Raw genomic sequence first — 57671 nt, 5'->3', positions numbered from 1 at the left:
CGGTGACCGTCTTCGAACGCCGGTCCGAGACGTCCAACCTGACCCGCGCCTTCGGCGTGCACGCCCGCACCCTGGAGCTGCTGGACGCCCGAGGCCTCGCCGACGGCCTCACCGCCGAGGGCGCCCGCGTGCGGCGCCTGCGCCTGTTCGACGGGATCCGGCTGGACCTCTCCCTGCTGCCGTCCCGGTTCCCCTATCTTCTGATCACCCCGCAGTACCGGGTGGAGAACGCGCTGGCCGAGCGGGCACAGAAGGCAGGCGCCGAGTTCCGGCACGGCGCCCGCCTCACCGGCCTGCGGCAGGACGCCGACCGGGTCACCCTCGACTTCGCCGACGGCGACCCGGTCACCGCTGACTACGTGGTCGGCGCCGACGGCGTGCGCAGCACCGTCCGGCAGAGTCTCGGCCTGCCCTTCCCCGGCAAGGCGGTGCTCACCTCGATCATGCTGGCCGACGTGCGACTGGCCTCCCCGCCGGAGGACGTGCTGGCGGTCGACGCGGTCGGCGACGCGTTCGCGATGGTCGCCCCGTTCGGCGACGGCTGGTATCGGATCTTCGCCTGGAACCGCGACAACCAGGTCGACGACCGCACCCCGGTGACCCTCGACGAGATCCGCGCGGTCACCGGCCGGGTCCACGGCACCGACTTCGGCATCACCGAGAGCCGCTGGATGTCCCGCTTCCACAGCGACGAACGACAGGCGCCGCGCTACCGGGTGGGCCGGGTGTTCCTGGCCGGCGACGCCGCCCACGTGCACTCACCGGCCGGCGGGCAGGGCATGAACACCGGTATGCAGGACGCCGCGAACCTCGCCTGGAAACTCACCGCGGCCGTCCAGGGCTGGGCGCCCGCCGGTCTGCTCGACACCTACGAGGCCGAGCGCCACCCGGTCGGCCGGATGGTCCTGCGCAGCAGCGGCGCCCTCATCCGGGCCGCGATGATCCACTCCGCGGTGGGCCGCCGGGCACGCAACACCCTGGGCCGCGTCCTGCTCGGCCTGCCGCCGGTGGCGCGCCGGGCCGCCGGAGTCGTCTCCGGCGTCGGCATCACCTACCCGGGCATGCCGCGAGCCACCGACGTCACACTGCGCGACGGCAGCCGCCTCTACCAGGCGCTGCGCGCGGGCCGGCACGTGCTGATCACCGATCAGACCTTCGAGGGGTACGCGGACCGCCTGCTGGTGACGGCCCCGGAAGCCGGCACGGGCGACGCGACCCTGGTCCGCCCGGACGGCTACGTGGCCTGGCGCGGCCCGGCCGGCGAGGCCCCCGCGGCCGTGCACCGGTTCCTGTCCTGACCGCCGGCCCGGGGTGGACGGTCCACCGAGGCGCCCTGACACCCGGGACCCGTTCACCTCGAAGCCGCCGGCCACCGCGAACCCGGCACCGTGGCCCGCGGCCCACCACTCGAGCCCGGCGCCCGCGCCACCGCCCCGGCGTGGCAGGCGGATCGCGTCCTTCCCGTTTCGAGATCGGGTAGGCGTACCGGAAAAAGGAAGCGTAAGGCTGACGCGAAGATCTCCACCAGGAGTGCGCGACGGTGGGACCATGACGACCATGACGGTCGACTACAGGGTGCGGCTGCGGTTCTCCGACGAGTCGCAGGCCGCGGCGACACACACCAATCTTTCCGCGGTTCGCCTGGACGGGCGGGCGCTCTGGATCGCCGGCGACGAGACCGCCACGATCGAGCGGCTGATCGCCGACGATCCGGCGAAGCCGGCGGAGTTCGGCGACGAGGCCCGGTTCCGTCTCGCCGACTTCGTCGACCTGCCCGGCCTGGACGCCGACGAGGAGGCCGACGTCGAGGGGCTGGCCCGCTCCGGCCGGTTCCTCTGGGCCGTCGGCTCGCACAGCCTGCGCCGCAAGCAGATCAAGGACCGGCACGAGGGTCCCAAGGCGCTGCGCCGGCTCGCCCGGGTGGAGGGTCAGGCAAACCGCCAGATTCTGGTACGCCTGCCGATCGCCGAGGTGGACGGGCTGCCCACCCCGGTCCGGGAGATCGAGGTCGGCGGTCAACGGCACCGGGCGGCCGCCCTGGCCGGCCGCGACGACCTGCGCCGGCTGCTGCGCGACGACGAGCATCTCAGCCTGTTCCTGCCCATCCCCGGCAAGGACAACGGGCTCGACGTCGAGGGCATCGCGGTCCGCGACGACCGGGTCTACCTGGGCCTGCGCGGGCCGGTGCTGCGCGGCTGGGCGTTCGTGCTGGAGCTGCGGCCCTACGTGACCCCGGACGAGCCGGGCCGGCTGCGGCTGCACCGGTTCGATGACGGGCGGCTCTACCGCAAGCACGTGCTCGACCTGGACGGCCTCGGCGTGCGCGACCTGTGCCCGGCCGGCGACGACCTGCTGGTCCTGGCCGGCCCCACGATGGACCTGGACGGGCCGGTGCGCATCTACCGGTGGCACGACGCCTGCCGGGCCGAGATCCCGACGATCGTGCGGCACGACTCGATCGTCCGGGAGCTGGAACTCACCTACGGCGAGGGCGACGACCACGCCGAGGGACTGAGCATGCTGGGGAACGACCGGGTGCTGGTCGTCTACGACAGCCCGGCCAAGCACCGGCTCACCTCCGACGGCGCGGTGGTCGCCGACGTGCTGCGGCTGCCCTGAGACGCCGGCCGCCTCCGGCCCGGTGCCGACCCACCACGGGGACTGATCGGCGAGGCGGCCGGGGCCTGGTGGATCGGGTCAGGCTCCGCGAGGAAACCAGGTCCGGGCCGGTGCGGAGAGCCGAGCAGGCGACGTCCCCACTCACCCGAAGAGGCCGGGCCGGTGGAGGTGCCCACCGGCCCGGCCTCTTCGAAAGGGCCGGTCAGGCGCCGCGGAGGGTGGCTCCGAAGCGGGAGGCGGTCAGGGCCACCGCGGCGTCGCGGGCCGCGATGGTCTCCTCCGAGGTGAGCGTGCGGTCCGGGGCGCGGAAGGTCAGCTTGTAGGCGAGTGACCGTTTGCCCGCACCCAGTTGCGCCGACTCGTAGACGTCGAAGAGCGCCACCGACTCCAGCAGTGAGCCGGCGCCCTCGGCGAGAGCGGCCTGGACCTCGCCGGCCGGGACCGTGCGGTCCAGGACGAGGGCCACGTCGATCAGTGCCGGCGGGAAGGTGGAGATCTTCACGGCTTCGACGACCGGGGCGTCCGGCAGGGCGTCCAGGTCGATCTCGGCGGCCGAGGTGCGCTTGGGCAGTTCGAGGGCGGCGAGGACGGCCGGGTGCAGTTCGCCGGCGTGACCGACGACCGCGCCGTCGACCAGGATCTCGGCGCAGCGGCCGGGGTGCCAGGGGGCGTGTTCGGCTGCCCGTACGGTGACGAGGTTGTCCGGAACGCCCGCCGCGGAAAGCGCGACGCGCGCCGCCTCGATCGCGTCCGCCCAGGTCGCGGCCCTGCCCTGACCCCACCAGCCGGCCGGCTCGATGTCGCCGGCCAGCACGACGGCCAGGTGCCACGGCTGCTCGGGGACGATCGCGTTGGCGGCCGCCCACTCGGCGTTGGTGGGCCGGCGGTCCACGCCCAGCGAGGGCGGCGCGGTGGAGGTGAGATGCGGCAGGAACACCGTGCCCGCCTCGAACAGCGCGACGTCGCGCCGGCCGCGGCCCAGGTTGCGTTTGAGCGTGCCGAGCAGCGGCCCGAGCAGCGTCGTACGCAGCAGCGGCTCCTCCTCGGACAGCGGGTTGGTGAGCCGCACCGCGCTGCGCCGGGGGTCGGCGGCCGGCAGCCCGAGGGTGTCGGCCAGGCCGGGCCCGACGAACGGGTAGGACAGCACTTCGACGTACCCGTTCTCGGCGAGCGCCCGGCCCACCGAGCGGCGCTGTCGCTGCGCCGGGGTGAGACCGTTGCTGCTGCCGGCGGGCGGCAGCACGCTGGGGATCTCGTTGTAGCCGCCGAGCCGTGCCACCTCTTCGATCAGGTCGATCGGCGCCACCAGGTCGGGCCGCCAGGTCGGTGCGACGACGCTGAGCACCTCGTCGCCGCTGACCTCGCAGCCGATCTCGGTGAGCAACGAGGCCACCTCGGAGGACGTGTAGGGCAGCCCGATGATCCGCTCCGGTGAGGAGGCGGGCAGCGTCAGCGCGACCGGCGCCACCACGTTGTCGATGTCGAGCACGCGCTCGTCGACGGTCCCGCCCGCGTGAGTGGTCAGGATGTCGACGGCCTTCTGCAGCGCGGCGAGCGGCAGCGCCGGGTCGACGCCCCGTTCCCACCGTTTGGCGGCCTCGCTGAACAGTTTGTGACGGCGGGCGGTCCGGCCGACCATGACCGGGTCCCAGTGGGCGGCTTCGAGGAGCACGTCGACGGTGCCCTCCTGCCATTCGCTGGTCTCGCCGCCCATGACGGCGGCGAGCGAGATCGGCCCGGTCTCGTCGCAGATCACCATGTCCTCGGCGTCGAGCGAGCGCGCCACACCGTCGAGGGTGGTCAGCTTCTCCCCGGCCCGGGCGCGGCGCACGACGAGGCCGCCGCTGAGCCGGTCCAGGTCGAAGACGTGCATCGGCTGGCCGAATTCGAGCATCAGGTAGTTGGTGATGTCGACGGGCAGCGAGATGGCCCGGATGCCGGCCGCGATGAGCCGCCGCTGCATCCACTCCGGAGACTGGGCGGCCGGGTCGATGCCGCGGACGACGCGGGCCGCGAACCGGTCGCAGCCGACGGTGTCCTCGACCGTCACCGGCCACGGCGCGTCGGCGGTGGCGCCGGGCGCGGGGATGGCCGCCGGGTCGGTGAACGGCACCCCGAAATGGGTGGCGAGCTCCCGGGCGATGCCGCGGACGCTCATCTCGTAGCCCCGGTCCGGGGTGATCTCCACCTCGACCAGCACGTCGTCCAGGCCGACGACCGGGCGGGCGTCCGTGCCGGGGGCGGCGGGCACGTCGGCGGGCAGCACGATGATGCCGGAGTGGTCGCCGGAGAGGCCCAGCTCGGCGGCGGAGCAGATCATGCCGTGCGAGTTCCGCCCGTACGTCTTCCGCGCCCCGATCCTGAACCCGCCCGGCAGTTCGCCGCCCGGGAGGATGACCACGACGAGGTCGCCCTCGACGAAGTTGCGCGCCCCGCAGACGATCTCCTGCGGCACGTCGCGCCCGACGTCGACGGTGCAGAACCGGATCGGCTTCTTGAAACCGGTGAGCTCCTCGATGGTGAGCACCCGGCCGACGACCAGGTCGCCGAGGATCGTGCCGGCCTGGTCGACGATGGACTCGACCTCCATGCCGAGGTTGGTCAGCGCCGTGTCCAGCTCCGAAGCGGTGATCCCCGCCGGCAGCTCGACGTACTCGCGCAGCCACGACAGTGACGTCTTCATCGCTTCAGGACTCCATTCCGAAGTTCGTGGTGAACCGCACGTCGCCCTCGACCATGTCGCGCATGTCGGAGACGCCGTTGCGGAACATCAGGGTCCGCTCGACACCCATGCCGAACGCGAATCCCGAGTAGACGGCCGGGTCGATGCCGCACGCGGTCAGGACCCGGGGATTGACCATGCCGCAACCGCCCCACTCGACCCAGCGCGGCCCGTCCCGGTGCTGGGCGAACCACACGTCGAATTCGGCGGACGGCTCGGTGAACGGGAAGTAGTGCGGCCGCCAGCGGGTCTTCGCGTCCGGGCCGAACATCGCCTTGGCGAAGTGGTCGAGCGTGCCCCGCAGGTGGGCCATGGTGATGCCCTCGTCGATGACCAGGCCTTCGATCTGGTGGAACACCGGGCTGTGTGTGGCGTCCAGCTCGTCGGTGCGGTACGCGCGGCCGGGGCTGACGATGTAGATCGGCGGCTGCCGGTCCAGCATGGTGCGGACCTGGCCGGGCGACGTGTGCGTACGCATGACCAGGCCGGGCAGGTCGACGAAGAAGGTGTCCGAGGAGCCGCGGACGGGGTTGTCCGGCCCGATGTTGAGCGCGTCGAAGTTGGCCCACTCCAGCTCCAGCTGGGGACCGTCGACGAGGTCGTAGCCCATGCCGATGAACACGTCGGCCATGTGTTCCATGAGCGTGGTCAGCGGGTGCCGGGCGCCGCGCGGGCGGCGGGTCCACGGCAGGGTGACGTCGACGCGTTCCTCGACCAGGACGCGGGCGGCCCGGTCGGCCGTGAGCTCGACCTGGCGGGCGTCGTAGGCGGCCTGCACGGCCTGCCGGGCGACGTTGACGCGTTTGCCGGCGTCGGACTTCGCGGCCGGCGGCAGCGAGCCGATCTCGCGGCGGGCCAGCGAGACGGGCGAGCGGTCGCCGAGGTGGGCCGGTTTCAGCGCCTGCAGCGCGTCGAGGTCGGCGGCAGCGGCGAACGCCTTCTCGGCCTCCGCGACCGCGCCCTCGAGAGCCTCGGGGGCCAGCAGGGCGGCCTGCTTCGGATCGTACGGATCGTTGCGGTAGGACATGGTAGGGCGAACTCCCTCAACACCGGATTTGCCATCGGACCGTCGCTGCTGGGTGCACCGGCGCAGCGAGGGCGAAGCGGCGACAAAGCTGTCACTCTCGAACCTGGGTGCACCGAGCGCAGCGAGGGCCGCGAAGGTGCGACAAAGCTGACACGGTCGAACCTGGGTGCACCGAGCGCGGCGAGGGCCGCGAAGGTGCGACACAGTCGGCACAGTCTACGGAGGCGCGGCTGAGCCGTAGCCCGCCGGTCAGGGAGTTGCGCGCAGAGGTGTCAGATCCGGCGCCCGCGACCAGCGGGCCGGATAAAGGAGAGCCGGGGACCTGACATGCCGCCCAGCATACTCTCAGCGCTGGGCCCGCGCCGACGCATATAGGCAGACCGCGGCCGCCGCGGCCAGGTTGAGACTTTCCGCGCCGCCGTAGATCGGCACCCGTACCCGCCGGTCCGCGGCCTTCAGCACGTTGCCGGGCAGTCCGTGCGCCTCGGAGCCGAACAGCCAGGCGGTGGGGGCGGCCAGCTGCCCGCCGTCGAGCAGCGAGTCCACGTCGTCCTCGCCGGTGCCGCTGGTGGCCAGCACCTGCAGGCCGCTGTCCTGCAGCAGGTCGACCACGGTCAGCGGGGCGCGGACCACGTCCACGTGGAACAGTGAGCCGGCCGACGACCGTACACATTTGCCGTTGTAGGGGTCGACCGCGTCGCCCGCGAAGATCACCGCGCCGGCGCCCGCGGCGTCCGCCGTGCGCAGCACGGTCCCGGCGTTGCCGGGATCACGGATCTCCGCGACCACCGCGACCAGCCGGGGGTTCTTGGCGAGGGCCTCACCGATCGGGATGTCCCCCTGCTCGCAGACGGCTACCAGCCCCTGTGGGTGCACGGTCTCGGCGAGCGCCGCGAGGGCGTCGTCGGTGACCGGCGACAGTTCCGGAGCCCGCGCGGCGAGGTCGGCGTGCCGGTCCAGCGCGGCCGGTGTGCCGAACAGTTCGATCACCGCACCCGCGGCCAGCGCCTCGCGCACGGCCTGCGGCCCTTCGGCCAGGAAACGGCCGCTCTGATCGCGATCCTTGCGGCGCTGCAGGCGCCGGGCCGCGACGATCCTGGGGGTACGGGGTGTGAACACGCTTTTCCGTCCGTCGAGTCGAATCACGAAGGCGCCCCCCGACCGATGATCGGGAGGCGCCCCAACGTGCTACGCGATACATGTCGCGACTCGCTCGAGCGTGGCTCGAGGCAGGTCGCGCGCAACCCCTCGCTCAGGCAGCCTGCGCGGCGGCGCCGCCGGTGCCCTCGGCCGCGACGGCCGCGCGAGCGATCTCGACGATGCCCGCGAACGCGGCCGCGTCGTTGACCGCGAGGTCGGCCAGGATCTTGCGGTCGACCTCGACCTCGGCCAGCTTCAGGCCCTGGATCAGGCGGTTGTAGGTCATCCCGTTGGCGCGGGCGGCCGCGTTGATACGGGTGATCCACAGCTGGCGGAAGTCGCCCTTGCGGTCACGCCGGTCGCGGTACGAGTACTGCATCGAGTGCAGCACCTGCTCCTTGGCCTTGCGGTACAGGCGGGAGCGCTGACCGCGGTAGCCGCTGGCGGTCTCGAGCAGGGTGCGGCGCTTCTTCTGGGCGTTTACCGCCCGCTTGACGCGTGCCATTCTCAGTTACTCCTTACAGGGGTACGGGTCAGGCGCGCGTCAGCGGCCCAGAAGCTTCTTCACTCGCGGGGTGTCGGCCTTGGCCACGGTGACCGTGCCGGTCATCCGGCGGGTGACGTGGGAGCTCTTGTGCTCCAGCAGGTGGCGCTTGCCGGCCTGCTCGCGCACGATCTTTCCCTTGCCGGTGACCTTCACCCGCTTACCCATGCCGGTGTGGCTCTTCATCTTCGGCACTTGACGCCTCTTTCTGGTCTTTTCCCCGCGACCGGGGGGACACGGGGAAAAAGCTGTCCTATGAGAGTTATTCGCGACGGTGGAGATCCTGCGATCGACCCGCGGCGGCGAACCGCTCAGGGTAGGCCGCGAACAATCCTCACTCTGCGGTGGTGCCTGCGGCCTCGGCCGGCGGCGCCTCGGCGACTTCGCCCTCGCGTGGTTCCCGCGGCGGGCGCGCGTTGGCGGCGATCGTTGCTGCCGCGGCGGCCTTGGTAGCCCGATGCGGAGCCAGCACCATGATCATGTTTCGGCCGTCCTGCTTCGGGCTGGCCTCGACGAAGCCGAGCTCCGAGATCTCCTCGCTGAGCCGGCGCAGGAGCCGGAAACCCAGCTCGGGGCGGCTCTGCTCGCGACCGCGGAACATGATCGTCACCTTGACCTTGTCACCCGCCTTGAGGAACCGAACGACGTGACCCTTCTTGGTCTCGTAGTCGTGCGGGTCGATCTTCGGCCGCAGCTTCATTTCCTTGATGACGGTCTGCTGCTGGTTGCGTCGCGCTTCGCGGGCCTTGAGTGCGCTCTCGTACTTGAACTTGCCGAAGTCCATGAGCTTGCACACCGGCGGCCGCGCCATCGGAGCAACCTCGACCAGATCCAGATCGACATCCGCGGCCAGCTGGAGAGCGCGCTCGAGCGGCACGATGCCGACCTGCTCACCCTCCGGACCGACCAGACGGACCTCACGGGCCCGGATCTGTTCGTTCACGCGTGGTTCGACGCTGATGGGGCCTCCTCAGTTGATACCTCACCCGGCCGGGTGGGCCGGGTGCTGCCAATGTCGGTCGGCCCCGAGTGTCCCGCTGGCGGCGGGACGCCGGGAAAGCAGAAGGCCCCGCATGCGATCTCGGAAGAAAGCATGCCGGGGCCCGCTCGACCGGTCATCGGCGCCCAAAGGAGGACGCGCACCCAGCAGGGAGCAATCCCTGCCAGGGAGACCGGACCCGGCCACTGCTGTGACTCGGGTGGGAACCAGCGGGCTCCTCTTTCGCGCTCTTGCCGGAGCAAGGGCGTGGTCGACTGCCGGCAATCCTATCAGGCCTTGTGGGAAGCCGAATGCAGAGCCCTCAGCGCCCGGACGCCGTCGACCGCGTAGTCCTTGTCGACGGCCTGCAGGGCGTGCACCGGAACCTGGTCGTCGTTCTCCAGCTCCAGGTGCGCCCACGCCGAGTTCCGGTCGAACCGGACGGCACGCACCACGGCCCACGGCAGGTCGTAGCCGCCGATCACGTTGCGCACGTGCACACCGTCGTCGTCGGCGGTGACCCGCGGCCGGCAGAACGCCAGCACACCCAACCCGAGCAGCACACCCAGCCCGATCATGGCGATCTGGTCGCCGCGCTGGAAGCTGGCGTTCGAGTTCTGGAAACCCGCCGAGCCGGTCAGCCCGAAGCTGATCACCGTGAAGAACACCATCAAACCCACGGCCAACGGTACGGCCACCCAGCGGATCCTCTTGGGCCGGTAGACGACGGCCGTCATCAGAGCCTGCAGTTGGCGATGTCGGTGACGAGGATCGCCCGGGCGCCCAGCTCGTACAGCTCGTCCATGACCCGGTGCACGTCGCTGCGCTGGACCATGGCCTCGACCGCGACCCAGCCCTCCCGGTGCAGCGGGGACACGGTCGGCGACTCGATCCCCGGCGTCAGGCTGGTGGCCTGGTCGAGCAGGTCGGCGCGGACGTCGTACGCCAGCATGACGAAGTTGCGCGCGACGAGCACGCCCTGCAGGCGCCGCAGCAGCTGGGCGGCGCCGTTGGGGGCCTGCTCCTCGCGCCCGATCAGGATGGCCGAGGACTTCATGATCGGCTCGCCGATCATGACGAGGCCGGCCTGGCGCAGCGTGGCGCCGGTCTCCACGACGTCGGCGATCAGGTCGGCGACACCGAGGCGGACCGCGTTCTCCACCGCGCCGTCGAGGCGCACCACGTCCGCCTTCAGCTCGTGCTCGTCCAGGTAGCGGCCGACCACCCCCGGGTAGGCGGTGGCGATGCGGCGGCCACCGATCTCGTCGACGCTGGTCAGCGACCCGGCCGGAGCGGCCCAGCGGAACGTGGCCCGGCCGAAGTTGAGGTCGAGCAGCTCGGTCGCCGGAACCCCGGAGTCGACGAGCAGGTCCCGGCCGGTGATGCCGAGATCAAGATCACCCGAGCCGACGTACGTCGCGATGTCCTTCGGCCGCAGGTAGAAGAACTCGACGTTGTTGGCCTCGTCACGGCAGATCAGGTCTTTGGGGTCGGTGCGCTGGCGGTACCCGGCGTCCCGCAGCATCTGTGCGGCGGGAGCGGACAGGGTGCCCTTGTTCGGAATGGCGATGCGCAGCATGGACGTGCTCCTTCGATCGGTGAACGGGTCGGGGACGCGCGTCACAGATGTCGGTAGACGTCCTTGAGCTCCAGCCCGGTGGCGATCATCAGGACCTGGGCCTGGTAGAGCAGCTGGGAGATCTCCTCGGCAGCGCGTTCCGGTCCCTCGTGCTCGGCGGCCATCCACGACTCGGCCGCTTCCTCGACGACCTTCTTGCCGATGAAGTGGACTCCGCGTTCGAGCGCCTCGACGGTGCCCGAACCGGGTGTCTTGTCCGCCGCCTTGCTCTGCAACTCGGCAAACAGTTCTTCGAACGTCTTCACGAGTAGCGATTGTGGCAGCTCATCACGTCTTGACTACGAACGGCCCCAGCCCCTGGGACGTCTTCGGGCGCCGGTTCGCCGAAACCGGGCCGTGCCGTGCCGCGACCCGGCCCGCTCTCCGCGGCAGGCGCTACGCTCCCGTCATGCTCAGCCGACACACCCCCATGGCCCTGGGTGGCGCAGCGTTGCTGCTCGCCGCCGTGACGGCCTGCGCCCCCGTGGAGGAGAACACCTCCACCGCCGCCACCTCCCCCTCGGCGGCCGCCGACCCCTGTGCGCCCTCCTCGCTGGCGACCAGGACCCCCGGAAAACTGACGGTCGGCACCGACAACCCGGCCTACGAGCCGTGGTTCAGCGACAACAAGCCCGGCAACGGCAAGGGATACGAGTCGGCTGTCGCCTACCAGGTGGCCGAGCGGCTCGGCTATCAGAAGAACGACGTCGTGTGGACCAGCGTCACGTTCAACAACGCGATCGCACCCGGGCCCAAGACGTACGACATCGACATCAACCAGTTCTCGATCACCGAGGAGCGGCGGGCGGCGGTCGACTTCTCGTCGCCGTACTACCTGGTGCGGCAGACCGTGATCACCACCGGGAAGTCGAAGATCGCCGGCGCCAAGACGCTGGCCGACCTCAAGACCGCAAAGCTGGGCGCCCAGGTCGGCACGACCAGCTACCAGGCCATCACCGACCTGATCAAGCCGAGCGCCGACCCGTCCGTGTTCAACAACAACGACGACGCCAAGAAGGCGCTGGAGAACGGCTCCGTCGACGGCATCGTGGTGGACCTGCCGACCGCCTTCTACATGACCGCCGCCGAACTCGACGACGGCGTCATCGTCGGTCAGCTGCCCCAGGTCGGTGTGCCCGAGCAGTTCGGCATCGTGCTGGACAAGGGCTCGCCGCTGACCGGCTGCGTCAGCCGGGCGGTCGACCAGCTTCGCCAGGACGGCACCCTCGCCGTGCTGGAGAAGACGTGGCTCGCCGACACCGCCGGAGCACCCGAACTCCAGTGAGCCACACGCCAAGCACCCGGCAACAGGAACGGATCGCCTACCGTCGCGGACGGGCGGTCCGTTCCGTTCTGCTGGCCGCCACATCGACGGCCGTCGTCGGCACCGTCCTCGCCGTCGGCATCACCGGCGCGCCCGGCTGGGACCGGGTCAAGGAGTCCTTCTTCGACCCGGACACCGCCGTCGAATACCTGCCGGAGATCCTCGACGGCCTCTGGCTCAACGTGAAACTGCTGGTCGTCTGTGCCACGTGCGCGATGACATTGGGCCTGCTCATCGCGGTGCTGCGCACCCTGCGGGGCCCGGTCTTCTTCCCGGTACGCGCCCTGGCCACCGGCTACACGTACTCGTTCCGCGGCCTGCCGCTGATCATCGTGATCTACCTGTTCGCGTTCGGCGTCCCCGGGCTGCGGCTGCAGGGCACGCCGGACGTGCTGGTCCTGGGCGCCGCGGCGATCACCGTGACGTACGGCGCCTACCTGGCCGAGGTGTTCCGGGCCGGCATCGAGTCGGTGCACCCGAGCCAGATCGCGGCGGCCCGCTCGCTGGGGTTGAGCTACCGGCAGGCGATGCGTCACGTGGTGCTGCCGCAAGCGGTTCGCCGGGTCGCCCCGCCGCTGCTCAACGACACCGTGGCGCTGCAGAAGGACGTCGGGCTGATCTCGCTGGCCGGCCCGATCGACGCCATCCGGGCCGCCCAGATCGGGGTCGCCCAGAACGCCGACTTCACCCCGTACGTGGTGGCCGGCGTCCTGTTCGTGTTGCTCGCCCTGCCGCTGATCGCGGTCACCGACTGGGTGACGCTGCGGGCGGCCCGTCGCCAGAACGCGGGGTCCTGATGCTCCTGGAGATCGACAAGGTCCGGAAGGTCTTCGGCGACCACGTGATCCTGGACGGCCTCGACCTGAGCGTGGCCGAGCACGAGGTGGTGGCACTGATCGGTGCCTCCGGCTCGGGCAAGTCCACCCTGCTGCGCTGTGTGAACCTGCTCACCGAGGTGGATGACGGCACGATCCACCTGGACGGCGAGGAGATCACCGACCCGCGGGCCGACCCCGATCTGATCCGCCGCCGCATCGGCCTGGTCTTCCAGTCCTACAACCTGTTCCCGCACATGACGGTGCTGGACAACATCACGCTCGCGCCGGTACGCGTACACCGGAGGTCTTCCGGCGACGCGAAAGCGCAAGCGATGCAGTGGCTGGACCGGGTCGGGCTGGCGGAGAAGGCCGGCGCCTACCCGGACCGGCTCTCCGGCGGCCAGCAGCAGCGGGTCGCGATCGTCCGGGCACTGGTCAACAACCCGCGCCTGCTGCTGCTCGACGAGGTGACCTCGGCACTCGACCCGGAGCTGGTCGGCGAGGTGCTCACCATGATCCGCGAGCTCAAGAACGACGGGATGACCATGGTGCTGGCCACCCACGAGATGGGTTTCGCCAAGCAGGTGGCCGACCGGGTGGCCTTCCTGGACGGTGGCCGCGTGCTCGAACAGGGGCCGCCCGAGCAGGTGCTGGGCGACCCGGTCGAGCCGCGGACCCGTCAGTTCCTGGCACGGATCATCGAAGCCGGGAGGTTGTAGCGTCCCGGCGCTCTACTGTTTGGAGATCTCGCGAATCGCGAGGGCGGCGTCCAGCACCGCCACCGTGCTCTGCCAGCCCTTGTCCTCGATCGAGTCCTCCAGCCCGGCCCGGTCGCGGGCCTGGCCGAGGCTGTGCACGGTGAGCACGCCGTGCGCCACCGGGGTGCTCTCGTCCAGCGCCACCCGGGTCAGCCCGCTCGTGACGGCGTCGCACACGTACTCGAAGTGCTGGGTCTCGCCTTTGATCACCACACCCAGGGCGACCACCGCGTCGACCCGGCGGGCCAGGGCCTGCGCCACCACCGGCAGCTCCACCGACCCGGCCACCCGGGTGGTGATCACCTCCGCGACGCCGCACGCCTCGGCGGCGGCCCGCGCCCGGTTCATCATGTGCTCGACCAGGTCGTTGTGCCACCGGGAGCCGACGATGCCGAGCCGCAGCCCGGCCGCGTCGACGGTCTGCATGTGCGGGTCACCGAAGCCGGCCATCATGTCCCCCTTTTTCGTCAGATCTCACCCCTGGCGGGGACGGTCTCAGCCTAATGCCTCGAACAGATGCCCCATCCGGTCCCGCTTGGTACGCAGGTACCTGACGTTCTCCGGGTGCAGCCGGACGGGCAACTCCTCACGCCCGGTCACGCGGAGCCCGTACCCCTCGAGGCCTGCCCGCTTGGCGGGATTGTTGGTGAGCAGCCGCATCGAGCGGATGCCCAGATCGGTGAGGATCTGCGCCCCGGTGCCGTAGTCGCGGGCGTCGGCGGGCAGACCCAGCTCCAGGTTGGCGTCGACCGTGTCGAACCCGCGATCCTGGAGCTGGTAGGCCTGGAGCTTGTGCAGCAGGCCGATGCCCCGGCCCTCGTGACCGCGCATGTAGAGCACCACCCCGCGCCCGGCCGCGGCCACCCGTTCCAGCGCGGCGTCCAACTGCGGGCCGCAGTCGCAGCGCCGCGAGCCGAAGACGTCCCCGGTCAGGCACTCGGAGTGCACCCGGACCAGCACGTCCTCGCCGTCGGTGAGGTCGCCGTAGATCATCGCCACGTGTTCGCCCTGGTCCGCCGCGGTGCGGTAGCCGACTGCGGTGAAGACGCCGTGCTCGGTCGGCAGGACCGTCTCCACCACCCGCTCCACCTGGCTGCCCTGACGGTGCCGCAGGTAGGCGACGAGCTCCTCGATCGAGATCATCGCAAGGTCGTGCTCGGCGGCGAACTTCTCCAGGTCCGGGCGGCGCTGCATGGTGCCGTCGTCGTTGACCATCTCGCAGAGCACCCCGGCGGGCCGGCAGCCGGCCAGCACGGCCAGGTCGATGGAGGCCTCCGTGTGGCCCGGCCGGCGCAGCACGCCACCCGGTTTGGCCCGCAGCGGCACGATGTGACCGGGCCGGGACAGGTCGCCCGGCTCGGTCTCGGCCGAGGCGAGCAGCTGGATGGTCCGCGCCCGGTCGGCGGCCGAGATGCCGGTGCTGACGCCGTGCTTGGCGTCCACCGTGACCGCGTAAGCCGTGCCGCGCTTGTCCTGGTTGGTGTGGAACATCGGCGGCAGGTCGAGCCGGTCCGCCTCCTCCTCGGGAAGGGGGACACAGATGTACCCGGACGTGTATCGGACCATGAACGCGACCAGCTCCGGCGTGGCGTGCTCGGCCGCGAAGATCAGGTCACCCTCGTTCTCGCGGTCCTCGTCGTCCACCACGATCACCGGCTTACCGGCGGCGATGTCCGCGATGGCGCGCTCGATGTTCTCAAACATTGCGGCTCCCCAGCATCTTCTCCACGTACTTCGCGATCACGTCGACCTCGAGGTTGACCGGATCGCCGATGGCCTTGCTGCCCAGCACGGTCAACTTCGAGGTGGTCGGGATCATCCCGATCGCGAAGCTGTCCTCGTCGACCTCCATGACGGTGAGCGACACCCCGTCCACGGTGATCGACCCCTTCTCCACCACGTACCTCGCCAGCTCGGGCGGCAGCGAGAAACGCACCACCTCCCACTGGTCGGCCGGCTCGCGGGCGATGATCCGCGCCACCCCGTCCACGTGCCCCTGCACCAGGTGACCGCCGAGACGGCTGCCCAGGGCGGCGGCCCGCTCCAGGTTCACGTTCGAGCCGACCCGCAGTGCGCCCAGCGAGGTACGCCGCAGCGTCTCCCCCATCACGTCGGCGGTGAACACGCCGTCGACGTTGTCGATGACGGTGAGACAACAGCCGTTCACCGCGATCGAGTCGCCGTGCCGGGCGTCCGAGGTGACCAGCGGGCCGCGCACGGCGATGACCGCGGAGTCCTCACTCCCCTCGGTCAGGCGCACGATCTCGCCCAGCTCTTCCACGATTCCGGTGAACATCTATAAGTGCCTTTCGTTCCGATTTTCGGGTGGCGGGTGGGGCGGTTGGACGGCTCTCGTTCCGATTTTCGGGTGGCGGGCGGGGCGGTTGGACGGCTCTCATTCCGATTTTCGGGTGGCGGGCGGGGCGGTTGGACGGCTCTCATGCCGATCTTCGGTTGGCGGCGGGCTTTCTTCAGGTCTATGGGCGCTGATCCGGGTGGTCGGAGGGTTTCGGCCGCGGGGTCGCGGTGAAACGCAGATCGCCACCGATCCGCGTGATGTCGGTGAGGTCCAGTTCGATGGCGTCGGCGATGGTGCCGATCCCGGCGCCGACCAGGGCCGCGCGGCCCGCGCCGAGCACTTTCGGCGCGATGTAGCCGATGACCCGGTCGATGAGCCCGGCACCCAGGAATGCCCCGGCGAGCGTGGGGCCGCCCTCCAGCAGCACGTTCCGCACGCCTCGCGCGAACAGCCCGGTGAGCAGCGCGCTCAGATCCACCCGCCCGTCCGGCCCGGCGCCCACGCCGGCCGCCGTGACGATCCAGGTGGGTGCGGCCGCGTCACGGACGCGGGCATTCTCGGGGGTACGCCCGGACGAGTCCACGACCACCCGCAACGGCTGCTTGATCGCCAGCGTGCCGTCACGCAGGTCCCGGACGGTGAGCTGCGGATCGTCGGCCAGCACCGTGCCGACACCGGCGACGATCGCGTCCACGGTGCCGCGCAGCACGTGCACGTCGGCCCGGGACTCGGCCGAGGAGATCCACTGGCTGGTGCCGTCCGCCGCGGCCGACCGCCCGTCCAGCGTCGCCGCGTACTTCCACGTCACGTAGGGACGGCCCCGGCGCACCGCGGTCAGCCAGGCGACGTTGCCGGCCTCTGCCTCGGCCCGCCGCAGCCCGGTGACCACCTCGATGCCGGCCGCCCGCAGCGTCGCCGCCCCGCCCGCCGCCACCGGCGTCGGGTCGTCCACCGCGATGACCACCCGGGTCACGCCGGCGCTGATCAGCGCCTCCGAACACGGCCCGGTGCGCCCGGTGTGGTTGCACGGCTCCAGCGTCACCACACAGGTGCCGCCCCGGGCCAGTTCCCCGGCCTGCGCCAGCGCCACGATCTCCGCGTGCGGGCCCCCGGCATACGCGTGGAAGCCCTCGCCCACCACGTCGCCCTCCGGGCCGAGCAGCAGGCAGCCGACCACCGGGTTCGGGCTGGTCGTGCCGAGGCCCCGGGCGGCCAGCGCGACAGCGCGGCGCATCGCCTCGTCCTCGGTCACCATCTCCGGGTCCTCTCACGCGGAACGGGCACGCGCTGAGGAGAGCTGGGAGCAAACGCCAAGAATCGGACAACCAGGGTACGCTGCGCGCACCCTGTCCGGAACGCGCCGAAAGGGCACGACCGTCCGATTCCGCGCGCTGTCTCCCATCCGGACTGTCTGATCAGCTTTCGCCGATCAACCGTCGGCCCTGGAGTCTCACCAGGTCCACCGGGTGCCGTGGTGCGGGCAACCGGGTCGCGGGCTTACCGACACGAGAGTGTCGGATCACCGCCGGTTCGGAATTTCACCGAGTCCCGCCAGCGCGTGGTGGGTCACCCCTGAGTCTTGCACGGCGTGGAGATTTTGCCACCCACCCCGCGACCTACCTCACATCCCGATCAGAGGACCAACGGCCGTAGACAGTGTCTACGGCCTCTCGGTAGACACTGTCTATGGACTTGGACCAGGGACTCCGCGCCCGCCTCGTACAGGCCGGCGTCGAGCTACTGCAAACCGAGGGCCACACCGCGCTGTCACTGCGGGAGATCGCCCGCCGGGCCGGCGTCTCACACGGCGCGCCCCGCCGCTACTTTCCCACCCACCTCTCGCTGCTGTCGGCCATCGCCCGGGCAGGCCTCGCCGACCTCGCCGACGAGATCGACGCCGCCCTCGCCGCCGCCCCACCCGCACCCCGGGCGCGGATCGCGGCACTCGCCCAGGCGTACATCGGCTTCGCCTCCACCCGGCGCGGCATGTTCGAGCTGATGTTCCGGCACGACCTGCTGCAAAGCGGCTACCTCGGGCTGCGCGAAGCCAGCCTGCCGCTGTTCCGCCTGCTCACCGGCCTGGTCGCGGAAGCCCGGCCGGGCGCCTCCCAACCGGCCGAGATCACCGCCGGCGTGCTCTGGGCGGCCGTGCACGGCATGGCCGAACTGCGCAACTGGGGCAGCCTCCAACTCGCCACCGGCGCCTCCGACCCCGCCCCGTTCCTCGACGCCATCCTCAGCGCCCACCTGGGCCCCGACTCGGGAGAGAACCCCACATGACCGACCGCACCGAACTGCACCCTGCCACCACCGACGACGAACCGCACAGCCGGCCGCCGGAAGAGAGACACCACAGGACTTCCACGCCGCCGCTGTACGCGCTGACCGTCGGCGCGCTCCGCATGGTGCTCCGGCGGCCCACCGTCACCGGACTCGAACACCTGCCCCTCGACACCGGCGCCATCCTCTGCTCCAACCACCTGTCCGTCGGCGACCCGATGTTCCTCAGCATCAGCTCCCCACGGCACATCACGTTCTGGGCCAAGGCCGAGTACTTCAACACCCCCGGCTGGCGCGGCGCGCTCACTCGGCGCTGGATCAGAGGCGTGGGCGCCATCCCGGTCGACCGATCCGGAGGCCGGGCCGCGCTGGCCGCCTTCTCCGCCGCCGTACCGATCCTGCGCGCCGGCGGACTCGTCACCGTCTTCCCGGAAGGCACCCGCTCGCCCGACGGCCGCCTCTACCGGGGCCGCACCGGCGCCGTCCGGCTCGCCGTCCAGGCAGGCGTGCCCATCATCCCGGTCGGCGTCACCGGCACCGACCGGATCCGCCCGCCCGGCACCCGGATTCCCCGGCCCGTCCCGATCACCGTCAACTTCGGGCCCGCCCTCTCGGCTGACGGCCACGGATCAACCACCGCGGAGTTCCGCGCCCGCACCGATGAGCTGATCCACCGCATCCAGGCGCTGACCGGTCAGGAGTACGTGCCCTCCTACGCCCGCTGACCGGCTACTCCGAGTCGCTGCGCCGGCGGTCGATCGCCACATACGACCCCGGCTGGGACTTGGCCACCTTCTTCATCTCCGAGGCGACCGCGATCACCACCCGCGGGTCGGTGAACTGACGCCCGTCGGTGGTCGCCTGCGCCACCCCGATGGAGAGCGTGACAAGCGCCGCCTTCTGCTTGTTGCCCCGCCGGTCCGGCACCTCGATATAGCCGCGCTGCGCGTCCTGCGGCTCGTACAGCCGGTCGGCGGCGGCCTCGAAATCGGTGACCGTCCGCTGGGTCAGCGGCAGCACCTGATCCGGGTGGCAGATGAAGACGAAGTCGTCACCGCCGATGTGCCCCAGGAATATCGACGGCTTGCCGGTCTGCGAACTCGCCCGCTGGAGACTCCGGGCCAGCGAGATGATGAAATCGTCGCCGCGGTCGAACCCGTACACGTCATTGACGCTCTTGAACCGGTCGATGTCGATGTAGCCGACCGAATAGTCGCCGCCGGCACGCATCCGCTCGCCGATCTCCCGGCGCACCCGCGCGTTGCCGGGCAGACCGGTCAGCGGCGACACCTCGCGGGCGTCCTTGTGACGCCGCAGCGTGGTCGACACCCGGGCGATCAGCTCGGAAGTGTCGAACGGCTTCACCAGGTAGTCGTCGGCGCCCGTGGTCAGCCCGAAGACCTTGTCCACGGTCATGCTCTTGGCAGTCAGCATGATCACCGGAAGGGCGGAGGTGAGCGGCTCGGCGCGCATGTGCTGGATCAACTCGACGCCGTCCATCCGCGGCATCATCCAGTCGACCACCGCCAGCGACGGCCGGTGCGACTCCAGCAACTCCAGCGCCTCCCGGCCGTCCCGGGCCCGGATCACCTCGAAACCGTGCACCTTGAGATTGAACTCGACGAAACTGGCGATGTCCTGGTCGTCGTCGACGACCAGAACCAGGTCGGGGCCGTCGTCCGGGTCGAGCTCCGGATCGGGGCCCTCGGGAAGGCGCGGCTCAGCCGTGCTCACGCCGGTCCCATCCGGTCGGCGGCCAGACCACGCAGCTTCCGGATCGCCTCGGCCGGGTCGGCCGCGCCGTACACCGCGGTGCCGGCCACGAACGCGTCCGCGCCGGCCTCGGCGGCCTGCTCGATGGTGTCCGCCGCGATGCCGCCGTCCACCTCGATCCTGATCTCCAGATCGTTGACCTCGGCCCGGCGGCGCACGTCACGCACCTTGTCCAGCATCTCCGGCATGAACGCCTGCCCACCGAAACCCGCCTTGATCGTCATGATCAGGACGGTGTCCAGGTACGGCAGCAACTCCAGATACGGCTCCACGGGGGTGTCCCGGTCGATCGCCAGACCGGCCTTGGCCCCGGCCGCGCGCAGCGTCCGCGCAAGCGCCACCGGGTCGTCGCACGCCTCGGCGTGGAAGGTCACGTTGTAGGCGCCGGCCTCCGCGTAACCCGGTGCCCAGCGCTGCGGGTCGGTGATCATCAGGTGCACGTCGAACGGGATGCTCGTCGCCTTGCGCAGGCTCTGCACCACCGGCAGCCCGATCGTGAGGTTGGGCACGAAGTGGTTGTCCATGACGTCCACGTGCACCCAGTCGGCCGCTCCCTCGATGGCGTGCACCTCCTGCGCGAGGCGGGAGAAGTCGGAAGCGAGGATGCTCGGCGCGATGATGGGCGATCGTTCCACGGCACGAAGTCTATGGCCTGCGCCCGCGAACGGCTGCGGGCTGGGGGTGCCCGGTCCGGCCCGCAGCCCGGCCCGCACAGCCCGGTCGCCGCGTCCTCGTGAGCCGATCCGTGGGCCGGCCCGAACGGCCCGGCCCACGGAACACGGATCTCAGCCGGTGCGGCGGAGGACCGCCAGGAACATGGCGTCCGTGCCGTGCCGGTGCGGCCACAGCTGCACGGTCGGGCCCGGGCCCAGCCCCGGCATCCCCGGCGGCAGCAGCGGACGGGCGTCCACGAAGTCGACCTCGACGCCGCTGCGCCGGGCCCCCTCGCTCACCGTCACCTGGGTCTCCACCATGTGCGGGGAACACGTCACATAGGCCACCACACCGCCCGGACGGACCGCCCGCAACGCCGCCACCAGCAGCTCCCGCTGCAGCTTGGTGAGCGTCGGCAGATCGGCCGGCTGACGGCGCCAGCGCGACTCCGGGCGCCGGCGCAGCGAGCCCAGCCCGGTGCACGGCGCGTCCACCAGCACCCGGTCGAACGACTCCTCCGGCAGGTCGGGATCCCGGCCCACCGACCGGCCGTCGACCGGCAGCACCGTCACCGGCATGCCCTCGGTCGCGATGTCCACCAGACGGGCCCGGTGCTCGGCCACCTCCACGGCCGTCACCTCGGCGCCCCGGCCCGCGGCGATCGCCCCGATCAGGCCGGTCTTGCCGCCCGGGCCGGCACACAGGTCGAGCCAGCGGGTGTCCCGGCCCTCCACCGGCGCGGCCAGCAGCGCGGCCGCCACCAGCTGCGACCCCTCGTCCTGGACGTGCGCGCGACCATCACGGATGGCGGCCAGATCGCGCGGCGCGCCGCCGTTCAGATAGACCGCGTACGGCGAGAAGGCGCCCGGCACCCCGTCCACCTCGTCGGCCAGGTCCACCGCGTCGACCCGCCCCGGACGGGCGCACAGGTGCACGGCCGGCGGCTGGTTGTCCTCGATCAGCAGCCGGGCGGTCTCCTCCAGATCGCCACCGAGCGCCTCCGCGAACGACCGGATGATCCACTGCGGGTGGTGGTGCATGACCGCCAGGTTGCCGACCGGATCCTCCTCGTACGACGGGGCGACCCGTTCCAGCCAGCTCTCCAGCGGGGTCTCGGCGACCGTGCGCATCACCGCGTTCGCGAACCCGCTCGCGCCCGGCGCCACCGAACGGACCAGGTCCACCGTCTGGTTGACCGCGGCGTGCGGCGGCACCCGGGTGTAGAGCAGCTGGTAGACGCCGAGGCGCAGCGCGTCCCGGGCCGGCGGATCGATCCGGGACACCTCCCGCTCGGCGGCCAGCGCGATGATCAGATCCAGGGTGCCGAGGGCGCGCAGGGTGCCGTAGGTCAGCTCGGTCGCGAACGCCGCGTCCCGCCCGTGCAGGCCCATGCCGTTCAGGATGTCGGCGAGGACCAGGTTCGCGTACGCGTCGTCGCGGTGCACCGCGGCCACCGCCTCATACGCCGCCTGCCTGGCCGGATCCGCCGGGGGGCGGCCGGCTCGCGGGGCCCGGCCGCTGCGGCCGTCCCGCGGATGGCCCGGGCCGCTCGGCCGGCTCGGCCGTCCGCCGTGCGGGCGGGACGCCCTGTGCTCCGTCACGCTGTTTCCCTTTCGGCGTGTTCTCCGTGCCCTTGCCTCACTGCGGTGCGGTCGCTCAAGCCAGTCTCTCTCCTGCTTCGATCCGCATGCCGCGCGCCCAGTCGGTCGCCGACATCGGTTTTTTCCCGGCCGCCCGCACCTCGCCGAGCTGCACGGGCGTGGTCGCGGTGCCGGCCAGCACCTGCTTGCGCTCCACCAGCAGCTCACCCGGCCGCAGTGCCGGCGCGTTCGCCACCGGGCGCACCGGGCCCAGCTTGAGCCGCTCGCCGCGCAGCGTCGTCCAGGCGCCCGGCGCCGGCGTGCACGCCCGGATCCGGCGGTCGACCGCGAACCCCGGATCGTCCCACCGGACCCGGGCGTCGTCGACGGTCAGTTTCGGGGCGAACGACACGCCGTCGTGCGGCTGCGGATGCGCCCGGGCGGTGCCCGCCTCGATCGCGTCGAGCACCGCGACCAGCAGCCCGGCGCCCTCCACCGCGAGCCGCTCCAACAGCGCCCCGGAGGTGTCGTTGAACCGGATCTGGTCGGTCAGGGTGCCGTAGACCGGGCCGGTGTCCAGCCCCGCCTCCAACTCGAAGACGCTGGCCCCGGTCACCTCATCGCCGTGCAGGACGGCATGTTGCACGGGCGCCGCGCCACGCCAGGCGGGCAGCAGCGAGAAGTGCAGGTTCACCCAGCCGTGCTTGGGGATCTCCAGAGCGGTGGGCGGGACGAGAGCCCCGTACGCCACCACGGGTACACAATCCGGCGCCAAGCGGCGCAGCCGCTCCTGAAACTCCGGGTCCCGCGGCTTCTCCGGGGTGAGCACCTCGATGCCGCGCTCGTCGGCCCACGCCCCGGCGGGCGAACGGACCAGGCGGCGGCCCCGGCCGGCCGGAGCGTCCGGGCGGGTCACCACGGCGAGGAGCTCGTGCCCGGAGGCGGCGATCGCGTCCAGGCTCGGAACGGCAACGGCCGGGGTGCCGGCGAAGATCAGGCGCATCCGCTCACCTGCCCGGACTGAACAGGCCGGATCCGAAGACGCTCCCGCGGTGCGGGCTGTCCTTGATCGTCGGAGGCTTGGCGGCGTCATACCACTCGGCGGAGCGGATCTGCTTCATCGCCTCCTTGCGGGCGGCGCTGTCCAGCCGGTCCAGGAAGAGCACGCCGTCCAGGTGGTCGGTCTCGTGCTGCACGCAACGGGCCATCAGACCGGTGCCGACCAGCTGGATCGGATCGCCGAACTCGTTGAAGCCGTTGGCCACCACGTTCTGCCGGCGCTTGGTGTCGATGTAGATGCCCGGAATGGACAGGCAGCCCTCCGGGCCGTCCTGCTCCTCCTCGTCGGGGAAGGAGAGCACCGGGTTGATGATGTGCCCGACCACGTCGTCGACGTCGAAGCTGAACACGCGCAGACCGACACCGAGCTGCGGGGCGGCCAGACCGGCACCGCCCTCGTCCCGCATGGTCTCGATCAGGTCCTTCACCAGATTGCGCAGTTCCTTGTCGAAGTCGACGACGGCATCGGCCGGCGTGCGCAGCACCGGATCACCGAAAAGACGGATGGGCTGGACGGTCACGCGCTGAGACTCCTGACTCTGGTGGGCAGCACACGCCCAGTCTACGGAGTGACGCGCGCGACGCTGCGGGTGACAGCACGCCGCGCGGCGGCCTCCCCTCGCGCCGTCTCCCGTCCCGCGGCGGCGTGGCGGTGCGGGCTCAGAAAAGATCGGCCGGATCCACCTGGATGCGAACCGGCAGGGCGGCCTTGCGGGCGCTGCGCACGGCGGCCGCCTCGTGCAGGGCGTGCGCCAGGTCGGCGGCTTTCGAACGGGACACCCGCAGCAGCATCCGTTCCTGGCCGTCGGAGGCCGGGACCGGTCCCAGGATCTCCGTCTCCTCCGGCAGCCGGGCCAGCGACAGCAATTCGGCCACGGCCGCGGCCTGGCCGGTCACGCTGGCCATCCGGGCGGCCGGCGGGAATCCCAGCTCGCGGCGCTCGGCGAGTTCCCGGGCCGCGAACCAGCCGGGATCCCAGCGCAGCAACGCCTGCACCGGGGCGAGCGCACCGTCCGCCACGACGACGACCCGACCGCCCTCCGGCGCCGGCCGGGCCAGCGCTGCCGCGTTCAGCCAGCGGCGCATCGTCTCCTCCGCGGCACGCAGGTCGGCCCGGCTGAGCAGTGCCCAAGTGTCCAGCAGCAGCACCGCGCCGAAGCCGCCTTCGGCCACCGGCTCGGCCCCTGGGGTGGCCACCACGAGGGCCGCTTCGGCGGGAACGGTGTCCAGCACGTCGTCACGCCCGGAAGTGCGCACCGGCACACCCGCGAACGCCCGGCCCAGCTCCTCAGCGGTCCGCCGGGCGCCGATCACCGAAGCCCGCAGCCGCTGCTCACCGCACGCCGGGCAACTGAACGCCGCGGAAGCCCGCCCACACCAGTGACAGATCGGAACGTCCCGCGCGCCCTGCAACCCGAGCGGTCCCGAGCAGTGCGGGCATCGGGCCGGGGTCCGGCACTCGGCACACGCCACCGACGGCAGGTAGCCGCGGCGGGGCACCTGCACCAGCACCGGCGTGCCCGCCTGCAACGCCTGCCGGGCCGCCTGCCAGGCCAGACTCGGCAGCCGGGCGCTCACCGCCCCCGGGTCGCGGGCCAACTGCGGGTCGTCACCGGTCGGCGAGATGATCGGCGAGCGGCGCCGCAGCGTCATACGCTCGGCGACGATCTCCCGCGCCCATCCGGTCTCCAGCAACAACTGCCCTTCCCCGGTACGCGCGAAGCCCGCCACCAGCACCGCACAGTCCGCCAGCCGTGCCCGGGTGAGCAGCACGTCCCGCGCGTGCGGGTAGGGCGCCCGCGGCTCGGCGTGCAGATCGTCCCCGTCGTCCCAGATCACCACGAGCCCCAGGTCCGGCACCGGCGCCCACATGGCGGCCCGGGTCCCCACCACCACCGGCACGCGGCCCCGGGCGGCCGCGAGGAACCGCCGGTACCGCTCGGCCGGCCCCAGAGCCGCGTTCAGCGCGACGTGCCGCCCCGGCCCGAGCACCGCGAGCAGCGCCCGGTCGACCCGCTCGAGATCACGCGCGTCGGCGACGACGATCACCACACCGCGCCCGCCCCGCACGGCTGCCCCGGCCGCCTCCGCGATGCGAGCCGCCCAGTCCTCCCCCGGCAGCGCCGACCAGACGGCCCGCGCGGCCCGCCTGTCCCGCAGCGCCCGCAGATAGGCCGGCCCGGCCGGATACGAATCCCACCCGCCCGCCGCGGGTTCCCGGATCCCGTCCCACCGCTCCGCCGCGGTCGCCGAGGGGTTCAGCCCGGAAGCCGCGGCCACGGACGGCACCGTCTCCGGCCCGGCCGGAACGGACGCGGAACCACCCGAATCAGAAGACTCCACCTCCGGCCCGGCCACCCCGGCCGGCACGAACCCGGAACCACCCGAATCAGAAGACTCCGCCTCCGACCCGGCCATCCCAGCCGGAACGAACCCGGAACCACCCGAATCAGAAGACTCCGGCTCCGACCCGGCCATCCCAGCCGGAACGGACGCGGAGCGACCCGAATCGGAAGACTCCGCCGACGGCTCCGCCGTCTCGACTCCCGCGGGCGCAGGTGGTGGCACCGACAATCCGGCCGCCACGACCGCAGGTGGTGGTGCCGACGATCCCGCCACGACCGCAGGTGGTGGCGCCGAAGATCCCGCCGCCGCGGCCATGGGCGGCGGGAGTGGCGCCGAGGGCGGCTCGGAGGCGGTGGCCTGGTCAAGGGCTGTGCCGGCGGCCGTGGATCGGGACTCCACGCGGGCGTGGCGTGGCGGGACCGCGAGCCGGAGCACGTCGGCCAGGTTGCCCGCGTAGCGGTCGGCGACCGCGCGGGCCAGCCGGGCGATCTCCGGGTCGAGGACCCGCTCGGGAGAGACCACCTTCTCCAGGTAGGACAGCTTGCCACCGTGCTCCGAGGACTCGGCCCGGGCCAGCAGGAAGCCGCTCACCAACTGCCCGGCGAAGCGGACCTTGACCCGGACGCCGGGCTGCGCCGCCTCGTCGTCGGCCGCGGAGACCAGGTAGTCGAACGGGCGGTCGAGATGCGCCAGCGACACATCGACGCACACCCGCGCGACCGGAAGCCGCTCAGCCGGCTCCCGCTCCGCGCGCACACCCTTGGTCCCCATCGCCGAACATTCTGCCCGGACCGTCTGACACTTCTCGACGTCGCGAACGATCCTGTGGATGACAGCCCGCCGGTGAACGGCAGGTAGGGCGCAATGGGGTGTGTCCGGTCGCAGCTGTCGATGCGCTGTGGTCGATCGTGTTCGGCTGGCCGTGAGGGATGCCCCGAAACGTTCGAAACAGCCCACGACCAGCCGAACCCAGCTGGCGCAGGGCGCTGGCTCAGCGGTGCTGAGCCAGCGCCAACGACTGGCCGGACAGGACCGGCCAACCTCTCAAGCCCGGCGGGCGCGGCACGGCCGGGACGGCACGCCGTGCTCGCGGGGGTACCACGGCGCCTATCCCAGGCGTACGGGAAATGGGGTCAATGGGTGAGGCATGTGACGGTCTGCTCGCGGAGGTCGATCTCGACGATGTCGGGGAATCGCAGGTCGGCCCAGAACCGGGCCGGGTCGGTGGCCAGTTCGTAACGGCTCGCCATCCACACCGTCGGGGCGAGGCCGTGCGTGCCGATGACGAGTGTCCGGTTCTGTGCGGCGGCTTCGGCCGCGTGCCGGACCACGGCGGAGTCGAACCGCTCGATCACCTGATCGCGGGGTTCCCAGCCGTCGGGGCAGTCGCCACGGGCGTAGGCCAGCGCGGCCGCATGGTAGCCCTCGTCGGTGAACCAGACGTGCGGCCGGTGGACCTCGGCGAGCCCGGCGTCGCTGGCCACCCGCTGTGCCCCGGCGATCTCCTGCATGGTCTGCGCGGCTTTCGGCTCGGTGCTGGCCACGTAGTAGGCGGGATGGCAGACGTGCAGCCGCATGAGGCGGGCCGCGACCCGGCTCTCCTGCGCGAGTTGCCACTGCTCGGCCGGGATGTCGGGGTCGACCGCCGGCATGGCGTGGCGGACGACGATCATCCGTTCACCCTGGACAGGCGTCATCACCGGAGCGTAGCGGCCGGAACCACCCATGAGACTCATGCGAACGAACACGCAGATCCGGCCCCGGCGGATCAACGCAAACGGCCGGCGCCCCGAAAAGGGCACCGGCCGCATGGCGCAAACGGATCAGGACGCGGCGTTCTTCAGGTCCTGAGCGCGGTCGGTGCTCTCCCACTTCAGGTCCGGCAGCTCCCGGCCGAAGTGGCCGTACGCGGCGGTCTGCTGGTAGATCGGGCGCAGCAGGTCGAGGTCCCGGATGATCGCGGCCGGGCGCAGGTCGAAGACCTCCTTGATGGCCTTCTCGATCCGCTCGACCGGCACGTTCTCGGTGCCGAAGGTCTCGACGAACAGGCTCACCGGGTGGGCCTTGCCGATCGCGTAGGCGACCTGGACCTCGCAGCGCTCGGCCAGGCCGGCCGCCACCACGTTCTTGGCGACCCAGCGGGTGGCGTACGCCGCGGACCGGTCGACCTTGGACGGGTCCTTGCCGGAGAACGCGCCGCCACCGTGGCGGGCGTAGCCGCCGTAGGTGTCGACGATGATCTTGCGACCGGTGAGGCCGGCGTCACCCATCGGGCCGCCGATCTCGAAGCGGCCGGTCGGGTTGACCAGCAGCCGGTAGCCCTCGGTGTCGAGGCCGAGGCCCTCCAGCTCGGGGGCGATGACGTGCTCGCGGACATCCGGCGTGAGCAGCGACTCGAGCGAGATGTCGGCAGCGTGCTGCGACGAGACGACGACCGTGTCGAGGCGGACGGGACGGAACCCGTCGTACTCGATGGTGACCTGGGTCTTGCCGTCCGGGCGCAGGTAGGGGATGGTGCCGTCCTTGCGGGCGGCGGAGAGCCGGCGGGCCAGGCGGTGGGCCAGGGCGATCGGCAGCGGCATCAGCTCGGGGGTCTCCGAGCAGGCGAAACCGAACATCATGCCCTGGTCGCCGGCGCCCTGCGAGTCCAGGATGTGGTCGGAGTCGCCCTCGCGCAGCTCGATGGCGCTGTCGACGCCCTGCGCGATGTCCGGCGACTGCGAGCCGATCGACACGCTCACGCCACAGGAGGCGCCGTCGAAGCCCTTCTTCGACGAGTCGTAACCGATGCCCAGGATGGTGTCGCGCACGATCTTGGGGATGTCGGCGTAGGCCTGGGTGGTGACCTCACCCGCCACATGCACCTGGCCGGTGGTGATCAGGGTCTCCACCGCGACACGGCTACGCGGGTCCTGCGCGAGCAGGGCGTCGAGAATCCCGTCGCTGATCTGGTCAGCGATCTTGTCCGGGTGGCCTTCCGTGACCGACTCGGAGGTGAACAGGCGGCGTGCCACGGTGCTCCTCAGATTTGTCGAGTAAAACGTAACGCGGGAGTTTAGTCAGGCTTGCCGAGCGTCTCGGACCTGGGCGTCCAGGCGAGCGGCGACCTGATCGAAAATCATATCGGCCACATCGTCTTTGGGCATTTCCCCATGGGTGGCGGTGAAGCCGTCCGCCCCCAGCAGGGTGACGGTGTTGCGGTCCTGCCCGAAGACCCGGTCGACACCCACTTCATTGACGACTATCAGGTCCGCACGTTTGCGGGCGAGCTTGCCGCGGGCGTTCTCCAGGGCGTCCTGAGTCTCCGCCGCGAAGACCACGAGCACCTGACCGGGCAGCTTGTTCGCACCCAGTTCGGCGGCGATGTCCGGGTTTGTGACCAGGTGGATTGCTTCGGGCGCACCGTCGCCGGTCTTCTTGATCTTCTGCTCGGCGATCGACGCGGGACGGAAGTCCGCGGGCGCGGCCGCCATCACCACGACATCAGCGGACCCCGCTGCCTCGACGGTGGCCTTGCGCAACTCCTCGGTGGTCCCCACACGCACCACATCGACACCGGCCGGCTCAGGAAGCGAGACATTAGCTGAGACGAGCGTCACCCTGGCACCGCGTGCGACGGCGGAGCGGGCCAAGGCGTACCCCTGCTTGCCGGAGGACCGGTTGCCGAGGAACCGGACCGGGTCGAGCGGCTCGCGGGTGCCCCCGGCGGTGACCACCACGTGCCGCCCCGCAAGATCAAGATCAAGACCCCGGCGGAGTACGCGCAGCGCGACCTCGAAGATCGAGGACGGCTCCGGCAGCCGCCCCTTGCCGGTGTCCTTGCCGGTGAGCCGGCCGACCGCGGGCTCGATCACCACGGCGCCCCGCTCCCGCAGGGTCGCCACGTTGGCGCGGGTGGCCGGGTTCTCCCACATCTCGGTGTGCATGGCCGGCGCGTAGACGACCGGACAGGTGGCCGTGAGCAGGGTGTTGGTGAGCAGGTCGTCGGCGATGCCGTGGGCCGCCTTGGCGAGCAGGTCGGCGGTGGCCGGGGCGACCACGACCAGCTCGGCGGCGCGGCCGATCCGCACGTGCGGCACCTCGTGGACGTCGTCCCAGACCTCGGTGGCGACCGGCCGCCCGGAGAGCGCCGACCAGGTCGGCTCCCCGACGAACTTGAGCGCCGACCCGGTGGGCACGACCCGCACGCCGTGACCGGACTCGGTGAACAGCCGGAGCAGCTCACAGGCCTTGTAGGCGGCGATTCCCCCGCCGACTCCCAGGACGATCTCGGTCACGAAGTCACCTCAGATGACAATTGGTCCCGCACCCGGAAGCACCGGGCACGGGACCAATGAAGCGGATGGTCAGGGCTGGTCGGTCGACTCGGCCGTCAGCAGCCCGGCGTTGATCTCCCGCATCGCGATGGAGAGCGGCTTCTCCTGCGGGGTGGTCTCGACGAGGGGGCCGACGTACTCGAGCAGACCCTCACCCAGCTGGCTGTAATAGGCGTTGACCTGGCGGGCGCGCTTGGCCGCGAAGATCACCAGCGAGTACTTCGACGAGGTCTTGTCGAGCAGCTCATCGATGGGGGGATTGGTGATGCCTTCGGGGTTCGCGATGGTTCCCACGTTGGAAGATCCTTAATGCTCGTGAGCTGGTGTGGCCGGCGTCAGGTATGACGAACCGAGCAATCCTACCAGCTCATCGGCTGCCCGTTCGACGAAGTCGTTGACCACGGTGACATCGAACTCCGACTCGGCGGCCAGTTCCTCGTCGGCGTGTGCGAGACGGCGCTTGATGGTCTCCTCGTCGTCGGTGCCCCGGCCGATCAGACGGCGCTGCAGTTCCTCGACGCTCGGTGGAGCGAGGAAGACCAGGCGGGCCTCAGGCATAGCGGCGCGCACCTGACGGGCGCCGTGCAGGTCGATCTTCAGCAAAACGGGCCGGCCCTGCTGGAGCCAGCCCTCGACCTGCGCGCGGGGTGTTCCGTAGAGGTTGCCCGCGAATTCCGCCCACTCCAGCAACTGATCGCCTTCGACCAGACGCTGGAATTCGGACCTGGTCACGAAGTGGTAATGCTCGCCGTCGGTCTCGTAGTCGCGTTTCTTGCGGGTTGTCACCGACACCGAGAGTTTGATCCACGGCGAGCGCAGCCGGATCAGCTCGATCACACTGTCCTTTCCGACCCCTGAGGGGCCGGAAAGGACGGTGAGGCGGGCTGCCGGCTGCGCGTCGTCATCCATGCTCACGGCTCATTCCTACACGAGCCCGTGAGTCAGTTCGCAGCGAACTCCCCCAGGAGGGCCTTGCGCTGCTGGTCGCCGAGACCCCGGAGCCGGCGGCTCTCAGCGATCTTCAGCTTCTCCATGATCTGGGTCGCACGGATCTTGCCGATGCCCGGCAGCGCCTGAAGCACGGCCGAGACCTTCAGCTTGCCGACGACCTCGTCGGCCTCCGCGCGGTCGAGCACGGCGGCGAGGGTGGTCTTGCCGGACTTGAGCTGTTCCTTGAGCTCAGCCCGAGCCTTGCGAACTTCCGCGGCCTTCTCCAGCGCGGCAGCGCGCTGCTCGGGGCTCAGTGACGGGAGCGGCACCAGTTCTCCTCAGGTCCCTTACGCGGCGGTAGTTCAATACCGGCGCTTCTGTGAAACGTGGTGTGCCAGGGAACCAAAGGGGCATGTGGTTCCCGGCGCCGGGAAAACTAGCGGTCAAACACGGTTTCGGCAACGTGGGGGTACCCCGGACCCGGCTCTTCGGGAGCCTGATAAGCAGGCCGTTTCACCCGAGCGCGGCGCGCACACCGGCCAGGACGCGGTCCGTCGCGGCCCGCAGATCGGCGATCTTCGGGCCCGCCGCGAGAACCTCGCGTGAGTACGACGGCAACACGTTGTGCAGGCTTTCGCCGAAGACCGCGCGCAGGTCATCGGGGGTTCCGCCCTGCGCTCCGAGGCCCGGGGCGAGCAGCGGGCCGTTGACCTCGGAAAGGTCGTGGCCGGTCTCGCCGATCGTCGCGCCGACCACGAGGCCGAGGCTGCCGATCGGCTTCGCACCCGCGTTGAGCTGGGAAATCTCGTCGATGACGGATTGCGCGACGGTTTTTCCGCCGGCCGTGACGGCGTGCTGGACGGCCGGGCCCTCCGGGTTCGAGGTCAGCGCCAGGACGAAGACGCCGCCTCCGTGAGCGGCCGCAAGGTCGAACGCGGGCCGCAAGGACCCCACTCCGAGGTAAGGACTCACAGTAATCGCGTCAGAGCGGAGAGTACTCGCCGGATCCAGGTACGCCTCGGCGTAAGCGGCCATCGTCGAGCCGATGTCACCCCGCTTCACGTCGAGCAGGACAAGAGCCCCGGCTTCCCGGGACTGTCGGATAGTTGACTCAAGAACCGCGACGCCACGTGACCCAAATCTCTCAAAAAAAGCGGACTGTGGTTTCAGGACAGCCACCCGATCGGCCAGCCCGTCGACCACCGTACGGGCGAAACGTTCCAGGCCGGCGATGTCGTCCGACAGGCCCCAACGGGCCAGCAGAGAGGCATGTGGATCGATGCCGACGCAGAGCGGGCCACGCTCCGCGACCGCCCGGTGCAGCCGTTCGCCGAAGGTCTCCATAACTTGTTCCCTCTTCCGTGTCAGCCGGCCGCCGCCGCGGACGCCATCCCCGCGACGATGCGGGCCACGTCGGCGTCATCGGTCACGAACGGCGGCATCGTGTAGATCAGATCCCGGAACGGGCGCAGCCAGACGCCCTCGGCCACCGCCGCAGCGGTCGCCTTCGCCATGTCGACGTCGTGGTCGAGCTGAACCACGCCGATCGCGCCCAGAACACGCACGTCCGCGACCCCACGCGCCCCGCGCAGCGGCTCCAGGCCGTCCCGGAGAGCCTTCTCGATCATCGGTACGCGCTGCGCCCACCCACCGGCGCGCAAGAGGCTCAGCGAGGCCCTGGCGACGGCACAGGCCAGCGGGTTGCCCATGAAGGTCGGGCCGTGCGCCAGCCCGCCGCCCTCCCCCGCCGAGATCGCCTCCGCCACCGCCCCGGTGCACAGCGTCGCGGCCAGGGTCAGGTAGCCCCCGGTGAGCGCCTTGCCGAGGCACATGATGTCCGGGCTCACCCCGGCGTGGCCGGCCCCGAAGAACCGCCCGGTCCGGCCGAACCCGGTCGCGATCTCGTCGAAGATCAGGAAGATGCCGTGCGCGGCCGTCGCCTCCCGCAGCACCCGCAGGTACTCCGGATGGTGGAACCGCATCCCGCCGGCGCCCTGCACCACCGGCTCGACGATCACGGCGGCGATCTCGTCCGCGTGCCGCTCGATCAGGCCGGTCAGCGCGGTGGCGTAGCTCTCGTCCCACTCGGCCGGAGGCGGCCCGGCGAAGATCTGCCGGGGCAGCACCCCGGTCCACAGCGAGTGCATGCCGCCGACCGGGTCGCAGACGCTCATCGGGTGGAAGGTGTCGCCGTGATAACCGCCACGCCAGGTCGCCAGGCGCCGCCGGCCCGGCCGGCCGAGCGCCCGCTGCGCCTGCAACGCCATCTTGATCGCCACCTCGACGGCGATCGAGCCGGAGTCGCAGAGGAACACGTGCTCCAGGCCCGCCGGGGTGACCTCCACCAGCTCGGCGGCCAGCCGGATCGCGGGCTCGTGGGTGAGCCCGCCGAACATCACGTGGCTCATCCGCCCGGCCTGGCCGGCCAGCGCGGCGTCCAGGACCGGATGCCGGTAGCCGTGGATCGCCGCCCACCAGGACGACATCCCGTCGATCAGCTCCCGGCCGTCGGCCAGCCTCAGGCGTACGCCCTCCGCGCTCTCCACCAGGTAGGGCTCGCCGCGGCCGGGCATCGGACCGTACGGGTGCCAGACGTGCGCCCGGTCGAGCGCGAGCAGCTCCACGGCGGCGCTGCCGTCCCGGCCGGGCGACCCGGACGGCGGGCCGAGCGCAACGGGGTCGCGCTCGGCCGCGCTCATGTCGGCGTCTCCGCTTCGCTCCGGCGCCGCCATGAGTTCAGACCTGAGCTGACTGATTCGCTCGCAAACTCGCTCATGGCGTGGCGGCGGCCCGAGCCGGGCGGGCGCCGCGGGCGACCGCCAGGACCAGGTCCGGGCCCTTGTAGATGAATCCGGAGTAGAGCTGCACCAGGGCGGCGCCCGCGTCGAACATGCGGGACGCGTCATCGGCCGACATGATCCCGCCCACCCCGATGATCGGCAGCCGGCCGCCGGTCTCGGTGTGCACGAACCGGACCACCTCGCGGGCCCGGGCGGTCAGCGGAGCGCCGGACAGCCCACCGGCCTCGTTCGCCAGATGCCGGTCGGAGGCCGCCAGCCCGTCCCGCGACAGCGTCGTGTTGGTGGCGATGATCCCGGCCGCGCCGTGGTCGAGACAGACCTCCAGCAGCTCGGCGATGGCCGGCTCGGTGAGATCGGGCGCGATCTTGACGAGCACCGGCACCGGCCCGGCCAGGGCCTTGAGCAGCGCGGCGATCGCGCCGGAGTCCTGCAGGGTCCGCAGGCCGGGCGTGTTCGGCGAGGACACGTTGACCGCGATGTAGTCCGCGTACGGGCTCAGCAGCCGGTACGAGGTCAGGTAGTCCTCGACCGCGTCCTCCAGCGGTGTCACCTTGGACTTGCCCAGCGAGACGCCCAGCGGCACGCCGATCGGGCCCAACGCCGCCAGACGGTCGGCCAGGGCCGCCGCTCCCGCGTTGTTGAAACCCATCCGGTTGACGATGCCCCGCGACTCCCTGGCCCGGAACAGGCGCGGCTTGTCGTTGCCCGGCTGCGGCTTCGCGGTGACCGTACCGACCTCGACGAACCCGAAGCCCAGCGCCGGCCACGCGGGTAGGGCGGTCCCGTTCTTGTCCATACCGGCGGCCAGGCCGACCCGGTTCGGGAAGCGGACGCCGAACACCTCCACCGGGTTGGAGAAGGCGTACCAGCGGCGCATCGCCTCGAGGGCCGGGGCGGGCAGCGACCCGAGCCGGTTCAGCGTCCACTCGTGGGCGTGCTCGGCGTCCCCGCCGCCCAGCCGGAACAGCACCGGCCGCGCGACAGCAGTGAAAAGACTCATCGCGCCACCTCCGCTGCGCTCCGGCGTCGCAATGAGTTCAAACCTGAGCCCGATGATTCGCTCGCAAGCTCGCTCACTGCGCCACCTCCGCTGCGCTCCGGCGTCGCAATGAGTTCAAACCTGAGCCCGATGATTCGCTCGCAAGCTCGCTCACTGCGCTACCTCCGCTGCGCTCCGGCGTCGCAATGAGTTCAAACCTGAGCCCGATGATTCGCTCGCAAGCTCGCTCATTACTCGCCGCCCCGGAGGATCTTGTGGAGCTCCTGGAGCGGCCGGACCTTCATGTCGCCGGCCCGGAGCGCCTCGATGCCCATCACCGCGGCGGCCGCGCCCGGCACCGTGGTGATGCTCGGCACGTCCGCGGTGACGGCGGCGCTGCGGATCTCGTACCCGTCCAGCCGGGCGCTGGCGCCCGAGCCCTGCGGGGTGTTGATGATCAGCGCGATCTCGCCGGCGAGGATCAGCTCGACCGCGTTCTTGTGGCTCGGGTCCTCGTAGTGCTTCGGGACGACCTCGCAGTCGATGCCGTAGCGGCGCAGCACCTCGCCGGTGCCGGACGTGGTGACGATGGTGAAGCCCAGGTCGGCGAGCCGCTTGACCGGGAAGATCATCGAACGCTTGTCCCGGTTCGCCACCGAGACGAAGACCTTGCCGCTGGTCGGCAGCGAGCCGTACGCCGCGGCCTGCGACTTGGCGAACGCGTGGCCGAAACCGGCGTCGATGCCCATCACCTCGCCGGTCGACTTCATCTCCGGGCTGAGCAGGCTGTCCACGTTGTTGCCGGCCAGCGTCCGGAACCGCTTGAACGGCAGCACCGCCTCCTTGATGGCGATCGGCGCGTTCGGCGGGGTGGTCCCGCCGTCGCCCGCCGGCAGCAGCATGCCCTCGGCGCGCAGCTCGGCGATGGTGGCGCCCAGCATGATCCGGGCGGCCGCCTTGGCCAGTGGCACAGCGGTCGCCTTGGAAACGAACGGGACGGTCCGCGAGGCCCGCGGGTTCGCCTCCAGCACGTAGAGGGCATCGTCCTTGAGCGCGTACTGCACGTTCATCAGGCCACGCACGCCGATGCCCCGGGCCAGCGCCTCGGTGTAGCGGCGCACCTCGGCGATGTGCGAGCCGGCCAGCGTGATCGGCGGCAGCGAGCAGGCCGAGTCACCGGAGTGGATGCCGGCCTCCTCGATGTGCTCCATGACCCCGCCCAGGTACACCTCGCCGGTGGCGTCGCAGAGCGCGTCCACGTCGATCTCGATGGCGTCGTCGAGGAACCGGTCGACCAGCACCGGGTGGTCCGGCGAGATCTCGGTGGCCCGCTCGATGTACCCCTTCAGGGTGGGCTCGTCGTAGACGATCTCCATGCCCCGGCCGCCCAGCACGTACGACGGGCGGACCAGCACCGGGTAGCCGATCGTGTCGGCGATCGCCTTGGCCTCGGAGAAGCTGGTGGCGGTGCCGTGGTCGGGAGAGCGCAGCCCGTTCTCGTTGAGCAGCGCGCCGAACAGGCCACGGTCCTCGGCCAGGTCGATCGACTCGGGGCTGGTGCCGACGATCGGGACGCCGGCCTCCTTCAGCCGGTTCGCCAGGCCGAGCGGGGTCTGGCCGCCGAGCTGGACGATCACGCCGATCACGCCGGGGCCGCCGGCCGCCTTGCCGGAGCTGTCCTCGGCGTGGAACACCTCGAGGACGTCCTCGAAGGTGAGCGGCTCGAAGTACAGCCGGTCGGCGGTGTCGTAGTCGGTGGACACCGTCTCCGGGTTGCAGTTGACCATGACGGTCTCGTAGTCCGCGCCGCGCAACGCCTGTACGGCGTGCACGCACGAGTAGTCGAACTCGATTCCCTGGCCGATCCGGTTCGGCCCGGAGCCCAGGATCAGCACCTTGGGCCGGTCGCTCGGCGCCACCTCGGTCTCGGAGTCGTACGACGAGTAGTGGTAGGGGGTGTCCGCCTGGAACTCGGCCGCGCAGGTGTCGACGGTCTTGTAGACCGGGCGCAGGCCGAGCCGGTGCCGCAGGGCCCGCACGCCGTCCTCGCCGGCCAGCTCCGGCCGCAGGGTGGCCAGCTGCCGGTCGGAAAGCCCGGCCCGCTTGGCCTTGCGCAGCAGCTCCTCGTCGAGGACCGGGGAGGCCAGGATCTCGGCGCGCAGGTCGACCAGGGCCTTGATCTCGTCGAGGAACCACGGGTCGATCCGGCCGGACGCCCGGTGCACCTGCTCGACGGTGGCGCCGAGCCGCAGCGCGGCCTCGACCGTGTAGAGCCGGCCGTCGTGCGGGACGCGCAGCGCCTCCAGAGCCTCGTCCACGCTCTCGAACGTCGGCGCGGTCCAGAACCCGGCGGCTTTGGTCTCCATCGAGCGCATGGCCTTGTTGAGCGCCTCGGCGAAGTTGCGGCCCAGGCTCATCGCCTCGCCGACCGACTTCATCGTGGTGGTGAGCTCCCGGTCCGCGCCCGGGAACTTCTCGAAGGCGAACCGCGGGATCTTCACGACCACGTAGTCGAGAGCCGGCTCGAAGGCGGCCGGCGTCTTGAGCGTGATGTCGTTCGGGATCTCGTCGAGCGTGTAGCCGATGGCCAGCTTCGCCGCGATCTTGGCGATCGGGAAGCCGGTCGCCTTCGACGCCAGCGCCGACGACCGGGACACCCGCGGGTTCATCTCGATGACGATGAGACGGCCGTTGTCCGGGTTGACGGCGAACTGGATGTTGCAGCCGCCGGTGTCCACGCCGACCTCACGGAGCACCGCGATGCCCAGGTCACGCAGGCGCTGGTACTCCCGGTCGGTGAGGGTCATGGCCGGGGCGACGGTGACGCTGTCGCCGGTGTGCACGCCCATCGGGTCGACGTTCTCGATCGAGCAGACGACCACGACGTTGTCGTGCTTGTCGCGCATCAGCTCGAGCTCGTACTCCTTCCAGCCGAGCACGCTCTCCTCGATGAGCACCTCGTGCACCGGGGAGGCGGCCAGGCCGGCGCCGGCGATCCGCTCCAGGTCCTCGGCGGTGTGCGCCATGCCCGAACCCAGGCCGCCCATGGTGAACGACGGGCGGATGACGACCGGCAGGCCGATGTCGGCGACCGTCTCACGGACCTCGTCCATCGAGTGGCACACCCGTGAGCGCGGGGTCTCACCACCGGCCTTCGCCACGATGTCCTTGAACAGCTGCCGGTCCTCGCCCTTGCGGATGGCGTCGACGTTGGCGCCGATCAGCTCGACGCCGTACTTCTCCAGGACGCCGCTCTCGTGCAGCGCGATCGCCGTGTTGAGCGCGGTCTGGCCGCCCAGGGTCGGCAGGATCGCGTCCGGGCGCTCCTTGGCGATGACCAGCTCGACGAACTCGGGGGTGATCGGCTCGACGTAGGTGGCGTCCGCGAACTCCGGGTCGGTCATGATCGTGGCCGGGTTGGAGTTGACCAGCGACACCCGGATGCCCTCGGACCGCAGCACCTGGCAGGCCTGGGTGCCGGAGTAGTCGAACTCGCAGGCCTGACCGATGACGATCGGGCCGGACCCGATCACCATCACATGTTTGAGATCTTCACGCTTCGGCACTCGCTCAGCCCTTCTTTTCCACAAGCTCTACGCTGAGTCGGCCTTTTCGCTCCACAAGTTCCACGAAACGGTCGAACAGGTAGTCCGCGTCGTGCGGGCCGGCGGCGGCCTCGGGGTGGTACTGGACGGTGAAGGCGGGAACCTCCAGGCCGCGCAGGCCCTCGACCACGTTGTCGTTCAGGCAGACGTGCGAGACCTCGACGCCGCCGAACTCGGTGCCGATGCGCTCACCGATCGGGGCGTCCACGGCGAACCCGTGGTTGTGGCTGGTCACCTCGACCTTGCCGGTGGTCTTGTCGAGCACCGGCTGGTTGATGCCGCGGTGCCCGTACCCCAGCTTGTAGGTGCCGAAGCCGAGCGCGCGGCCGAGGATCTGGCTGCCGAAGCAGATGCCGAACAGCGGCACGCGGCGGCGCATCACCTCCCGGGCCAGCGCGACCGGGCCGTCGGCGGTGGCCGGGTCGCCCGGGCCGGGTGAGAAGAACACCGCGTCCGGGCCGACCGCCAGCAGATCCTCGATGGTCGAGGAGGCCGGGAAGATGTGCGTGGTGACGCCCCGCTCGGCCAGGCGGCGCGAGACGTTGCGCTTGATGCCCAGGTCCAGGGCGGCGACCGTGTAGCGGTGCTCGCCGTCGGGCTTGACGGTGTACCGCTCGGCGGTGGTGACCTGGGCGGAGAGGTCGGCGCCGAGCATCTGCGGCTCGGCCAGCACCCGCTCCAGCAGCGAACGCGGGTCGAGGTCGACGCTGGACACGCCGGCCCGCATGGCGCCGCGCTCACGCAGGTGCCGGGTGAGGGCCCGGGTGTCGACGCCGCTGATCCCGACGACGCCCTCGGCGGCCAGGCGTTCGCCCAGGTCGCCGGTGGAACGCCAGCTCGACGGACGGCGGGCCGGGTCGCGGACCACGTAGCCGGCCACCCAGATGCGGTCCGACTCGTCGTCCTCGCCGTTGACGCCGGTGTTGCCGATCTGCGGCGCGGTCTGCACCACGACCTGCTTGTGGAACGACGGATCGGTCAGCGTCTCCTGGTAGCCGGTCATGCCGGTGGTGAACACCGCTTCGCCGAACGTCTCCCCCACGGCGCCGTACGCCGTGCCGTGGAACGTGCGCCCGTCCTCCAGGACGAGGATCGCCTTGGTCACTTGACTGCCTTTCCGTCCAGAACCGTGGCCTCGCCCCGCAGGAAGGTCGCGACGATGCGACCGGGCAGGGTCATGCCGGCGTACGGCGTGTTGCGGCTGCGGCTCGCCAGCCCGGCCGGATCCACGATCCGCTGCGCCGAGGGATCGACGAGCGTCAGGTTGGCCGGGGCGCCGGCCCGCGTCAGGTCGCCGCCGTGCCCGGCCAGCCCGGCGATCCGGGCCGGCGCGATCGACATGCGGTCGGCGATGAGATCCCACCGCGGCCCGAAGATGCTGAGCACGATCGGCAGCGCGGTCTCCAGGCCCAGCATGCCGGGGCGGGCGTGCGCCCACTCGCACTCCTTGTCCTGCACGGCGTGCGGGGCGTGGTCGGTGGCCACCACGTCGATCACCCCGTCCAGCAGGGCCTGGCGCAGGGCTTCGACGTCGCTGCGCGTACGCAATGGGGGGTTGACCTTGTAGACCGGGTCGTAGCCGGCCGCGAGCTCGTCGGTGAGCAGCAGGTGGTGCGGGGTGACCTCGGCGGTGACCCGGATGCCGCGGGCCTTGGCCTGGCGCAGCACCTCGACCGAACCGGCCGTGGAGACGTGGCAGACGTGCAGGCGGGAGCCGACGTGCTCGGCCAGCAGCACGTCCCGGGCGATGATCGCCTCCTCGGCGACGGCCGGCCAGCCGGTGAGCCCGAGGCGGGTGCTGACCTCGCCCTCGTGCATCTGCGCGCCCTCGGTGAGGCGGGGCTCCTCGGCGTGCTGGGCGATGACCCCGTCGAACGCCTTCACGTACTCCAGGGCGCGGCGCATCAGTCTGGGGTCGGCGACGCAGAACCCGTCGTCGGAGAAGATCCGCACGCCGGCCGCGGAGGTGGCCATCGCGCCGAGCTCGGCCAGCTGTCTGCCGGCCAGGCCGACCGTGACGGCGCCGATCGGCTGCACGTCCACCAGCCCGGCCTCCCGGCCCAGCCGCCAGACCTGTTCGACCACGCCGGCGGTGTCGGCGACCGGCGACGTGTTCGCCATCGCGCAGACCGCGGTGTAGCCGCCGAGGGCGGCGGCGCGGGATCCGGTCTCGACGGTCTCGGCGTCCTCCCGTCCGGGCTCTCGCAGGTGGGTGTGCACGTCCACCAGGCCGGGCAGCGCGACCAGGCCGGCCGCGTCGATGACCTCGGCGTCCGGACCGGCGGGCCCGGCCGAGATCACTCCGTCGGAGATGTGCAGGTCCGTCGGCGAGGCGCCGAGGATCGAGACGCCCTTGAGCAGGTACGCCATCACTTGCCTCCCAGCAGCAGGTAGAGGACGGCCATCCGGACGCTGACGCCGTTGGCGACCTGTTCGACGATCGTGGAACGGGGTGAGTCGGCCACCTCGGGCGCGATCTCCATGCCCCGGTTCATCGGCCCGGGGTGCATGACGATGGCGTGCTCGGGCAGCTTCCTCATCCGCGGCATGTCGAGCCCGTAACGGCGGCTGTACTCCCGCGCGGAGGGGAAGTACGAGTCCTGCATCCGCTCGGTCTGCACCCGCAGCATCATCACCACGTCGCTGTCGGGCAGCACCGCGTCCAGGTCGTAGGAGACCCGGGTCTTCGCGGAGAGCGCCGCCGTGACGTCGATCGGGATCAGGGTCGGCGGGCCGACCAGGGTGACGTCCGCGCCCAGGGTGGTGAGCAGCAGGACGTTGGAGCGGGCCACCCGGCTGTGCAGCACGTCACCCACGATGGCGACCTTGAGGCCGTCGAGCCGGCCCAGGCGGGAACGCATCGTGTACGCGTCGAGCAGCGCCTGGGTGGGATGCTCGTGGGTGCCGTCGCCGGCGTTGACGACCGAGCCCTCCACCCAGTTGGCCAGCCGGTGCGGGGCGCCGCTGGCCGAGTGGCGGATGACCACGGCGTCCGCGCCCATCGCCTGGAGGGTGAGCGCGGTGTCCTTGAGGCTTTCGCCCTTGGACACGCTGGAGCCCTTGGCGGAGAAGTTGATGACGTCGGCGGAGAGCCGCTTGGCGGCCGCCTCGAAGGAGATCCGGGTCCGGGTGGAGTCCTCGTAGAAGAGGTTCACCACGGTGCGGCCGCGCAGCGCCGGCAGCTTCTTCACCTCGCGCCCGGACAGCGCCGCCATCTCGGCCGCGGTGTCCAGGATGAGGGTGGCGGTGGGGGCGTCCAGGTCGGCGGCCGAGCGCAGATGCTTGATCACGTGAGGCCCCCGATCAGTTTGACCTCGTCGGCGCCGTCGATCTCGGTGAGCGTCACCTTGACGCTCTCGCTGAGCGCGGTCGGGATGTTCTTGCCCACGTAGTCGGCGCGGATCGGCAGCTGGCGGTGGCCGCGGTCGACCAGCACCGCGAGCTGCACCGAGCTGGGCCGGCCGAGGTCCTTGAGCGCGTCCAGGGCGGCGCGCACCGAGCGGCCGGAGAAGAGCACGTCGTCGACCAGGATGACCCGCAGACCGTCGATGCCACCGGCGGGCAGCTCGGTCTTGCCGAGCGCGCGGGTGGCGTTGCGGCGCAGATCGTCGCGATAGAGCGTGATGTCGAGGGATCCGGCCGGGATCTCGACGCCCTCGAAGGCGTGAATCCGGGCGGCGAGCCGGTGCGCCAGCGGAACACCCCGGGTGGGAATGCCGAGCAGCACGGTGCCGGTGGCGCCGGAGGTCTTCTCGAGGATCTGATGGGCGATGCGGTCGACGACCCGGTGCAGGTCGGACCCCGCCAAGATGATCTTGCTAGGCGCGTCTGCGCGTGGCTGCGCCACGGCGGACCTCCTTCCCCGCCTCACGGGACGGGTCGTTAAAGGATGTCGGTCAGGCCCCGGGAGACCGGGACCTGATGGCTGACGCTACGTTACCAGTGGACGCAGCGTTGACCATGGTGACGTGCCTGACTGGAGCGGATCGGACAAATCCCGCCGTCTTGGGATACAGCCGGTAACTTTGGTGCGGCCCGCGCGACTCATCGGTAACCAGCACTTGACCGGCGGTCGCAAACTCCGTACCGTCACGCAGCGTAGCGATCCGTGAGGAAAGAACCCTCCGGGCCAGCACAGTACCGGGAGTGTCCAAATGCCGTCTGAGTACGCGAAGTCGCTGGGCGCTCGTCTGCGCTCCATCCGCCAGCAGCAGGGCCTGTCCCTGCAGGGTGTCGAAGAGAAGTCCAACGGCCGCTGGAAGGCGGTCGTCGTGGGCTCGTACGAGCGTGGCGATCGCGCGGTCACCGTGTCGCGCCTTGCCGAACTCGCCGACTTCTACCGTGTTCCCGTCTCCGAGCTGCTGCCCGACGGCAGTGGCATCCGTCTGGAGGCGACCAACAAGATCGTCCTGGACCTCGAGAAGCTGTATGACACCACCGGCGAAGACCTCGCCTACGTGGCGCGATACGCCCGAGCGATCCAGCAGCAGCGCGGCGACTACAACGGCCGCGTTCTCTCCATCCGCGCCGACGACCTGCGCGCGCTCGCCATCGTCTACGACATCTCGCCGTCCGGCCTCATCGAGCGCCTGACCGAGCAGGGTGTCCTGGTCGCCGACCCGCGTGCCTTCTTCGCCAGCTGAACTGAACCAGATCAGCAACACCCAGTAGTGCCCCCCGTGAAGCCCGCGCCGCCCGGCGCGGGCTTTTGCGTCTTCTGAACCCGGGGAGCCCGTCGCCCGTACCCCTGAACATGAAGAAACGGCCCGGACCATTTGATCCGGGCCGTCCCACGATCTCAGCGGGTGGCGAAAGCCGCGATCCGGTCCAGCAGCCCGTTGAGGAACCGGGGGCTGTCGTCGGTCGACATCTCCTTGGCCAGCTCGACCGCCTCGGTGATCGCCACCGGGTCGTCCACGTCCGGCTCGAAGAGCAGCTCGTAGACCGCGATCCGGGCGAGGTTGCGATCCACCGCCGGCATCCGGTCGATGGTCCACCCCTCGGCGTAGCTGGCGATCAGCTCGTCGATCCGGTCGAGATGCTTGGCCACACCCTCGATGAGGGTCTTCGAGTACTCCAGGTGCTCGGGGTGCGGCTTGGCGATCCGGTCCAGGTAGGTGAGCAGCACCTGGCCCGGCGGCAGGTCACGCAGGTCGGCCTCGAAAAGGACGTCCAGCGCTCGCTTGCGGGCCTTGCGACGCGCGAGCCGTTCCTTCTTGGGACCTTCCGCCATCAGCTGCGGCCGAGGTAGCGGCCGTCGCGGGTGTCGACCTTGATCTTCTCACCGGTGGTGATGAAGAGCGGAACCTGGACGGTCGCGCCGGTCTCGACGGTGGCCGGCTTGGTGCCGCCGGTGGAACGGTCGCCCTGCAGGCCCGGCTCGGTGTAGGTGACCTCGAGGAACACGCTGGTCGGCAGCTCGATGTAGAGCGGCACGCCCTCGTGCAGGGCCACGGTGGCCTCGGCCTCGGGAAGCAGGTAGTTCGAATTCTCACCGACCGTGCCGCCGGGCACGTGAATCTGGTCGTAGGTGTCCAGATCCATGAAGACGAAGTCCTCGCCGTCCTGGTACAGGTACTGCATGGTGCGCTTGTCCACGGTCGCGGTCTCGACCTTGGTGCCGGCGTTGAAGGTCTTGTCGACGACCTTGCCGGACAGCACGTGCTTGAGCGTGGTGCGCACGAACGCGGGGCCCTTGCCCGGCTTGACGTGCTGGAACTCAACGACGGACCACAGCTCCCCGTCGAGATTGAGAACCAAACCGTTCTTCAGGTCGTTGGTGGAAGCCATGTCCTGCCTTTGTATTTTCAGAGCGTTGATCTTGGTTTGTATCGGTGACCGAACCACTCTACCGGCGCGAACCCGCCGGGAGCGAATCGGGCCTATCGTGCGATGTGCTCCAGAGCAAGCCGATATCCGTCGAACCCGAGACCCGCGATCACCCCGGTCGCCACGGCCGAGATCACCGAATGGTGCCGGAACTCCTCGCGCTTGTGGATGTTGGAGATGTGCACCTCGACCAGCTTGCCGCGCAACATCGCGCAGGCGTCGCGGACCGCGTAGTTGTAGTGCGTCCAGGCACCGGGGTTGAGCACCACGTCGGCACCCTCGTCGGCGGCCTGGTAGAGCCACTCCAGCATCTCGTGCTCGGCGTTGGTCTGCCGCACCTCGATGCTCAGGCCCAGATCGTCGGCGACCGTCTGGCACATCTCGACCAGGTCCTTGTAGGTGGCCGAACCGTAGACGCCCGGCTCCCGCAGGCCCAGCCGGCCCAGGTTCGGCCCGTTCAGCACGTAGATCATCGGGCCACCGCCGCGTAGGCCCGCTCCAGCAGCTCCTCGTCCGGCCCGGCCAGGATGCCCGGCTTCGCCAGACCGTCCAGGACCACGAAACGCAAGGTCGCGGCCCGCGCCTTCTTGTCGACGCGCATCGCCGGCAACAACTCCGGCCAGGCCTCCCCGGGGTACGCCGTGGGCAGGCCCAGACTCTCCAGCACCGCCCGGTGCCGGTCCGCCGTCGCGTCGTCCAGCCGCCCGGTCAGCCGGCCCAGCTCGGCCGCGAAGACCAGGCCCACCGAGATCGCGTCGCCGTGCCTCCACGTGTACTTCTCGCGCCGCTCGATCGCGTGACCCAGCGTGTGCCCGTAGTTGAGGATCTCCCGGAGCCCGGACTCCCTGAGGTCCACGCCCACCACCTCCGCCTTCACCCTGACCTTGCGCTCGACCAGCTCAGGGAGCACGTCGCCGCGCGGGTCCAGAGCGGCGGCCGGATCCGCCTCGATCAGCTCCAGGATCCGCGGGTCGGCGATGAAGCCGCCCTTCACCACCTCGGCCAAGCCGGCCGCGATGTCCCCGGCGGGCAGCGTGTCCAGCGCGTCCAGGTCACAGAGCACCCCGGCGGGCGGGTGGAAGGCGCCGACCAGGTTCTTGCCGGCCGCGATGTTCACCGCCGTCTTGCCGCCCACGGCGGCGTCGACCATGCCGGCCACCGACGTCGACACCGGCACCCAGCGAACACCGCGCAACCAGGCCGCCGCGACATATCCGGCCAGGTCGGTGGTCGCTCCCCCACCGACACCGACGACCACATCCGTACGGGTGAAGCCCGCGGCCCCGAGCTCGTCCCAGCACCGGGCGGCGACCTCGATCGACTTGCCGCGCTCGGCGTCCGGCACCTCGATGGGCACGACCGTCGCGACGCCGGCCGCCTGGGCGACGGCCTCGGCACGCTCGCGCAGCGTCGGCGGGTGCAGCACCGCCACCCGGGCCGCGCCCTCGATCATCGCGGGCAGCTCGCCCGCCAGCCCTCGGCCCACGACCACGTCATATGGACGGTCACCCGCCACCGGAATCCGCGTCACCACGGCCGTCACCCTATCCGTGCCGGGCCGCCCGCCCATGACCCCGCCACGCCGGTTCCACTCCTCGGACGCCATCCCGGTCACCACCGGCGACCTGTCGCACGCCATGCTCAGAACCCTGCCGTGCACATCCTCGGCACGGCTGGAACGGCATCTGCGCCGGCCCCGCTTGCGATCGTCGGCGTGGGCGCTGGGCCTGTCGCGGCCGTCGGTGCCGGCGCGCACCGCGGCCGGGGCCGTCAGTGGATGATCAGGTTCTCGAGGTAGGACGCGAGATTGCGGCGGATCTCGGCGACCGAGTCGCCGCCGAACTTCTCCGTCGCGGCCTCGGCCAGCACCAGGGCGACCATCGCCTCGGCGACGACCGCGCCGGCCGGGACCGCACAGACGTCGGATCGCTGGTTGATGGCGGTCGCCGGCTCGCCGGTGGTGATGTCGATCGTCTGCAGCGCCCGGTTCAGCGAGGAGATCGGCTTGAGCGCGGCACGGACCCGCAGCGGCTCGCCGTTGGTGATGCCGCCCTCCAGGCCGCCGGCCCGGTCGGTGACCCGCTTCACACCCTCCGGCGTCGGAACGATCTCGTCGTGCGCCACCGAGCCGCGTGAACGGGCCTGGGTGAAGCCGTCGCCGATCTCCACGCCCTTCACCGACTGAATGGACATGAGGGCGGCGGCGAGGCGGGCGTCGAGCTTGCGGTCCCACTGCACGTGCGAGCCGAGACCCGGCGGGACGTTGTAGGCCAGCACCTCGACGATGCCACCGAGAGTGTCCGCGTCCTGCTTGGCGGCGTCGACCTCCGCCACCATGCGGGCGCTGGCCTCCGGGTCGAGGCAGCGCAGCGGGTCCTCGTCGATCCGGTCGAAGTCGTCCGGAGTGGGGATCACGCCGGGTTTGGCGGCCACCGAGCCGAGCTCGATGACGTGCGACACGATGTCGATGCCGAGCGCCTGCTTGATCAGCTTCTTGGCGATCACGCCGACCGCGACGCGGGCCGCGGTCTCCCGGGCGCTGGCGCGCTCCAGGATCGGGCGGGCGTCGCTGTGCCCGTACTTCTGCATACCGGCCAGGTCGGCGTGACCGGGACGCGGACGGGTGAGCGGCGCGTTGCGGGCCTGCGCGGCCAGCTCGTCGGCGTCGACCGGGTCGGCCGCCATGACCGTCTGCCACTTGGGCCACTCGGTGTTACCCACACGGATGGCCACCGGCGAACCCTGGGTCACCCCGTGCCGGATGCCGCCGATGAGCTCGAGCTCGTCCTGCTCGAACTTCATCCGGGCGCCGCGCCCATAGCCCAGGCGACGGCGCACGAGGTCACGGGTGATGTCCGCGCTCGTCACCTCGATCCCGGCGGGGACACCCTCGAGCAGCGCGACGAGCGCCGGTCCGTGCGATTCACCTGCGGTAAGCCAGCGCAACACGGCAACAGTCTGGCACGACACCGCACACGGGCGGCGACAGGCCGCCCATGTCCCGCCCTGCGGACACCTTCCGGGGTGGGGGCGCTTACCGCCCGTACCGGATCTCGTGGGTCTTCAGCCGCGGTTCTGGACCGCCTCGCCGAGGGCCTTGCGCATGGCCTGCTCGGGCGCCTCCGGCAGGCCGGTGAACTGTTCGAACTGGCTGAGGGCCTGGGCCAGCAGCAGGTCCAGGCCGGAGAAGACCGGCACCTCGTGCGCGGCGGCGTCGGCCGCCAGCGGCGTCGGCCACGGGTCGTAGAGAGCGTCGAAGAAGACGCTGCCGGGACGCCAGCCCACCCGTCCGGCGAGCGGGTCGGCGGCGCCCTTCGGGACGGTCGCGACGACCGCGTCCGCGTCGAACGTGCCGGCCGCGTCGTCCCAGGACACGCCCTCGAGCGTGATCCCCAGCGCGACGGCGACCGGGTCCAGCTCCGCGCGGGCCTCGGGACGGCGGGTGACCAGGGTCACCGTCTCGGCGCCCAGTTGGGCGGCGGCGCCGAGAGCGGCCCGGGCGGTGCCCCCGCCACCGAGCACGGTGATCCGGGGCGGGTCCACCTTGGCGGCGTGCCGGCCGGTGCCAGCGCCGAGACCCGCCTCCCGCAGCACCTGGACCATGCCGATGACGTCGGTGTTGTCCGCGTGCCACGTCCCGTCCGGCCGGCGGATCAGGGTGTTGGCGCAGCCGACCGCGATCGCCAGCGGCGAGGCGGACGACGCCAGCCGCAGCGCGGTCTCCTTGAGCGGCATGGTCAGCGACAGACCGGCCCATTCGGGGCCGAGGCCGGCGACGAGATCGGGCAGCTCGGACTCGGCGCACTCGATCGCCGTGTAGGTCCAGTCGAGCAGTCCGGTGGCGGCGAAACCGGCGGTGTGGATGAAGGGCGAGAGCGAATGCGCGATCGGCTTGCCGCACACCGCGGCCTTCCGCGCGGCAGGGATCTCCTCGGGCTTCTGCACGGGCTCACTCTACGGCGACGGGTGTGCCACCCCCACCCACCTCGGGGCGGGGTGGCTCACGTGTCCGCGGTACCCGTCGGAGCGCGGGATCCGGGCAGGCCGGAGCACCGGTACGGCAGACGCGCGGAGGACACCCGAGGGATCCTCAGCAGTCGGGCAGCTTGATCCCGTTGTCGCAGGCCTTCCTCTTGTTCTTCTCGTGCTCCGGGTCGGTGGCGGCGAACGCCGAGTGCCCGGCCTTGTCGATCGCCACGAAGAACAGCCAGGGCGCCACCGGTGGCTTGAGCGCCCCGTTCAGGGCGGCCTTGCCGGGACTGTTGATCGGCCCGATCGGCAGGCCCACCACGGTCTCCGAGTTGTACGGGTTCTTCGGGTCGTTCATCTCGGCCTCGGTGAGCTGTCCCGAGTGCTTCGCCTTCTTGCCGTTCAGTTCGAGCCAGTAGTTGGTGGTGACGTCGAACTGCAACGGCATCTTCTTCTTGTACGCCCGGTTGTAGGCGACCCGGGCCACCTTGGCCAGGTCGTCGGCGTTACCCGCCTCGGCCTGCGCCAGCGACGCCACGATGAGAGCCTCGTACGGCGAGACGGCCAGGTTCTTCTGCACCCCGTCGGCGAACCCGATCTCGCCGGTGACGGTGAGGAAACGCTCGACCATCGTCTTGAGGATCTGCGGGGCGGTGGCCTTCGGGTCGAACTCGTAGGTGTCCGGGAAGAGGAACCCCTCGGCCGTCTTGGACACCGGCTTGCCGTCGGTCCGTTTGAACCACCAGTCCGGCACGCCGAGCGCCTCCGGATTCTTCGCCGCCTCCGCGAAGTCCTTGGCCGGGATGCCGGTGCCCTTGGCGAGCAGCTCATACGTCTGTTTGGCGGTCTTGCCCTCGGGGATGGTGACGCCCTTGCTGAGCCGGGTGTTCGGGTCGAGCAGCTGGGTCACCGCCTGAGCGGCGGACATCTGCTTGCGCAGCACATACGTCCCGGCCTGGATGTTCTCGCTGCGGGGCTCGGCGTCGGCGGCGTCCAGGAACGCCTTGGTGCTCTTCACCACATCGGCTTTGACGAGGAGGTTGCCGATCTCGGTGAGCGACGAGTTCTTGAGGATCGTGACCTCGACCGGGTCGCTGCCCGCGCCGTCGTAGTCCGCGGCCACGAAGAACCCGGCGACCTTGGTGTAGCCGAGGTAGACGCCACCACCCAGCACGGAGAAGAGCAGAAGGGTGAGGACCAGGGCGACCGCGGAGCGGCCACGGCCCTTGCGGGCCCGGTGACCACGCCGGGAACCGCCGCCTTCGGCATCCTCTTCGAACGCCACATCCAATTCGTCGATCATGTCGTCTGCCTCCGCTGCCCGTCCGGCCGGCTCCGCGAGCACTTGGCGCACCATACCCACATCAATGGTCCGCCGCCCACCCCGGCCACTGTCCGTCGACCAGGCGGTGACACGGCGTCCTACCTAACGCGCGTGGCCGGGAGGAGAAACTCCACCCGGCCACGCGACGAGCCCTCGGGAGGTCACCCGCAGATCGGAATACCGTTCTTACAGGCGATCTTCTTGTTCCTCTCGTGATCGTCGTTGGTCACGCCGTAGGCCGTCGTGCCTTTGTCGTCGATCGTCACGAAGAAGAAGTAATTGCTCTTCGGCGGGTTCATGGCGCCCTTGAGCGCCACCTCGCCCGGGTTGCTGATCGGGCCGATCGCCATGCCCTTGACGTTGTACCGGTACGGGTTGTCCGGGTTGTGCATCTCGTCGAGGCGCAGCTGGTCGGAGGACTTCGCGCCCTTGCCGGTCAGCCGCAGCCAGTAGTTGACGGTGCTGTCCAGCTGCAGGCAGCTGCACGGGAAGTCGCCGGTGTAGGCGCGGTTGTAGAGCACCCGGGCCACCGGTCCCATGTCCTCGTCGAGAAGCGCCTCCACCTGGGCGATCGAGGCGGCGACGAGAGCCTCGTACGGTGAGATGTTGAGCTTGCTCTGCACCGTCTCGGCGAACTTCAGCTTGGTCATCTCGGTGTTGAAGTTCTTGATGATCAGCTTGAGGATGTCGGTCGCGGTGGCCTTCTCCGGCAGCTCGTAGGTCGCCGGGTACAGGAAGCCCTCGATGTTCTTCTTGTCGACCTTCTTGCCGTCGGTGCGCTTGAACCACAGCGCCGGCACGCCCAGGGCCTGCGGGTTCTCGGCCGCCTTGTCGAACTCGGCGACCGGGATGCCGGTCTCCTTGGAGAGCGCCTCGAAGACCTGCATGTGGGTCCAGCCCTCCGGGATGGTGAACCCGTCCACGGCCAGATTCTTCCGGTCCAGGAGCATCAGCACCGCGTCGCTGGCCTTCATTTGCTTGCGAAGCTTGTACGATCCTACCTGTATGCCGGTACTGTCGGGATTGTCCTTGGCGGCTGCGACGAAAGCCTTCGCGCTTTTGACGACGCCTGCCTTGAACAGGGTCTCGCCGATGTCGGAGGCGAATTCGCCCTTCTTGACCTCGACGATCACCTCACCGGTGCCGGGGCCGTCGTAGTCGGCCGCGGTGAAGAAGCCGGACACCCTGTCGTAGCCATACCAGGCTCCGCCACCCAGCACGCCGAACAGCAGCAGGACCAGCACGAACGTGACGACCGAGCGGCCACCCTTCTCCTTCTTGCGATGTCTCCACCGCCCGGGATCCGGGTTGTCCTCGTATCTGAGTTCTTCCATCTCGCCGATCAATTAAGTCTGCCTCCGCTGCGCGTTGAGCCAGCTCTGCAGGATCTCCACGGCGGCCGCCTGATCCACGACCGCACGCTGGCGTTTGCCCTTGACACCCCGCTCGGAGAGCCGGCGGCTGGCGACGACCGTGGACATGCGCTCGTCGGTCAGCACGACCGGAACCGGCGCCAGCACCGTGCCGAGCCGCTCCGCATACGCCCGGACGTGGCCGGCCGCCACACCCTCGCGCCCGTTGAGCGCCACCGGAAGCCCGACGACGACCTCGATCGCCTCGAACTCGGCGGTCAGCCGCGCCAGCTCCGTCATGTCCATCGGCGTGCCGTCGTCACCGGTCTCCCGGTCCCGCGGCACGGTCACCACCGGGCTCGCCAGGATTCCGTCGGGGTCGCACCTGGCCACCCCGACACGCACCTGGCCCACGTCCACACCCAGGCGGACGCCCCGAGCGAAGCGCTGAGTCACGCTCCCACCCTGCACAACAACAACACGCGTCTCCTGTCCCCGATCAAGATCCGATGCGAAGAGTAGCGGCCCGGGCTTTCGCTCGCTTCGATGCCACTGATCCGATCGCGCCCCGAAGCTTAGCCGCACCGCTGGCCGATCTGCCGCCGCCCTTTGCAAGGCCTAAAGGCCCGGTAAGAAACGGAGCACCCAACATCAGGAGACGATTACCCAGCGCAACCGCCACCAATCGAAAACGCCCCGGACATCCGTCCGGGGCGTCCTCACGAACCGCTGTCAGGCCTTGTCGGCGACCGCCCGCTCGATCGCGGCGAGCAGGCGCGGGGCCTCCTCCGCCGGCACGCCGCCGCCCTGCGCCAGATCGGCGTTGCCGCCACCCCGGCCGGACAGCGCCGCCTTCACCAGATCCTGCGCCGACAGGCCACGGCTCTTCGCCGCGCCGTTGATCGCCACGATCAGGGACGCCTTGCCGTTCGCCCGCGCGGTCACCGCGACCACCGCCGGACGCGCCGCATCGATCCTGCCGCGGATCTCCTGCGCCAGCGTGCGCACGTCGTTGCCGGCCGCGCCCTCCGGCGCCTCGGTGCCGACGTAGGCCACCCCGCGCACGTCCCCGGCCTGCGCGGCGAGCGCCGCCGCCCCGCCCAGAACCATCTGCGCCCGCAGCTTCTCCAGCTCCTTCTCCGCGTCGCGCAGCGCCGTCACGGTCTGCTCGACCCGGTCGGCGACCTGCTCACCGGGAACCCGGAACAGATCGGCCAGGCGAGACACCAGCAGATGCTCCTTGGCCAGGAAGCTGAACGCGTCCAGACCCACCAGGGCCTCCACACGCCGCACCCCGGAGCCGATCGACGACTCGTTCAGGATCTTCACCAGGCCGAGCTGGCCGGAACGGGCGACGTGCGTGCCACCGCACAGCTCACGGGCGTAGTCACCGACCTCGACGACCCGGACCTCGTCGCCGTACTTCTCGCCGAACAGTGCCATCGCACCCAGCCGGCGCGCCTCCTCCTGCGAGGTGACGAACGCGTTGACCTCCAGGTCACGCAGCAGCACCTCGTTGATCTGCTGCTCGACGTCGAACAGCACCGACGGGTTGACCGCACCCGGCGTGTGGAAGTCGAACCGCAGCCGGCCCGGCGCGTTCAGCGAACCCGCCTGCGTCGCCGACTCGCCCAGGAAGTTGCGCATCGTCTGGTGCACCAGGTGCGTCGCCGTGTGCGACCGGGAGATCGCCTTGCGGCGGGTCACGTCGATCTCGGCGAGCGCCGTCTCACCGGCGCGCACCTCACCCCGGACCACCCGCGCCTTGTGCACGATCAGGCCCGGCATCGGCTGCTGCACGTCGACGATCTCCAGCCGGCCGCCGCCGACGTTGATCACACCGGTGTCCGCCTGCTGGCCGCCGCCCTCCGCGTAGAACGGGGTAGTGTCCAGCACCAGCTCGACGAAGTCACCCTCACCGGCCACCTCGAGCCGGCCCTTCTCGCCGATCAGCGCCCGCACCCGCGACTCGCGGGAGATCTCCTGGTAGCCGGTGAACTCGACCGGGCCGCCCGCGTCCAGAGCCGACCGGTACGACGACAGGTCCGCGTGGCCGGTCTTGCGCGCCGCCGCGTCCGCCTTCGCCCGGGCCCGCTGGTCCGCCATCAGCCGGCGGAAACCCTCCTGATCCACCTGGAGGCCCTGCTCCTGGGCGATCTCCAGGGTCAGGTCGATCGGGAAGCCGTACGTGTCGTGCAGCTGGAACGCCTTGCCACCGTCGAGCTTGGCCCTGCCCTGCGTCTTGGCGTCGGTGATCGCGAGGTCCAGGATCGTGGTGCCGGACTTCAGCGTGGAGAGGAACTGGTCCTCCTCCGCGTACGCGTACGTCGAGATCCGCTCGAAGTCGGTCGCCAGCTCCGGGTACGACGGGGACATGCAGTCCCGCGCGATCGGCAGCAGGATCGGCAGCGCCCGCTCCTGCCAGCCGAGCAGGCGGATCGACCGGATCGCCCGGCGCATGATCCGGCGCAGCACGTAGCCGCGGCCCTCGTTCGTCGGCGTGACGCCGTCACCGATCAGCATCAGGGCGGTCCGCACGTGGTCCGCGATCACCCGCAGGCGCACGTCGTCCGGGTGACTCTCGGACGCCGCGTGACCGGAACGCTTGCCGTACTCCCTGCCGGTCATCTCCGCGGCCTTCGCCAGGATCGGCCGGACCTCGTCGATCTCGTACAGGTTGTCGACGCCCTGCAGGATCGACGCGATGCGCTCCAGGCCCATGCCGGTGTCGATGTTCTGCTTCGGCAGGTCACCGACGATCGTGAAGTCCTCCTTCGACTTCACGTCGGTGATCTCGTGCTGCATGAAGACCAGGTTCCAGAACTCCAGGTACCGGTCCTCGTCGACCTCCGGGCCGCCCTCGGAGCCGTACGCCGGACCACGGTCGTAATACAGCTCAGAACACGGGCCCGCCGGGCCGGGGATGCCCATCGACCAGAAGTTGTCCTTCTTGCCGCGGCGCACGATCCGCTCCGCCGGCAGACCGGTCTGCTTCCAGATCTCGATGGCCTCGTCGTCGTCCAGGTAGACGGTCGCCCAGATCTTCTCCGGGTCCAGACCGAAACCACCCTGCTCGACCGGCTTCGTGGACAGCTCCCACGCCAGCGGGATGGCGCCCGCCTTGAAGTAGTCGCCGAACGAGAAGTTGCCGTTCATCTGGAAGAACGTGCCGTGCCGGCTGGTCTTGCCGACCTCGTCGATGTCCGGCGTCCGGATGCACTTCTGCACGGACGCGGCACGCTGGTACGGCGGGGTCCGCTGCCCCAGGAAGAACGGGACGAACTGCACCATGCCGGCGTTGATGAACAGCAGGTTCGGGTCGTCGATAGCCGGCAGCGGGGCACTCGGGACCACCGTGTGCCCGTTCGCCTCGAAATGCGCCAGAAAGCGCCGCTTGACTTCCGCCGTTCTCATCGACTTCCCTCTTCCTGCGAGCCGGGCCACGCGTCGTCACGCAGCTCGGCGAACTTGTCCTCGTACAGCTCCCCCGCGGCGAACGCCTCGTGGATCTGGTTCTCCCGCTCGGCCATCCCCTCGCGGACGTCATCCACGAAGCTACGCAGCGACTCGACGAGGCCGCCAGCGGATTCCGACAACGACGTCGCGATCCCCGTCGGGGTGAATTCGTTGGCCTTCTGGTTCAGCTTGCGGACGACGAGGGCGCCGACGGCCAAGCCGACGCCGAGCCACAGCAGGCGCTTCATGACGGCAATACCTCTCGATCGAAGGTCAGCGGGCGGCCTTGCGGCGCTGCTTCACGGCGGCGCGAACCTCGCGCTCGTCCTCGGCATGCCGGCGGGCGGCCGTCGCCTTGCGCAGGCCGTACCCGAAAGAGGCGACCTTGACCAGCGGGTTGGCCGCGGCGGCCGACACCACGGTGACCAGGTTCGCGACATTGGCCGTGATGTTCTGGGCGTGCTCGGTCATCGTGTCGACCTTCGCGAGCTGCACGTTGACGCCGTCCAAAGAGACCTGAACCTGACCCAGCGCGGTGTTCACGTTCTCGACCGTGACATTCACATTGCTGAGCAGCGGACCGGTCCGGTCGACCAGGTCGTTGATCGCGTTCGTGGTGGCGTCCACCGTGCGGCCCAGCTTGAGGATCGGCACGGCGAGCACCAGCACGAGCATGAGGAAGGCGCCCGCCGCGATCAGGCCTGCGATTTCTCCGGCATCCATCTGGCGCGTCTCCTATTCGGGTGGTCACGGATTCGGCGGGACAACTAGCAGACCCTACCGTCCGTGACCACCGCCCGCGTCACGACGCCTTGGGTGTCGGCGATAAGAGCGGATCGTCCGTGGACAGCACCGGGTCCGGCGTCACCCCGAGAAGCCCCGGCGCGGTGTCCTTCTCCCCGCGCTTGTCCTCGATCCTGTTCCACACCTTGATCCGGACCGTCGAACCCTGGCACGCCGCCGGATCCGGCAGCACCACCTCGGCGCCGGCCGTCGGATTCTGCTCCGCCGCCAGCTGATCCACCGCACAGCCCGGCAAACCCACCTGCAGGTCCAAAGTGAGCTCGTCCCGGCTCCAGCAGCTGTAGGTGCCCTCCTCCGGCGCGACCGGCGTCTCCGGGCAGCCCTCCACCTTCCGCGGCTGCCAGCCCGCCTCGGCCAGCGCCCGCGTGTAGACCGCCGTCGTCTCCTTGAACGGCCGGTCCGATTCCACCTTCCGCTCCCGGAACGAACACTCCATGATGCACAGGGTGCTGCCGGTCTCCTGGTTCTCCTCGTCCTTCTCGGCCCAGGCCGGGACCTCCAGCGCCGCCAGCGACGCCAGCACCGGGTCGCTGACCGACGCCCGCAGACCCACCGCCACCGGCAACACCAGCAGCACCAGCGCCGCGAGCGAGAACAGGGTGACCAGCCGCAGCCTCCGCTGCGTCCGCAGTTTGTGGCGCAGCTCGGCGAGGCCCCCCTCGACCGTTTCATCAATCCGGGGTACGCCGTCCGCGTCCCCCTCCCCGAAACGTCCGTCCGCCGCCCCACCCGGGGCCTGCGACACCGGGCCGGTGTGGCTCACCGGGCGCACGGCGGCGGCCCTGACCGCGCTCGGGCCGTCGTCCGGCCCCGGCTGGCCGTCGTCACCGCGGCCGGGGACCGAAGCCCCGCCGACAGCGGCCCTGCCGGGAGACGCGGCGCCACCTCTGGGCGGACCGTCCAGCGCGCGCGCCGGGCCGTCCACGCTCGCCATCGCCCGCGACGACGCGCCGGGAACAGCGGCACCACCCCGGGGCGGGCCATCCAGCCCACGCCCCGGACCGTCCATGCCCGGAACAGCGGCACCACCACGCGCCGGGCCGTCCACACCAGGACGGACCGGGCCGTCCACGCCGGAAACAGCGGCGCCGCGTGCCGGACCGTCCGTGCCCGGGGCGGCGGCTCCGCCCATCGCCCGCGACGGGCCGCCGGGAACTGCCGCACCGCCCCGCGCCCGCGAGTCCTGACCGGGCACCGACGCGCCACCCGACACCCGTGGGGGAGGACCGTCCGGACCGTCCGGGCCTTGCACACCACGTCCCGGGCCGCCTTCGCCGCCCCGGCCGGGCAGGACTGAAGGGCCACCTCCCGGACCACGGCCACGACGGTCAGCCGGACCACCACCGGGCCCGGCCGGGCCACGTCCCGGCAGGCCGGGCGTGCCTCCGCCGGGACCGGGCATCCCGTCGCCCGGACCGCCCTCGGGCCCGGGCACACCCGGAACTCGCGCGCCGCCGTCCTGGCCGGGACGGCCGTGGACCGGCGTGGCAGCGCCCATGGCCGCCGAGGGGCCGCCATCCGGCCCGGCCGGGCCACGTGCGGTCCCGCGACCGGGTACCGCGGCGCCACCGCGTGCCGGAGCCTGACCCGGCACCTGGGCGCCACCACGCGCCGGGCCGGTCGAACCGGCGGGACCGGGAGCACCACCGGGCATACCGGCCGGACCCGGACCGGACATACCGGCCGGGTCGAGACCGGGAATACCGCCCGGGCCGACGGGCAGGGCGCCCTGGTCGGCTACGCCGCCCGGCATCCGAGCGCGCCCGGCCATGTCCCCCGAATTGGGTCCACCGCTGTGCTTGCCACCGGCACCGGCAACCCCACCCGGACCCGCCGGACCGGGGCCGGGCATGCCGCCCGGACCGGGAACGGCGCCCATCGCCGAGGCGGGGCCGCCGCCGGAGACCGGTTTCGCGCGGCCTGGCGCGCCCTGAGCCCGGCCACCGCCGGAAACCGGTGCGGCCCTGCCGGGCACGGCGGCCCGGGCGGCGCCCGGGCCGTCCGGACGGACAACGCTGTGCCGGCCGGAGTGCTCCTCCTCCGGAGCGAGCGGCGCGGTGCCGGGCACGTCGGCGCGTGCCGCGCGACGGCCGGGGCCGGCCTGTTCGGGGACGGCTGCGCCGCCGGTGACACCCTGATCGTCGCCGGGCTGAGCCGGCGCTCCGGGGCCACGCTGACCGCGGGCGGGACGCTGGATCACACCGGAGGTGCTGTCCGCCATCGCGCCGGCCCGGCCCGGGACAGCGGGAGTGCGGGCGCCTTGACGTCCGGGAACGACCGGGGGCACCACGGCGGCGCCCCGTACCGGACGGCCGTCGCCCGGGCCGATACGGCGCGGGCCGGGCACGTCGGGTGTGCCGGTGAAACCGCCTACCTCCGGCTCGTCCGGATCGGCGGAACGGCGCGCGGTGCGACGGCGGCGCGGCTCGTTCCCGGGACGGCCGCCGGTGGCGTCCCGGCCGTCGCTGCCGGGCCTGGCCTCGGGGCCGTCCTCACCCGCGCCGGGTACACCGGGGCGTCTGACGAAACCGACCGTTCCGGTGTCGTTACCGGCATCGGGTGATCCGTCGGCACGGACCAGCGAGTGCGAACCGGTGCCGAACCCGGGCTCCGAAGCGCCGTGCCGGCTGGGCCGGTCGCCGCCGGCCGGAGCGGCATGCCCGGGCCGGTGCCGCGGGTCGCCCTCGGGCGCCTCGCTCGCGCGGCCACCGCCACCGTGCCGGCCGGTCGGCTCCTCGGCCGCGCCGGCCTCCCCGGCCCGCGACC

At 71.0% G+C, this 57671-nt stretch carries 54 protein-coding genes and 1 riboswitch (1 of these 55 only partly in view); of the genes, 8 read left to right on the top strand and 46 right to left on the bottom strand.

Features of this window, described 5'->3' with window-relative positions:
- A protein-coding gene (locus AB0I88_RS13775) for an FAD-dependent monooxygenase (protein WP_361022633.1) crosses the window boundary here: on the top strand, positions 1–1298 show its 3' portion. Its footprint begins 79 nt before the window's first position; the window shows 1298 of its 1377 coding nt (coding positions 80–1377); the start codon falls outside the window, past its left edge; it ends in the stop codon at positions 1296–1298.
- A gap of 250 nt (positions 1299–1548) precedes the next feature.
- Entirely contained in the window at positions 1549–2619 is a 1071-nt protein-coding gene (locus AB0I88_RS13770; RefSeq protein ID WP_361022630.1) for a DUF3616 domain-containing protein, read from the top strand.
- 202 nt (positions 2620–2821) lie between these two features.
- Here the strand turns inward: AB0I88_RS13770 and pheT are convergent, their stop codons facing one another.
- The 9 genes from pheT to AB0I88_RS13725 all read right to left on the bottom strand — a co-directional run bounded on the left by pheT (position 2822) and on the right by AB0I88_RS13725 (position 10933).
- Positions 2822–5302: a phenylalanine--tRNA ligase subunit beta gene (gene pheT, locus AB0I88_RS13765; RefSeq protein WP_361022627.1), complete on the bottom strand. Its 2481-nt coding sequence runs from the start codon at positions 5300–5302 to the stop codon at positions 2822–2824.
- Positions 5303–5306: 4 nt separating this feature from the next.
- Positions 5307–6368 carry a phenylalanine--tRNA ligase subunit alpha gene (locus AB0I88_RS13760; RefSeq protein ID WP_361022624.1) on the bottom strand — a complete coding sequence of 354 codons (1062 nt, stop codon included), beginning with the start codon at positions 6366–6368 and terminating at the stop codon, positions 5307–5309.
- A gap of 345 nt (positions 6369–6713) precedes the next feature.
- Complete coding sequence (locus AB0I88_RS13755) at positions 6714–7487, bottom strand: RNA methyltransferase (RefSeq protein WP_361022620.1); 774 nt, start codon at positions 7485–7487, stop codon at positions 6714–6716.
- 133 nt (positions 7488–7620) lie between these two features.
- Entirely contained in the window at positions 7621–8013 is a 393-nt protein-coding gene (gene rplT, locus AB0I88_RS13750) for a 50S ribosomal protein L20 (RefSeq protein WP_361022615.1), read from the bottom strand.
- Between the two features lie 39 nt (positions 8014–8052).
- Positions 8053–8247: a 50S ribosomal protein L35 gene (gene rpmI / locus AB0I88_RS13745; RefSeq protein ID WP_361022612.1), complete on the bottom strand. Its 195-nt coding sequence runs from the start codon at positions 8245–8247 to the stop codon at positions 8053–8055.
- A 139-nt stretch (positions 8248–8386) separates the two neighbouring features.
- Positions 8387–8995: a translation initiation factor IF-3 gene (gene infC, locus AB0I88_RS13740; RefSeq protein ID WP_361022609.1), complete on the bottom strand. Its 609-nt coding sequence runs from the start codon at positions 8993–8995 to the stop codon at positions 8387–8389.
- A 326-nt stretch (positions 8996–9321) separates the two neighbouring features.
- Positions 9322–9768 (bottom strand): PH domain-containing protein, encoded by a 447-nt coding sequence (locus AB0I88_RS13735; protein WP_361022606.1) that lies wholly within the window; start codon positions 9766–9768, stop codon positions 9322–9324.
- A complete protein-coding gene (gene hisG, locus AB0I88_RS13730) occupies positions 9768–10610 on the bottom strand; it encodes an ATP phosphoribosyltransferase (RefSeq protein ID WP_361022603.1) in 843 nt (280 codons plus the stop codon). The genes AB0I88_RS13735 and hisG overlap by 1 nt, the downstream gene beginning before the upstream one ends.
- A gap of 41 nt (positions 10611–10651) precedes the next feature.
- Complete coding sequence (locus AB0I88_RS13725; RefSeq protein ID WP_361022707.1) at positions 10652–10933, bottom strand: phosphoribosyl-ATP diphosphatase; 282 nt, start codon at positions 10931–10933, stop codon at positions 10652–10654.
- Positions 10934–11058: 125 nt separating this feature from the next.
- On the opposite strand from AB0I88_RS13725, the gene AB0I88_RS13720 reads away from it, so the two are divergent.
- Genes AB0I88_RS13720 through AB0I88_RS13710 form a run of 3 tightly spaced genes read left to right on the top strand, consistent with a single transcriptional unit; the run spans position 11059 to position 13510 of the window.
- Positions 11059–11934: an ABC transporter substrate-binding protein gene (locus tag AB0I88_RS13720; RefSeq protein WP_361022600.1), complete on the top strand. Its 876-nt coding sequence runs from the start codon at positions 11059–11061 to the stop codon at positions 11932–11934.
- Positions 11931–12770: an amino acid ABC transporter permease gene (locus AB0I88_RS13715; RefSeq protein WP_361022597.1), complete on the top strand. Its 840-nt coding sequence runs from the start codon at positions 11931–11933 to the stop codon at positions 12768–12770. Before AB0I88_RS13720 ends, AB0I88_RS13715 begins: the two co-directional genes overlap by 4 nt.
- A complete protein-coding gene (locus AB0I88_RS13710) occupies positions 12770–13510 on the top strand; it encodes an amino acid ABC transporter ATP-binding protein (protein ID WP_361022594.1) in 741 nt (246 codons plus the stop codon). The genes AB0I88_RS13715 and AB0I88_RS13710 overlap by 1 nt, the downstream gene beginning before the upstream one ends.
- A gap of 12 nt (positions 13511–13522) precedes the next feature.
- On the opposite strand, the gene ribH is transcribed toward AB0I88_RS13710, so the two are convergent.
- From ribH to ribD, 4 genes are all read right to left on the bottom strand, one after another.
- Positions 13523–13999: a 6,7-dimethyl-8-ribityllumazine synthase gene (ribH, locus tag AB0I88_RS13705; protein ID WP_361022591.1), complete on the bottom strand. Its 477-nt coding sequence runs from the start codon at positions 13997–13999 to the stop codon at positions 13523–13525.
- A gap of 45 nt (positions 14000–14044) precedes the next feature.
- The gene (locus AB0I88_RS13700) at positions 14045–15253 is read right to left on the bottom strand and encodes a bifunctional 3,4-dihydroxy-2-butanone-4-phosphate synthase/GTP cyclohydrolase II (protein ID WP_361022588.1); all 1209 of its coding nucleotides are present in this window, start codon (positions 15251–15253) and stop codon (positions 14045–14047) included.
- Positions 15246–15845: a riboflavin synthase gene (locus tag AB0I88_RS13695; RefSeq protein WP_361022585.1), complete on the bottom strand. Its 600-nt coding sequence runs from the start codon at positions 15843–15845 to the stop codon at positions 15246–15248. Before AB0I88_RS13695 ends, AB0I88_RS13700 begins: the two co-directional genes overlap by 8 nt.
- Before the next feature lie 181 nt (positions 15846–16026).
- Positions 16027–17103, bottom strand: coding sequence for a bifunctional diaminohydroxyphosphoribosylaminopyrimidine deaminase/5-amino-6-(5-phosphoribosylamino)uracil reductase RibD (ribD, locus tag AB0I88_RS13690; RefSeq protein ID WP_361022582.1), 1077 nt, complete (start codon positions 17101–17103; stop codon positions 16027–16029).
- Between the two features lie 131 nt (positions 17104–17234).
- Positions 17235–17408, bottom strand: a riboswitch (FMN riboswitch).
- A 126-nt stretch (positions 17409–17534) separates the two neighbouring features.
- Between ribD and AB0I88_RS13685 the strand changes: the two genes are divergently transcribed.
- Positions 17535–18128 carry a TetR/AcrR family transcriptional regulator gene (locus AB0I88_RS13685; RefSeq protein WP_361022579.1) on the top strand — a complete coding sequence of 198 codons (594 nt, stop codon included), beginning with the start codon at positions 17535–17537 and terminating at the stop codon, positions 18126–18128.
- Positions 18129–18250: 122 nt separating this feature from the next.
- Positions 18251–18853, top strand: coding sequence for a lysophospholipid acyltransferase family protein (locus AB0I88_RS13680; protein ID WP_361022704.1), 603 nt, complete (start codon positions 18251–18253; stop codon positions 18851–18853).
- 4 nt (positions 18854–18857) lie between these two features.
- Here AB0I88_RS13680 and AB0I88_RS13675 read toward each other — a convergent pair whose 3' ends face one another.
- The 20 genes from AB0I88_RS13675 to pyrR all read right to left on the bottom strand — a co-directional run bounded on the left by AB0I88_RS13675 (position 18858) and on the right by pyrR (position 42018).
- Positions 18858–19793 (bottom strand): response regulator, encoded by a 936-nt coding sequence (locus AB0I88_RS13675; protein WP_361022701.1) that lies wholly within the window; start codon positions 19791–19793, stop codon positions 18858–18860.
- 65 nt (positions 19794–19858) lie between these two features.
- A complete protein-coding gene (gene rpe, locus AB0I88_RS13670; RefSeq protein WP_361022576.1) occupies positions 19859–20536 on the bottom strand; it encodes a ribulose-phosphate 3-epimerase in 678 nt (225 codons plus the stop codon).
- A gap of 150 nt (positions 20537–20686) precedes the next feature.
- Positions 20687–22156 (bottom strand): transcription antitermination factor NusB, encoded by a 1470-nt coding sequence (locus tag AB0I88_RS13665; RefSeq protein ID WP_361022573.1) that lies wholly within the window; start codon positions 22154–22156, stop codon positions 20687–20689.
- A 55-nt stretch (positions 22157–22211) separates the two neighbouring features.
- Positions 22212–23138, bottom strand: coding sequence for a methionyl-tRNA formyltransferase (gene fmt, locus AB0I88_RS13660; protein WP_361022570.1), 927 nt, complete (start codon positions 23136–23138; stop codon positions 22212–22214).
- A 4-nt stretch (positions 23139–23142) separates the two neighbouring features.
- Positions 23143–23715, bottom strand: a complete 573-nt coding sequence (gene def / locus AB0I88_RS13655; RefSeq protein ID WP_361022567.1) for a peptide deformylase — start codon at positions 23713–23715, stop codon at positions 23143–23145.
- Between the two features lie 139 nt (positions 23716–23854).
- Positions 23855–26311, bottom strand: coding sequence for a primosomal protein N' (locus AB0I88_RS13650; protein ID WP_361022564.1), 2457 nt, complete (start codon positions 26309–26311; stop codon positions 23855–23857).
- A 362-nt stretch (positions 26312–26673) separates the two neighbouring features.
- Positions 26674–27237: a hypothetical protein gene (locus AB0I88_RS13645; RefSeq protein ID WP_361022561.1), complete on the bottom strand. Its 564-nt coding sequence runs from the start codon at positions 27235–27237 to the stop codon at positions 26674–26676.
- Between the two features lie 126 nt (positions 27238–27363).
- Positions 27364–28554 (bottom strand): methionine adenosyltransferase, encoded by a 1191-nt coding sequence (metK, locus tag AB0I88_RS13640; protein ID WP_361022558.1) that lies wholly within the window; start codon positions 28552–28554, stop codon positions 27364–27366.
- 45 nt (positions 28555–28599) lie between these two features.
- Positions 28600–29817: a bifunctional phosphopantothenoylcysteine decarboxylase/phosphopantothenate--cysteine ligase CoaBC gene (coaBC, locus tag AB0I88_RS13635; RefSeq protein ID WP_361022555.1), complete on the bottom strand. Its 1218-nt coding sequence runs from the start codon at positions 29815–29817 to the stop codon at positions 28600–28602.
- A 69-nt stretch (positions 29818–29886) separates the two neighbouring features.
- On the bottom strand, positions 29887–30150 hold the full coding sequence (gene rpoZ, locus AB0I88_RS13630) for a DNA-directed RNA polymerase subunit omega (protein ID WP_204295460.1): 264 nt from the start codon (positions 30148–30150) through the stop codon (positions 29887–29889).
- 12 nt (positions 30151–30162) lie between these two features.
- Positions 30163–30765, bottom strand: coding sequence for a guanylate kinase (gmk, locus tag AB0I88_RS13625; RefSeq protein WP_361022551.1), 603 nt, complete (start codon positions 30763–30765; stop codon positions 30163–30165).
- A gap of 32 nt (positions 30766–30797) precedes the next feature.
- Entirely contained in the window at positions 30798–31115 is a 318-nt protein-coding gene (mihF, locus tag AB0I88_RS13620) for an integration host factor, actinobacterial type (RefSeq protein WP_014693418.1), read from the bottom strand.
- Between the two features lie 184 nt (positions 31116–31299).
- Positions 31300–32130, bottom strand: a complete 831-nt coding sequence (gene pyrF / locus AB0I88_RS13615) for an orotidine-5'-phosphate decarboxylase (RefSeq protein ID WP_361022548.1) — start codon at positions 32128–32130, stop codon at positions 31300–31302.
- Positions 32131–32150: 20 nt separating this feature from the next.
- Positions 32151–33359, bottom strand: a complete 1209-nt coding sequence (locus tag AB0I88_RS13610) for an adenosylmethionine--8-amino-7-oxononanoate transaminase (protein ID WP_361022699.1) — start codon at positions 33357–33359, stop codon at positions 32151–32153.
- 199 nt (positions 33360–33558) lie between these two features.
- A complete protein-coding gene (locus tag AB0I88_RS13605; RefSeq protein ID WP_361022545.1) occupies positions 33559–34587 on the bottom strand; it encodes a quinone-dependent dihydroorotate dehydrogenase in 1029 nt (342 codons plus the stop codon).
- Between the two features lie 230 nt (positions 34588–34817).
- A complete protein-coding gene (gene carB, locus AB0I88_RS13600) occupies positions 34818–38132 on the bottom strand; it encodes a carbamoyl-phosphate synthase large subunit (protein ID WP_361022542.1) in 3315 nt (1104 codons plus the stop codon).
- Between the two features lie 4 nt (positions 38133–38136).
- Positions 38137–39276, bottom strand: coding sequence for a glutamine-hydrolyzing carbamoyl-phosphate synthase small subunit (gene carA / locus AB0I88_RS13595; RefSeq protein WP_361022539.1), 1140 nt, complete (start codon positions 39274–39276; stop codon positions 38137–38139).
- On the bottom strand, positions 39273–40544 hold the full coding sequence (locus tag AB0I88_RS13590) for a dihydroorotase (RefSeq protein ID WP_361022535.1): 1272 nt from the start codon (positions 40542–40544) through the stop codon (positions 39273–39275). The genes carA and AB0I88_RS13590 overlap by 4 nt, the downstream gene beginning before the upstream one ends.
- Positions 40541–41461: an aspartate carbamoyltransferase catalytic subunit gene (locus AB0I88_RS13585; protein ID WP_361022532.1), complete on the bottom strand. Its 921-nt coding sequence runs from the start codon at positions 41459–41461 to the stop codon at positions 40541–40543. Before AB0I88_RS13585 ends, AB0I88_RS13590 begins: the two co-directional genes overlap by 4 nt.
- Positions 41458–42018 carry a bifunctional pyr operon transcriptional regulator/uracil phosphoribosyltransferase PyrR gene (pyrR, locus tag AB0I88_RS13580; RefSeq protein WP_361022529.1) on the bottom strand — a complete coding sequence of 187 codons (561 nt, stop codon included), beginning with the start codon at positions 42016–42018 and terminating at the stop codon, positions 41458–41460. Before pyrR ends, AB0I88_RS13585 begins: the two co-directional genes overlap by 4 nt.
- Positions 42019–42325: 307 nt before the next feature.
- Here pyrR and AB0I88_RS13575 point away from each other — a divergent pair, with 307 nt between their 5' ends.
- Positions 42326–42814: a transcriptional regulator gene (locus AB0I88_RS13575; protein ID WP_014446326.1), complete on the top strand. Its 489-nt coding sequence runs from the start codon at positions 42326–42328 to the stop codon at positions 42812–42814.
- Between the two features lie 155 nt (positions 42815–42969).
- Here the strand turns inward: AB0I88_RS13575 and nusB are convergent, their stop codons facing one another.
- The 13 genes from nusB to AB0I88_RS13510 form a co-directional block, all read right to left on the bottom strand.
- Positions 42970–43404 carry a transcription antitermination factor NusB gene (nusB, locus tag AB0I88_RS13570; protein ID WP_361022526.1) on the bottom strand — a complete coding sequence of 145 codons (435 nt, stop codon included), beginning with the start codon at positions 43402–43404 and terminating at the stop codon, positions 42970–42972.
- Positions 43404–43961: an elongation factor P gene (gene efp, locus AB0I88_RS13565; RefSeq protein ID WP_361022523.1), complete on the bottom strand. Its 558-nt coding sequence runs from the start codon at positions 43959–43961 to the stop codon at positions 43404–43406. Before efp ends, nusB begins: the two co-directional genes overlap by 1 nt.
- Positions 43962–44053: 92 nt before the next feature.
- Positions 44054–44473, bottom strand: coding sequence for a type II 3-dehydroquinate dehydratase (aroQ, locus tag AB0I88_RS13560; protein ID WP_361022520.1), 420 nt, complete (start codon positions 44471–44473; stop codon positions 44054–44056).
- Positions 44470–45570 carry a 3-dehydroquinate synthase gene (gene aroB, locus AB0I88_RS13555; protein WP_361022696.1) on the bottom strand — a complete coding sequence of 367 codons (1101 nt, stop codon included), beginning with the start codon at positions 45568–45570 and terminating at the stop codon, positions 44470–44472. The genes aroQ and aroB overlap by 4 nt, the downstream gene beginning before the upstream one ends.
- A gap of 200 nt (positions 45571–45770) precedes the next feature.
- Positions 45771–46949: a chorismate synthase gene (gene aroC, locus AB0I88_RS13550; protein ID WP_361022517.1), complete on the bottom strand. Its 1179-nt coding sequence runs from the start codon at positions 46947–46949 to the stop codon at positions 45771–45773.
- A 114-nt stretch (positions 46950–47063) separates the two neighbouring features.
- Positions 47064–47927: a shikimate dehydrogenase gene (locus AB0I88_RS13545; protein ID WP_361022693.1), complete on the bottom strand. Its 864-nt coding sequence runs from the start codon at positions 47925–47927 to the stop codon at positions 47064–47066.
- A 163-nt stretch (positions 47928–48090) separates the two neighbouring features.
- Positions 48091–49272, bottom strand: a complete 1182-nt coding sequence (gene mltG, locus AB0I88_RS13540) for an endolytic transglycosylase MltG (RefSeq protein ID WP_361022514.1) — start codon at positions 49270–49272, stop codon at positions 48091–48093.
- Between the two features lie 182 nt (positions 49273–49454).
- Positions 49455–50627, bottom strand: a complete 1173-nt coding sequence (gene mltG, locus AB0I88_RS13535) for an endolytic transglycosylase MltG (protein WP_361022511.1) — start codon at positions 50625–50627, stop codon at positions 49455–49457.
- Positions 50628–50639: 12 nt separating this feature from the next.
- The gene (ruvX, locus tag AB0I88_RS13530) at positions 50640–51101 is read right to left on the bottom strand and encodes a Holliday junction resolvase RuvX (protein ID WP_361022508.1); all 462 of its coding nucleotides are present in this window, start codon (positions 51099–51101) and stop codon (positions 50640–50642) included.
- Positions 51102–51377: 276 nt separating this feature from the next.
- The gene (alaS, locus tag AB0I88_RS13525) at positions 51378–54059 is read right to left on the bottom strand and encodes an alanine--tRNA ligase (protein WP_361022505.1); all 2682 of its coding nucleotides are present in this window, start codon (positions 54057–54059) and stop codon (positions 51378–51380) included.
- Positions 54056–54349 (bottom strand): hypothetical protein, encoded by a 294-nt coding sequence (locus tag AB0I88_RS13520; protein ID WP_361022502.1) that lies wholly within the window; start codon positions 54347–54349, stop codon positions 54056–54058. The genes alaS and AB0I88_RS13520 overlap by 4 nt, the downstream gene beginning before the upstream one ends.
- A gap of 25 nt (positions 54350–54374) precedes the next feature.
- Entirely contained in the window at positions 54375–54824 is a 450-nt protein-coding gene (locus AB0I88_RS13515; protein WP_361022499.1) for a DUF948 domain-containing protein, read from the bottom strand.
- 79 nt (positions 54825–54903) lie between these two features.
- Positions 54904–55839: a hypothetical protein gene (locus AB0I88_RS13510; RefSeq protein WP_361022497.1), complete on the bottom strand. Its 936-nt coding sequence runs from the start codon at positions 55837–55839 to the stop codon at positions 54904–54906.
- Positions 55840–57671 lie beyond the last annotated feature (1832 nt).

The sequence above is a fragment of the Actinoplanes sp. NPDC049802 genome, from assembly GCF_040656595.1.
In the GTDB taxonomy this organism is placed as follows: domain Bacteria; phylum Actinomycetota; class Actinomycetes; order Mycobacteriales; family Micromonosporaceae; genus Actinoplanes.
This window is presented reverse-complemented; position numbering and strand designations above follow the sequence as displayed.

Excerpts from the sequence above, each read along its gene's own strand:
- AB0I88_RS13575 (WP_014446326.1), top strand. The coding sequence starts at position 42,326 with ATGCCGTCTGAGTACGCGAAGTCGCTGGGCGCTCGTCTGCGCTCCATC.
- nusB (WP_361022526.1), bottom strand. The coding sequence starts at position 43,404 with ATGGCGGAAGGTCCCAAGAAGGAACGGCTCGCGCGTCGCAAGGCCCGC.
- AB0I88_RS13605 (WP_361022545.1), bottom strand. The coding sequence starts at position 34,587 with ATGAGTCTTTTCACTGCTGTCGCGCGGCCGGTGCTGTTCCGGCTGGGC.
- mltG (WP_361022514.1), bottom strand. The coding sequence starts at position 49,272 with ATGATCGACGAATTGGATGTGGCGTTCGAAGAGGATGCCGAAGGCGGC.
- AB0I88_RS13760 (WP_361022624.1), bottom strand. The coding sequence starts at position 6,368 with ATGTCCTACCGCAACGATCCGTACGATCCGAAGCAGGCCGCCCTGCTG.
- gmk (WP_361022551.1), bottom strand. The coding sequence starts at position 30,765 with ATGGATGACGACGCGCAGCCGGCAGCCCGCCTCACCGTCCTTTCCGGC.
- AB0I88_RS13720 (WP_361022600.1), top strand. The coding sequence starts at position 11,059 with ATGCTCAGCCGACACACCCCCATGGCCCTGGGTGGCGCAGCGTTGCTG.
- AB0I88_RS13520 (WP_361022502.1), bottom strand. The coding sequence starts at position 54,349 with ATGAAGCGCCTGCTGTGGCTCGGCGTCGGCTTGGCCGTCGGCGCCCTC.
- ribH (WP_361022591.1), bottom strand. The coding sequence starts at position 13,999 with ATGGCCGGCTTCGGTGACCCGCACATGCAGACCGTCGACGCGGCCGGG.
- AB0I88_RS13695 (WP_361022585.1), bottom strand. The coding sequence starts at position 15,845 with ATGTTCACCGGAATCGTGGAAGAGCTGGGCGAGATCGTGCGCCTGACC.
- AB0I88_RS13515 (WP_361022499.1), bottom strand. The coding sequence starts at position 54,824 with ATGGATGCCGGAGAAATCGCAGGCCTGATCGCGGCGGGCGCCTTCCTC.
- AB0I88_RS13770 (WP_361022630.1), top strand. The coding sequence starts at position 1,549 with ATGACGACCATGACGGTCGACTACAGGGTGCGGCTGCGGTTCTCCGAC.
- rplT (WP_361022615.1), bottom strand. The coding sequence starts at position 8,013 with ATGGCACGCGTCAAGCGGGCGGTAAACGCCCAGAAGAAGCGCCGCACC.
- alaS (WP_361022505.1), bottom strand. The coding sequence starts at position 54,059 with ATGAGAACGGCGGAAGTCAAGCGGCGCTTTCTGGCGCATTTCGAGGCG.
- pyrF (WP_361022548.1), bottom strand. The coding sequence starts at position 32,130 with ATGGAGACCTTCGGCGAACGGCTGCACCGGGCGGTCGCGGAGCGTGGC.
- AB0I88_RS13645 (WP_361022561.1), bottom strand. The coding sequence starts at position 27,237 with ATGACGCCTGTCCAGGGTGAACGGATGATCGTCGTCCGCCACGCCATG.
- efp (WP_361022523.1), bottom strand. The coding sequence starts at position 43,961 with ATGGCTTCCACCAACGACCTGAAGAACGGTTTGGTTCTCAATCTCGAC.
- AB0I88_RS13685 (WP_361022579.1), top strand. The coding sequence starts at position 17,535 with ATGGACTTGGACCAGGGACTCCGCGCCCGCCTCGTACAGGCCGGCGTC.
- mltG (WP_361022511.1), bottom strand. The coding sequence starts at position 50,627 with ATGGAAGAACTCAGATACGAGGACAACCCGGATCCCGGGCGGTGGAGA.
- AB0I88_RS13650 (WP_361022564.1), bottom strand. The coding sequence starts at position 26,311 with ATGGGGACCAAGGGTGTGCGCGCGGAGCGGGAGCCGGCTGAGCGGCTT.
- AB0I88_RS13510 (WP_361022497.1), bottom strand. The coding sequence starts at position 55,839 with ATGGCGAGCGTGGACGGCCCGGCGCGCGCGCTGGACGGTCCGCCCAGA.
- ribD (WP_361022582.1), bottom strand. The coding sequence starts at position 17,103 with ATGGTGACCGAGGACGAGGCGATGCGCCGCGCTGTCGCGCTGGCCGCC.
- AB0I88_RS13680 (WP_361022704.1), top strand. The coding sequence starts at position 18,251 with ATGGTGCTCCGGCGGCCCACCGTCACCGGACTCGAACACCTGCCCCTC.
- AB0I88_RS13700 (WP_361022588.1), bottom strand. The coding sequence starts at position 15,253 with ATGTTTGAGAACATCGAGCGCGCCATCGCGGACATCGCCGCCGGTAAG.
- hisG (WP_361022603.1), bottom strand. The coding sequence starts at position 10,610 with ATGCTGCGCATCGCCATTCCGAACAAGGGCACCCTGTCCGCTCCCGCC.
- AB0I88_RS13610 (WP_361022699.1), bottom strand. The coding sequence starts at position 33,359 with ATGCCCGGCCGCGGCGAGCCCTACCTGGTGGAGAGCGCGGAGGGCGTA.
- pheT (WP_361022627.1), bottom strand. The coding sequence starts at position 5,302 with ATGAAGACGTCACTGTCGTGGCTGCGCGAGTACGTCGAGCTGCCGGCG.
- aroQ (WP_361022520.1), bottom strand. The coding sequence starts at position 44,473 with ATGATCTACGTGCTGAACGGGCCGAACCTGGGCCGGCTGGGCCTGCGG.
- AB0I88_RS13735 (WP_361022606.1), bottom strand. The coding sequence starts at position 9,768 with ATGACGGCCGTCGTCTACCGGCCCAAGAGGATCCGCTGGGTGGCCGTA.
- fmt (WP_361022570.1), bottom strand. The coding sequence starts at position 23,138 with ATGCGCCTGATCTTCGCCGGCACCCCGGCCGTTGCCGTTCCGAGCCTG.
- AB0I88_RS13710 (WP_361022594.1), top strand. The coding sequence starts at position 12,770 with ATGCTCCTGGAGATCGACAAGGTCCGGAAGGTCTTCGGCGACCACGTG.
- aroB (WP_361022696.1), bottom strand. The coding sequence starts at position 45,570 with ATGGGCGGGCGGCCCGGCACGGATAGGGTGACGGCCGTGGTGACGCGG.